46 protein-coding genes (1 of these 46 running past the window's edge) are annotated in these 48,167 nt (G+C 58.6%); 17 read left to right on the forward strand and 29 right to left on the reverse strand.

Annotation, left to right across the window (positions count from 1 at the left end; translation table 11 throughout):
* From deoD to ACR0L4_RS07280, 3 genes are all read right to left on the reverse strand, one after another.
* Positions 1–422: the 5' portion of a purine-nucleoside phosphorylase gene (gene deoD, locus ACR0L4_RS07270; RefSeq protein WP_480511720.1), read on the reverse strand. 292 nt of this gene lie to the left of the window's left edge; only the first 422 of its 714 coding nucleotides appear in the window; it begins with the start codon at positions 420–422; its stop codon lies off the left edge, out of view.
* 18 nt (positions 423–440) lie between these two features.
* On the reverse strand, positions 441–758 hold the full coding sequence (locus ACR0L4_RS07275) for an H-NS family nucleoid-associated regulatory protein (protein WP_170749889.1): 318 nt from the start codon (positions 756–758) through the stop codon (positions 441–443).
* 125 nt (positions 759–883) lie between these two features.
* Entirely contained in the window at positions 884–2,851 is a 1,968-nt protein-coding gene (locus tag ACR0L4_RS07280; protein WP_480511722.1) for a protein meaA, read from the reverse strand.
* A 144-nt stretch (positions 2,852–2,995) separates the two neighbouring features.
* Here ACR0L4_RS07280 and ACR0L4_RS07285 point away from each other — a divergent pair, with 144 nt between their 5' ends.
* The 6 genes from ACR0L4_RS07285 (at position 2,996) to ACR0L4_RS07310 (ending at position 9,908) form a co-directional block, all read left to right on the forward strand.
* On the forward strand, positions 2,996–4,384 hold the full coding sequence (locus tag ACR0L4_RS07285) for a 1-acyl-sn-glycerol-3-phosphate acyltransferase (RefSeq protein ID WP_480511724.1): 1,389 nt from the start codon (positions 2,996–2,998) through the stop codon (positions 4,382–4,384).
* Positions 4,385–4,496: 112 nt separating this feature from the next.
* On the forward strand, positions 4,497–5,783 hold the full coding sequence (ccrA, locus tag ACR0L4_RS07290; protein ID WP_170749886.1) for a crotonyl-CoA carboxylase/reductase: 1,287 nt from the start codon (positions 4,497–4,499) through the stop codon (positions 5,781–5,783).
* A gap of 364 nt (positions 5,784–6,147) precedes the next feature.
* Positions 6,148–6,867, forward strand: coding sequence for an autoinducer binding domain-containing protein (locus tag ACR0L4_RS07295; protein WP_170749885.1), 720 nt, complete (start codon positions 6,148–6,150; stop codon positions 6,865–6,867).
* A gap of 84 nt (positions 6,868–6,951) precedes the next feature.
* Positions 6,952–7,590: an acyl-homoserine-lactone synthase gene (locus ACR0L4_RS07300; RefSeq protein WP_480511727.1), complete on the forward strand. Its 639-nt coding sequence runs from the start codon at positions 6,952–6,954 to the stop codon at positions 7,588–7,590.
* 60 nt (positions 7,591–7,650) lie between these two features.
* Positions 7,651–9,183: an ATP-dependent DNA helicase gene (locus ACR0L4_RS07305; RefSeq protein ID WP_480511729.1), complete on the forward strand. Its 1,533-nt coding sequence runs from the start codon at positions 7,651–7,653 to the stop codon at positions 9,181–9,183.
* Positions 9,180–9,908 carry an SDR family oxidoreductase gene (locus tag ACR0L4_RS07310; RefSeq protein WP_480511732.1) on the forward strand — a complete coding sequence of 243 codons (729 nt, stop codon included), beginning with the start codon at positions 9,180–9,182 and terminating at the stop codon, positions 9,906–9,908. Before ACR0L4_RS07305 ends, ACR0L4_RS07310 begins: the two co-directional genes overlap by 4 nt.
* Before the next feature lie 3 nt (positions 9,909–9,911).
* Here ACR0L4_RS07310 and ACR0L4_RS07315 read toward each other — a convergent pair whose 3' ends face one another.
* The 13 genes from ACR0L4_RS07315 to trpS form a co-directional block, all read right to left on the reverse strand.
* Positions 9,912–10,679 carry a TIGR02186 family protein gene (locus tag ACR0L4_RS07315; RefSeq protein WP_480511734.1) on the reverse strand — a complete coding sequence of 256 codons (768 nt, stop codon included), beginning with the start codon at positions 10,677–10,679 and terminating at the stop codon, positions 9,912–9,914.
* A gap of 2 nt (positions 10,680–10,681) precedes the next feature.
* Positions 10,682–11,602 (reverse strand): sulfite exporter TauE/SafE family protein, encoded by a 921-nt coding sequence (locus ACR0L4_RS07320; RefSeq protein ID WP_480511736.1) that lies wholly within the window; start codon positions 11,600–11,602, stop codon positions 10,682–10,684.
* 257 nt (positions 11,603–11,859) lie between these two features.
* Positions 11,860–12,828 carry an ABC transporter permease subunit gene (locus ACR0L4_RS07325; RefSeq protein ID WP_170749879.1) on the reverse strand — a complete coding sequence of 323 codons (969 nt, stop codon included), beginning with the start codon at positions 12,826–12,828 and terminating at the stop codon, positions 11,860–11,862.
* Positions 12,828–13,922, reverse strand: a complete 1,095-nt coding sequence (locus tag ACR0L4_RS07330; RefSeq protein WP_480511738.1) for an ABC transporter permease — start codon at positions 13,920–13,922, stop codon at positions 12,828–12,830. The genes ACR0L4_RS07325 and ACR0L4_RS07330 overlap by 1 nt, the downstream gene beginning before the upstream one ends.
* A 1-nt stretch (position 13,923) precedes the next feature.
* A complete protein-coding gene (locus tag ACR0L4_RS07335; protein WP_170749877.1) occupies positions 13,924–15,453 on the reverse strand; it encodes an ATP-binding cassette domain-containing protein in 1,530 nt (509 codons plus the stop codon).
* An 86-nt stretch (positions 15,454–15,539) separates the two neighbouring features.
* Positions 15,540–16,538 (reverse strand): BMP family ABC transporter substrate-binding protein, encoded by a 999-nt coding sequence (locus ACR0L4_RS07340; protein ID WP_170749876.1) that lies wholly within the window; start codon positions 16,536–16,538, stop codon positions 15,540–15,542.
* A gap of 157 nt (positions 16,539–16,695) precedes the next feature.
* A complete protein-coding gene (locus ACR0L4_RS07345; RefSeq protein WP_480511741.1) occupies positions 16,696–17,094 on the reverse strand; it encodes a GNAT family N-acetyltransferase in 399 nt (132 codons plus the stop codon).
* Between the two features lie 11 nt (positions 17,095–17,105).
* Positions 17,106–17,693 carry a tRNA (adenosine(37)-N6)-threonylcarbamoyltransferase complex dimerization subunit type 1 TsaB gene (tsaB, locus tag ACR0L4_RS07350; protein WP_480511743.1) on the reverse strand — a complete coding sequence of 196 codons (588 nt, stop codon included), beginning with the start codon at positions 17,691–17,693 and terminating at the stop codon, positions 17,106–17,108.
* Positions 17,683–18,246 (reverse strand): NifU family protein, encoded by a 564-nt coding sequence (locus ACR0L4_RS07355; RefSeq protein ID WP_480511745.1) that lies wholly within the window; start codon positions 18,244–18,246, stop codon positions 17,683–17,685. The genes tsaB and ACR0L4_RS07355 overlap by 11 nt, the downstream gene beginning before the upstream one ends.
* A gap of 69 nt (positions 18,247–18,315) precedes the next feature.
* The gene (locus ACR0L4_RS07360) at positions 18,316–18,909 is read right to left on the reverse strand and encodes a DsbA family protein (protein WP_480511747.1); all 594 of its coding nucleotides are present in this window, start codon (positions 18,907–18,909) and stop codon (positions 18,316–18,318) included.
* Positions 18,910–18,915: 6 nt separating this feature from the next.
* Positions 18,916–19,371, reverse strand: a complete 456-nt coding sequence (locus ACR0L4_RS07365; protein ID WP_480511749.1) for a universal stress protein — start codon at positions 19,369–19,371, stop codon at positions 18,916–18,918.
* A 63-nt stretch (positions 19,372–19,434) separates the two neighbouring features.
* Positions 19,435–20,298: a branched-chain amino acid aminotransferase gene (locus tag ACR0L4_RS07370; protein ID WP_480511751.1), complete on the reverse strand. Its 864-nt coding sequence runs from the start codon at positions 20,296–20,298 to the stop codon at positions 19,435–19,437.
* Positions 20,299–20,356: 58 nt separating this feature from the next.
* A complete protein-coding gene (gene trpS / locus ACR0L4_RS07375) occupies positions 20,357–21,385 on the reverse strand; it encodes a tryptophan--tRNA ligase (RefSeq protein WP_480511753.1) in 1,029 nt (342 codons plus the stop codon).
* Between the two features lie 86 nt (positions 21,386–21,471).
* On the opposite strand from trpS, the gene ACR0L4_RS07380 reads away from it, so the two are divergent.
* Positions 21,472–22,158 (forward strand): rhomboid family intramembrane serine protease, encoded by a 687-nt coding sequence (locus ACR0L4_RS07380; protein ID WP_480511755.1) that lies wholly within the window; start codon positions 21,472–21,474, stop codon positions 22,156–22,158.
* On the opposite strand, the gene murJ is transcribed toward ACR0L4_RS07380, so the two are convergent.
* From murJ to ACR0L4_RS07395, 3 genes are read right to left on the reverse strand one after another with little or no spacing between them, the layout of a single operon-like run.
* On the reverse strand, positions 22,159–23,700 hold the full coding sequence (gene murJ / locus ACR0L4_RS07385) for a murein biosynthesis integral membrane protein MurJ (protein WP_170749867.1): 1,542 nt from the start codon (positions 23,698–23,700) through the stop codon (positions 22,159–22,161).
* Positions 23,697–26,516 carry a [protein-PII] uridylyltransferase gene (locus tag ACR0L4_RS07390; protein WP_480511757.1) on the reverse strand — a complete coding sequence of 940 codons (2,820 nt, stop codon included), beginning with the start codon at positions 26,514–26,516 and terminating at the stop codon, positions 23,697–23,699. Before ACR0L4_RS07390 ends, murJ begins: the two co-directional genes overlap by 4 nt.
* The gene (locus ACR0L4_RS07395; RefSeq protein ID WP_480511759.1) at positions 26,476–27,648 is read right to left on the reverse strand and encodes a penicillin-binding protein activator; all 1,173 of its coding nucleotides are present in this window, start codon (positions 27,646–27,648) and stop codon (positions 26,476–26,478) included. The genes ACR0L4_RS07390 and ACR0L4_RS07395 overlap by 41 nt, the downstream gene beginning before the upstream one ends.
* An 88-nt stretch (positions 27,649–27,736) precedes the next feature.
* On the opposite strand from ACR0L4_RS07395, the gene rsmI reads away from it, so the two are divergent.
* The 3 genes from rsmI (at position 27,737) to gshB (ending at position 29,961) form a co-directional block, all read left to right on the forward strand.
* The gene (rsmI, locus tag ACR0L4_RS07400) at positions 27,737–28,594 is read left to right on the forward strand and encodes a 16S rRNA (cytidine(1402)-2'-O)-methyltransferase (protein WP_480511761.1); all 858 of its coding nucleotides are present in this window, start codon (positions 27,737–27,739) and stop codon (positions 28,592–28,594) included.
* 1 nt (position 28,595) lies between these two features.
* Complete coding sequence (locus ACR0L4_RS07405; RefSeq protein ID WP_480511763.1) at positions 28,596–28,967, forward strand: YraN family protein; 372 nt, start codon at positions 28,596–28,598, stop codon at positions 28,965–28,967.
* 61 nt (positions 28,968–29,028) lie between these two features.
* Entirely contained in the window at positions 29,029–29,961 is a 933-nt protein-coding gene (gene gshB, locus ACR0L4_RS07410; protein WP_480511765.1) for a glutathione synthase, read from the forward strand.
* On the opposite strand, the gene ACR0L4_RS07415 is transcribed toward gshB, so the two are convergent.
* From ACR0L4_RS07415 to cobU, 4 genes are read right to left on the reverse strand one after another with little or no spacing between them, the layout of a single operon-like run.
* On the reverse strand, positions 29,958–31,472 hold the full coding sequence (locus ACR0L4_RS07415; protein ID WP_480511767.1) for a YifB family Mg chelatase-like AAA ATPase: 1,515 nt from the start codon (positions 31,470–31,472) through the stop codon (positions 29,958–29,960). The two genes, gshB and ACR0L4_RS07415, sit on opposite strands and share 4 nt — an antisense overlap.
* A 47-nt stretch (positions 31,473–31,519) precedes the next feature.
* Positions 31,520–32,404 carry a glutathione S-transferase gene (locus tag ACR0L4_RS07420; RefSeq protein WP_480511769.1) on the reverse strand — a complete coding sequence of 295 codons (885 nt, stop codon included), beginning with the start codon at positions 32,402–32,404 and terminating at the stop codon, positions 31,520–31,522.
* A gap of 58 nt (positions 32,405–32,462) precedes the next feature.
* Entirely contained in the window at positions 32,463–33,041 is a 579-nt protein-coding gene (locus ACR0L4_RS07425) for a histidine phosphatase family protein (RefSeq protein WP_480511771.1), read from the reverse strand.
* Complete coding sequence (cobU, locus tag ACR0L4_RS07430) at positions 33,038–33,559, reverse strand: bifunctional adenosylcobinamide kinase/adenosylcobinamide-phosphate guanylyltransferase (protein ID WP_480511773.1); 522 nt, start codon at positions 33,557–33,559, stop codon at positions 33,038–33,040. Before cobU ends, ACR0L4_RS07425 begins: the two co-directional genes overlap by 4 nt.
* A 104-nt stretch (positions 33,560–33,663) precedes the next feature.
* Between cobU and ACR0L4_RS07435 the strand changes: the two genes are divergently transcribed.
* The 6 genes from ACR0L4_RS07435 to ACR0L4_RS07460 all read left to right on the forward strand — a co-directional run bounded on the left by ACR0L4_RS07435 (position 33,664) and on the right by ACR0L4_RS07460 (position 40,502).
* Complete coding sequence (locus ACR0L4_RS07435; RefSeq protein ID WP_170749858.1) at positions 33,664–34,542, forward strand: RNA polymerase factor sigma-32; 879 nt, start codon at positions 33,664–33,666, stop codon at positions 34,540–34,542.
* Positions 34,539–35,363: a ChaN family lipoprotein gene (locus ACR0L4_RS07440; protein ID WP_170749857.1), complete on the forward strand. Its 825-nt coding sequence runs from the start codon at positions 34,539–34,541 to the stop codon at positions 35,361–35,363. The genes ACR0L4_RS07435 and ACR0L4_RS07440 overlap by 4 nt, the downstream gene beginning before the upstream one ends.
* Before the next feature lie 63 nt (positions 35,364–35,426).
* Positions 35,427–36,623, forward strand: coding sequence for a bifunctional phosphopantothenoylcysteine decarboxylase/phosphopantothenate--cysteine ligase CoaBC (gene coaBC / locus ACR0L4_RS07445; RefSeq protein WP_480511813.1), 1,197 nt, complete (start codon positions 35,427–35,429; stop codon positions 36,621–36,623).
* A 22-nt stretch (positions 36,624–36,645) separates the two neighbouring features.
* The gene (gene dut, locus ACR0L4_RS07450; protein ID WP_170749856.1) at positions 36,646–37,104 is read left to right on the forward strand and encodes a dUTP diphosphatase; all 459 of its coding nucleotides are present in this window, start codon (positions 36,646–36,648) and stop codon (positions 37,102–37,104) included.
* Positions 37,104–38,153: a HesA/MoeB/ThiF family protein gene (locus ACR0L4_RS07455; protein WP_480511776.1), complete on the forward strand. Its 1,050-nt coding sequence runs from the start codon at positions 37,104–37,106 to the stop codon at positions 38,151–38,153. Before dut ends, ACR0L4_RS07455 begins: the two co-directional genes overlap by 1 nt.
* A 333-nt stretch (positions 38,154–38,486) precedes the next feature.
* Positions 38,487–40,502, forward strand: coding sequence for a M3 family metallopeptidase (locus tag ACR0L4_RS07460; protein ID WP_480511778.1), 2,016 nt, complete (start codon positions 38,487–38,489; stop codon positions 40,500–40,502).
* Positions 40,503–40,559: 57 nt separating this feature from the next.
* Here the strand turns inward: ACR0L4_RS07460 and ACR0L4_RS07465 are convergent, their stop codons facing one another.
* The 6 genes from ACR0L4_RS07465 to ACR0L4_RS07490 are packed head-to-tail and all read right to left on the reverse strand — an operon-like array spanning position 40,560 to position 47,126.
* A complete protein-coding gene (locus ACR0L4_RS07465; RefSeq protein WP_480511780.1) occupies positions 40,560–41,492 on the reverse strand; it encodes a 2-hydroxyacid dehydrogenase in 933 nt (310 codons plus the stop codon).
* Between the two features lie 15 nt (positions 41,493–41,507).
* Positions 41,508–42,647 (reverse strand): rod shape-determining protein RodA, encoded by a 1,140-nt coding sequence (gene rodA / locus ACR0L4_RS07470; protein WP_170749852.1) that lies wholly within the window; start codon positions 42,645–42,647, stop codon positions 41,508–41,510.
* Positions 42,644–44,593 (reverse strand): penicillin-binding protein 2, encoded by a 1,950-nt coding sequence (mrdA, locus tag ACR0L4_RS07475; RefSeq protein WP_480511782.1) that lies wholly within the window; start codon positions 44,591–44,593, stop codon positions 42,644–42,646. Before mrdA ends, rodA begins: the two co-directional genes overlap by 4 nt.
* Entirely contained in the window at positions 44,590–45,126 is a 537-nt protein-coding gene (locus ACR0L4_RS07480; RefSeq protein WP_480511784.1) for a rod shape-determining protein MreD, read from the reverse strand. The genes mrdA and ACR0L4_RS07480 overlap by 4 nt, the downstream gene beginning before the upstream one ends.
* Complete coding sequence (mreC, locus tag ACR0L4_RS07485; RefSeq protein ID WP_480511786.1) at positions 45,119–46,021, reverse strand: rod shape-determining protein MreC; 903 nt, start codon at positions 46,019–46,021, stop codon at positions 45,119–45,121. The genes ACR0L4_RS07480 and mreC overlap by 8 nt, the downstream gene beginning before the upstream one ends.
* Before the next feature lie 58 nt (positions 46,022–46,079).
* On the reverse strand, positions 46,080–47,126 hold the full coding sequence (locus tag ACR0L4_RS07490) for a rod shape-determining protein (protein WP_039523195.1): 1,047 nt from the start codon (positions 47,124–47,126) through the stop codon (positions 46,080–46,082).
* A gap of 155 nt (positions 47,127–47,281) precedes the next feature.
* Between ACR0L4_RS07490 and ACR0L4_RS07495 the strand changes: the two genes are divergently transcribed.
* Positions 47,282–48,070, forward strand: coding sequence for a 23S rRNA (adenine(2030)-N(6))-methyltransferase RlmJ (locus ACR0L4_RS07495; RefSeq protein ID WP_480511788.1), 789 nt, complete (start codon positions 47,282–47,284; stop codon positions 48,068–48,070).
* The last annotated feature ends 97 nt before the right edge of the window (positions 48,071–48,167 follow it).

Here is a 48,167-nt window from a genome sequence, read left to right on the forward strand (position 1 = left end):
GCTGCATTCGCCGCCGCCTGCAACAACCCCCAATCCGCGCAGGGCGCAAAATTCAGTTCTTTCATAATGCCCCGGGACGGTGTGCTTAGCGTCGTCGAGGTCATTGCCAGAATAACGTCGCGCAGATTGACACTTTCCTGCATCGCTCCGCACGAGCCAATGCGGATCAGCGTTCTCGCACCGAAATCACGGATCAGTTCATTGACGTAAATCGACAGGGACGGCATTCCCATTCCGCTACCCTGAATGGTAACGGGATTTCCTTTCCAGGTTCCTGTAAAGCCAAGCATGCCGCGAACGTTGTTGATTAACTTAACGTCATCCAAAAACGTTTCCGCCGCCCATTTCGCCCGATACGGGTCGCCGGGTAAAAGAACGGTTTCTGCTATTTCGCCTTTTTCTGCGCCAATATGGATGGTCATATCGAAAACAACCCTAAATCAAATTTCCAGGTCAGAGATATCGGCACCGGAATTCAACGCATCATGCACCCATTGCGGCTTGCGTCCACGACCGGTCCACGTCTGTTCCGGGGCGTTTGGGTTGCGGTATTTTGCCTTTGATTTTGGTGCCTTGGAACTTTTTGACGTACCATCAGCGAGGTCTGACAATGAAAACCCGAACTCGGCAGCGGCCTTTTCAGCGGCTTCCAAGGCAGCTTTGCGTTCCCGCTTTTCTGCGTTTGCAAGCGCAACGTCGATGTCACCGCGCAATTCCAAAAGCTCATTGCGCGACATTTTTTCGAGATTCAGTCCCATTCCAATTCCTTTTTTCTGCGATTGACGCATTGGGTTGGAAACGCCCCAACGCGTTTTGCATGCCGCAGTAATCTATTTCCGGCGTCCCGAAAATAGCATTAAAGGTCTTTTGGGTAAATCTGCTGCTATTCGGCGGCGATTTCTTGCGGGTCTACCAATGTGACGATATCACCCATGATTGCGTTCAATTCGAAATTCTTGGGCGTATAGATTTTGGAAACACCCATTTTTCTCAAAACTTCCGCATCATCGTCTGGAATAATGCCCCCCACGATCACGGGGATGTGGGACAGCCCTGCCTCTCGCAGGCGAGCAATCACATCCTCAACAAGTGGAAGATGGCTGCCCGAAAGAATCGACAAACCAATCACATGGGCATCGTCCTGCAACGCGGCCGCGACGATTTCTTCCGGGGTCAGCCGAATCCCCTCATAGCTGATGTCCATGCCGCAATCGCGGGCACGGAAAGCGATTTGTTCGGCTCCGTTCGAATGACCGTCCAGTCCCGGTTTCCCAACCAGAAATTTCAGGCGACGGCCCAGCCGGTCACTCACCGCATCCACAGCGGCCCGCAGGTCGTCCAATCCTTCTGTCTTGTTCGAAACCGAGCCGGACACGCCGGTCGGGCCGCGATAGGTGCCGTAGACCTTGCGCATTTCCTCGGCCCATTCACCCGTTGTTACACCGGCTTTGGCGGCAGCGATAGAAGGTTCCATGACGTTGGTGCCGGCCTTTGCCGCGTCACGCAGAGCTGTCAAAGCTGCTGTCACCGCAGCATCGTCCCTGTCGGTGCGCCATGTGTTCAGGCGGTTGATCTGTTCCTGCTCGACGGCCGGATCCACAACCATGATCCCGCCATCTTCGGTTTGCAGGGGCGAAGGTTCGCCTTCGATCCATTTGTTCACGCCAACCACAATAGTTTCGTTGCGCTCGATCCGGTTCAAACGCTCGGCATTGGAATCCACCAGCCGGGATTTCATGTATTCGATCGAGGCAACCGCTCCGCCCATCGAATCGAGATTCGCCAATTCCGCGCGTGCGCCCTCTTTCAACTCTTCGACTTTGGCATCCACTGCCGGGTTGCCATCAAACAGATCTCCATATTCCAGCAGGTCGGTTTCGTATGCCAGAATCTGCTGCATCCGCATCGACCATTGCTGATCCCACGGGCGGGGCAGGCCCAGAGCTTCATTCCAGGCAGGCAGTTGTACCGCACGGGCACGTGCTTTCTTCGACAGAGTCACGGCCAGCATTTCGATCAGAATGCGGTAGACGTTGTTTTCCGGCTGTTGTTCGGTCAAACCCAGCGAGTTGACCTGAACACCATACCGGAATCGGCGGAACTTCGGGTTCTCGACTCCATAGCGTTGTTGCAGAATCTCATCCCAAAGATCGACGAAAGCGCGCATTTTGCACATTTCGGTGACAAAGCGGATGCCCGCATTCACGAAGAACGAAATCCTGCCACACAGTGCCGGGAAGTCTTCGGCGGGAACACGGGGGCGCAGTTCGTCCAGAACGGCAATCGCCGTTGCCAACGCATAGGCAAGTTCCTGTTCCGGCGTCGCTCCGGCTTCTTGCAGGTGATAGGAACACACATTCATCGGGTTCCATTTCGGGACGTGCGTGTAGCAGTATTCGGCCACATCCGCGATCATCTTCAGTGACGGTTTTGGTGGGCAGACATAGGTACCGCGGCTCAGGTATTCCTTGATCAGGTCGTTTTGCACCGTGCCCTGCAGTTTCGAAACATCCGCGCCTTGTTCCTCGGCCACCGCAATATACAAAGCCAGCAGCCAGGGCGCCGTGGCGTTGATGGTCATCGACGTGTTCATCTGCTCAAGCGGAATCTGGTCGAACAGCACGCGCATGTCACCCAGATGACAGATCGGCACACCGACTTTCCCGACCTCGCCCCGTGCCAGCGTATGGTCACTGTCATATCCGGTCTGTGTGGGCAGATCGAACGCCACTGACAGGCCGGTCTGGCCTTTGGCAAGGTTTCCACGATACAGCGCATTCGAGGCCTTGGCGGTGGAATGACCGGCATAGGTTCGGATCAGCCAGGGGCGGTCTTTCTGCGTCTGCGTCATGGATGGGCCTCGCATGTCGTTGGGTAACAAAATTTCGTCTTGGGCTTCTAAAGCGCAATTTTCAGGCCTTGTCAATTCGCTGCGTTGCGGCATTCCTGAATTGTGTAGATTGTGAGCGGTTTCGATTAGTGGCACTGTGCCGCCATGATGCAAACCGTGGAACTTCCGCTGTGGCTTTTCCTGCTGATTGTGGTCTTTGCCATGGTCACGTTTGCTTCGCATTTTCTGTTCCCCTCAGTGCGTTGGTTCTTTCGACGCAGGCTGGAACGGGCCGTGTCGCAATTGAACACACGCCTGCAACGCCCCATCCAACCGTTCAAGCTGGCGCGGCGTCACGACATGATCCAACGATTGATCTACGACCCGCAGGTTGGGCAGGCCGTTCAGCAACATGCCCGCGAGGAGGGGATACCCGAGGCCGTGGCGTTCGAAAAAGCCCGCCGATATGCGCGTGAGATCGTGCCATCGTTTTCGGCCTTTGCCTATTTCAGCTTTGCCATTCGGCTGGCCCGATTGCTGAGCAACACCTTTTACAATGTGCGTCTCAGCTATCAGGATGAACGGGCCATCAAGGACATTGATACCGAGGCGACTGTTGTCTTTGTCATGAATCACCGCAGCAATATGGACTATGTATTGGTCACCTATCTGGCTGCGCAGCAGTCGGCCCTGTCATATGCGGTGGGAGAATGGGCGCGGGTCTGGCCGCTCAGCCGATTGATCCGGGCGATGGGCGCGTATTTCATTCGGCGCAGGTCGGGCAGCGAACTGTATCGACAGGTGCTGTCGTGCTATGTCCGTCATGCGACCGAGGCTGGGGTAACGCAGGCGATGTTCCCAGAGGGCGGGTTAAGTCTGACTGGCGCATTGGGGCGGCCAAAACTGGGTCTGCTGAAATACATCATCGATGGGGCCGCGCCCGAGGGTCGCGATGTGGTCTTTGTACCCGTGGCGTTGAACTACGACCGTGTGCTTGAAGACACCATTCTGACACGCGCGGCCTTGGGGAGCGAACGGCGCTTTCGCGCGCGGATCGGCGTGATCACCACCTGGATTTTGAAACAGATCTGGCGTCGTGTTTTCGGTCGCTACAAGCGGTTTGGTGTAGCTTCGGTGCGATACGGTGAGCCCATATCTCTAAGAGAGTTCGGGGACGCAACGGGCGAAGATATGATGACCGACTTGGCGCGCGAATTGATGCGCCGGATCAGCAAAGCGATTCCGCTCGTTCCTGGACCGGCCGCCTGTCGGTTGCTGCGCGAATTCGGATCCTTGCCAGAACAGGAAGTACAATCCCGCATTGTCTCAATAATGGAGCGCAATAACAGCGGGTCGTCCGGGAACGCTGATGCCGTGCGTGAAGCGTTGGATCAGCTTGTCGAACGGCGTATACTGAGCCGAAAGGCAGGGGTGTTGAGCCTGTCAGGTCAACGTGTCGATTTGCTCGACTACTACGCTGACTCGGTGCCGAACCGGGCTGAACCCGAAGATACTGCACCTGCAAAAGAGATTTCTGCACCTGCTGGGTCATAAAATTACAAAATTGATCCGAAAAAGGTTGCAATATTACTATCTCGTCAATATTTCAGTCTGTGAAGCGCGCGATTCTGCGTCGCGGCAAAGATATTGAAAAAAGGAGGCCAGCATGGCTTTGGACACCGAAAGCGGTATCGCGTCGTACGAGGCACCCGAGAAGGACCTCTATGAAATGGGGGAAATCCCTCCGATGGGGTATGTGCCCAAGCAGATGTATGCCTGGGCCATTCGTCGAGAGCGCCACGGCGAGCCCGATACGGCAATGCAGCAGGAAGTGGTTGATGTCCCGGAACTGGACAGCAACGAGGTGCTGGTATTGGTGATGGCGGCGGGCGTAAACTACAACGGTGTCTGGGCTGCGCTGGGCCAACCGATCAGCCCGTTTGATGGCCACAAGGCACCGTATCATATTGCGGGCTCGGATGCCTCGGGCATCGTCTGGGCCGTCGGTGACAAGGTAAAGCGCTGGAAAGTGGGCGACGAAGTCGTCATCCACTGCAACCAGGACGACGGCGATGACGAGGAATGCAACGGCGGCGACCCGATGTATTCACCGAGCCAGCGCATTTGGGGCTATGAGACGCCGGATGGCTCTTTCAGCCAGTTCACCCGCGTGCAGGCGCAACAGCTGATGCCACGCCCCAAGCACCTGACGTGGGAAGAGGCGGCGTGCTACACTCTGACACTCGCCACTGCATACCGGATGCTGTTCGGCCATGAGCCGCATGACCTCAAGCCCGGCCAGAACGTTCTGGTTTGGGGGGCGTCTGGTGGTCTGGGCTCCTACGCGATCCAGCTGATCAACACGGCAGGTGCGAATGCAATCGGCGTCATCTCAGACGAAAGCAAACGTGACTTTGTGATGGGTCTGGGCGCCAAGGGCGTGCTGAACCGCAAGGACTTCAACTGCTGGGGTCAGCTGCCCACGGTCAATACACCGGAATATGCCGAGTGGTTCAAAGAGGCCCGCAAGTTCGGCAAAGCGATCTGGGAAATCACGGGCAAAGGCAACAATGTTGATATGGTGTTTGAACACCCCGGTGAAAGCACCTTCCCGGTTTCGACCTTCGTGGTGAAAAAAGGTGGAATGGTCGTGATCTGTGCGGGCACCACTGGGTTCAACTGCACGTTCGACGTCCGCTACATGTGGATGCACCAGAAACGCCTGCAGGGCTCGCACTTTGCGCATCTCAAGCAGGCTGCGGCTGCGAACAAACTGATGGTCGAACGGCGGCTTGACCCCTGCATGTCAGAGGTCTTTGCCTGGAACGACCTGCCTGAAGCGCATATGAAAATGCTGCGCAATGAACACAAGCCCGGCAACATGTCGGTTCTGGTTCAGGCCCCCCGCACGGGCATGCGCACACTCGAAGAGGTTTTGGACGCACGTTCATAATCAAACAAAAAGCAGACACAAAACACCCGCGAATCGGTCTTTCGGTTCGCGGGTGTTTTTCGTTCTTGGCGGCCCAAACGTGCTTTCAATAGGTTGAAAATTCAGCCCTCGCTGTTTTTGGGGAGTAGAAACCGGTGAATAGGCCGAAAAAGACCATGCATGCTATGGTTGTATTAACACTTCGTTAACTGTTTCCGAGAGACCCTGATGGCGCAAAATGAGTGGATACTGGACGTATTGTCGGACCTCAACGCGTTCGCTGTTGCGAATGGGTTGACGGCCTTGGCCGAACAGCTTGATGACACAAGGCTGATTGCGGCGGCCGAGATCGCGTCCATGAACGATGAGGCACGGGCGCCCGCGGATGGGAACAGAACTCGATTTGAGTCAGATCCTGAAGGATTTGGAAAACACCAACACGCTTGATGAACTCAGCGCTGTTGCCTTTCGACTACGCGATCGTCTGAAAGTCGAGCATTTGACGTACCACTGGGTGGATGGTGCTGGAGATCAATACGGCTGCACCACGTACTCTGATGCCTGGGACGAGAGGTATCGGGAAAGAAACTACCACCGCATAGACCCAGTCATTCTGGGCTGTTTTCAACGCTTTCATCCGGTCGATTGGAAAACGCTGGATTGGTCCGGTAAGGTGTCCAAGGCGTTTTTGCAGGATGCTCTGGATCACGGCGTGGGAAATCAGGGCTATTCAATCCCGATCCGGGGACCCAACGGCCAGTTTGCCCTGTTTACCGTCAACCACAGCTGTAACGATCAAACCTGGCAGGACTTCATCTCGACCTACGGGCGTGAACTGATCCTGGTGGCGCACTACATCAATCGCAAAGCGCTGGAATTCGAGAAAGACAGACAACCCGAGTCGACACGCGGCCTGTCCCCACGCGAAATCGACGCGATTACGCTGTTGGCGCTGGGCTATAGTCGCGCACAGGTGGCCCATTCCCTGTCGATTTCAGAACATACATTGCGGGTTTACATTGAAAGCGCGCGCTCGAAACTGGGCGCGCAGAACACCACTCACGCCATCGCAACGGCACTCAGCCGAGGGTTAATAGTGGTTTAAGCAACGTGCGGTCCTCGAACAGATAATTAACCACGACTCTGTACCCCTTTCGTTCTTGCACAGGACGACGAGGGGTAGAAAGTCATGTTGCGTTATCTGTATGCCGATGAGTTGCATAAGTTCCCAACTCTGGCCGCGGGAATGTTTCGGGATCGCGCGGATCAGTTCAAAACCCGATTGGGCTGGGATGTTTATGTCAATGAAAAAGGGGAAGAACGGGATCAGTATGATGATCTCAACCCGCTCTACGTGATTTGGGAGGAACCCGATGGCAGCCATGGCGGCTCGATGCGGGTTCTACCGACAACTGATCCGGTGATGGTGAACGAGGTGTTCGGCCATCTGAATGAAAGCGGACCGATCTGCAGCCCACTGATATGGGAAGTGACGCGGTTTTGTCTGTCCCGAACAGCCAGCCCGCATACGGCAGGGGCTATCATGCTGAGTGGTGGCGAGATGATGGAGGGGTTTGGTCTGACTCATATCGCCGGGGTTTTCGATGCGCGAATGATCCGCATCTACCGCTTGATCGGATCATCTCCGATTGTGCTGGGATCGCAAGGCACGGGACGAGAAAAGATTTCGGTTGGGCTGTGGCCTTACTCGGCCGACGACTGCAACCGCGTGGCCGAACGCGCAGGGATCCCGCGCGACTTGTCCCGACTGTGGTTCAGAACTGCGTTTGGACCGGCCAAACAGCACCGGTTTGCCTTGTCTGCGTAGTCCTCTGAAAACACAAATCGGCATCTGGTGAAGGGTGGCGTGGCCCTGTAGGGTCGCGCCATGTCATTGCCGAATGTAACCTTCTCAGAAGATCAGGCCGCAGCATTTGACAGCATCGCCGAGATGCTGCGATCTGCCGGGGTGGACCTTGAAGATGATGCCCTGCTAAAGCTGCCTGGCAATGGAAAATCCGGTGTTATGGCAGTGATTGGTAAGGCCGGCTCGGGCAAGACACTTTTGCTGGCCGAGCTATATAAGGCACTGGCTGAAACGGGTGTACAGATCGTTTCAGGCGACTATGAAAGCCGCAAATCCCGCGACAAGCGCAGCCTTGCTATTCTGGCCCCAACCAACAAGGCGGCCAGCGTCCTGCGTCTGCGCGGTGTTCCCGCGACCACCATCCACCGTATCCTCTATACACCTGTCTATGACCCGGAATACGAACGCATCGCCGACTGGCTGGCGGGCAATGACGAACGACCCCAGATCGAAGGGTTGACCGACGAGGCCCTGGATCGCGCGGCCGCCTTCTACGAGAACAACAAGTCGATCCCCGGAGCATTGGCCGCAGCAGGCTTGCGGGGCTCGGACTTCATCACAGGGTGGAAACGCCGGGATGAGCCGCTCGATATCGGGTTTGTGGACGAAGCCTCGATGCTGGATGACCGGCAGTTCGAAGATCTGCAAGAAATCTTTCCTACCTTGCTTATGTTTGGCGATCCGGCCCAGCTGGCTCCGGTGAATCAATCAGGCAGCATGGTGTTTGATGGGCTGCCCGAGCCGCGCAAACTGACACTGCATCGCGTACACCGCCAGGATGCGGATAATCCTATCCTTGACTTGGCCCACGCGCTTGCCGATCCGGCCTTGGGGTTTGAGGAGTTCGAGCACCTTGTCGAAGATACCGCGCGTCGGGATGACCGTGTCGTCTGGGGTCAGCGGGTCGAGGTTGACCTCATGGCACGCAGCCCGGTTTTGGTCTGGCGCAACGCAACCCGCATTCGTCTGATTCAGGCCTTCCGTCAGGTCCATGGCGCGCCTGAGACCGAGTTGTTGGAGGGCGAGCCGCTGATTTGTGACGGGATCGAGCTGCCGCTGAAACACCGTAAGAAGCGCCTGGATCTTGAAGCGCGTGGCCTGATAAAAGGCGCGCAGGTCGTGTATCTGGGACCGGGGCGAAAACCGGGGTTTTCGCGTTTGCACGTCATGGGGGCCGAGGACCCTCAGGTCAGTGCGGCATCGATTGTGCAGATCGAAAAACCGGATGAGGAAGAGCCCTTTATCCCCTATGCCGCGCGCATGGGCGCAACCTTTTTGCATGGGGCCGCGGTGACCATTCACAAGGCGCAAGGGTCACAATGGGACACGGTGCAGGTCTTTGCGCCCGACATCTACGCCGCCGCCCGCATGGGCCGGACCGAGGCCGGGCAGCCCTTGTGGAAGCGTCTGGCTTATGTCGCCATCACTCGCGCGCAAGAGCGGCTGATCTGGGTGGTGCGCAACAGACTGTCGAAACCGACGCACCCGCTGCGCGTAGATGACCTGCGCGCGGTTCCGGCGGCATCGCTGACACTAGAGGCGGAGGACACATGAAATCCATCCTGATTACCGGCGCAAGTTCCGGCATAGGTAAAGCCACTGCTGAATTGTTTTTGTCCGAAGGCTGGACCGTTGGCCTTCTGGCACGCAGCGAGGACAAGCTGACCGCTATGGCCGAGGCGCATCGGAACGCGATCCCGTTGGTTGCAGACGTGACCGATCCGGTTGCCGTTGCGCGTGCGTTTCGATCCTTTTCAAACCGGGCTGATAAGCTAGACGTATTGTTCAACAACGCAGGGCTTTTTGCGCCCGGCGGTACGATTGACGAAATTGCGTTGGAGGACTGGTACCAGAGCGTCAACGTCAATCTGAACGGTATGTTCCTGAGCGCGCGCGAGGCATTCCGGATTATGCGGCATCAGACACCGCAAGGCGGTCGGATCATAAACAATGGATCGATCGCGGCGTATGTGCCCCGCCCAAATTCGGTGCACTATTCTGCGACCAAACATGCGATTACAGGCCTGACGCGCAGCTTGTCGCTGGACGGCCGTGACTTTGGCATAGCATGCGGTCAGATCGACATCGGCAATGCCCGCACGCAGATGGTGCAGGGGCTGGTGGATGCCGCTGTTGCCCAAGGCACAACGCCTGATCCGACCATGGCTGTCGAAGATGCGGCGCGGTCAGTTTTGCATATGGCCAACCTGCCGCCCGAGGCAAATGTACAGTTCATGACCGTGATGGCCACAACCATGCCTTACATCGGACGGGGTTGAACGTCACTTTTCGCGCAACAGTCGGAACGCTGTCGACGCGCCCCAGCCCGCCGCGATGGCAATGACCAATGACATCAGCCCGTACCAGACCGGTTGTTCGCGGGACATGTTGTAGAGGAACCGCTCCAGACCCACTTTACGCACGTCGATAGTGGTTTCGTATTGCGATACAACCTCGCCCCCACGGGTCAGGAAGATGCGCGCGGCATAGTCGCCTTCGGTCAGGTCGGCGGGCATGGCGATAGAAGTGCGGAACAGGGTTTGTTCGTCCACCGCGACCGTGTTTTCACGGATTGAATACAAATCCTCACTTTCGCGAATTCGGACAACCGCGTCGGCAAAATCCTGTGCGCTGCGAATATGCATGGCGGCGCCGACTGATCGAATGGCCCGCTCGATGGAAATCCGATAACGCAGGTCCTCGGTATCTGTAAGGATGTCATCAAGGGGACCGCTGGTTGCGACGGCATAAAAACTTGGGGCCAGATCGACAAGCACACTGTCTGTGTTGACCCAGATCCCCAGTCTGCGCTCTTTGCGCCGGACCGTGACCGGCTCGGATGGTCCAGCCAGGGCGACGATCACTTCCAGCGGAGGGCCGTCGGGGATCGGAGCCTCGCGCTTGATCGCGCCAAAGATCAGGATTTCCGAGCCATCAAAGTTGGCCGTAATGGCAACGCGATCCTGGCTGAGACCCAGGACAACCTGTTCCTCTTCGGCAACGGCGGGCAAGCAAAGCAGACACAAGACAGCGATCAGAGAGCGAAGCATGATCAATGCCCTCCTGCGCTGCCGAGTGAGTATAGCTCGGCGGGTTCCAGCAACAGATCAAGCGCCAGTTTGCCACACACAACAAGGACGAGCGCGGCCAACAGGACCCGCAACTGTTCGGCTGGCATCCGCGCGCCGATCACGGTTCCGATCTGGGCGCCGATGACGCCGCCGACCAGCAAAAGAACGGCTAGAACCACATCGACGGTATAGTTTGTGGTGGCGTGGAGCATGGTGGTGAAGGCGGTTACAAAGATGATCTGGAACAGGGATGTCCCGACCACAACCTTGGTGGGCATACCCAGCAGATAGATCATCGCGGGCACCATGATGAACCCGCCGCCAACACCCATGATGGCGGACAGGATACCGACGCACAGACCAACCAGAACCGGAGGGATAACCGAAATATACAGGCCCGACGTGCGAAACCGCATCTTGAACGGCATGGCATGGACCCATCCGCGCTGCCGCCGTTTGGCCGGTGCTGCCCCACCTTTTTTAGCCTTGCGCAGCGCGCGCAGGCTTTCGATGAACATCAGACTGCCGATCACGCCCAGAAAGACGACGTAGCATAGGGTAACCAGCAAATCGACCTGGCCCAGGCTTTTGAGGTAGTTGAAGATCACAACCCCGACGGCGGCCCCGATCAGACCACCGACCAAAAGCACCGTACCCATTTTGAAATCGACCGTTTTTCGTCGGAAATGCGCAAGCACGCCCGAAAAAGATGAAGCAACGATCTGGTTCGCCTCGGTGGCGACAGCCACTGCCGGAGGGATGCCGATGAAAAACAGCAGCGGCGTCATCAGGAACCCGCCGCCGACTCCAAACATGCCCGACAGGATGCCGACCATGCCCCCCAGCCCCAAGAGAAGGAAGGCATTAACAGAGACTTCGGCGATTGGTAGGTAAATTTGCATGGCGGGCTCTAGACGTGCGGAGGTGGGCTGTGCAACGCGGCGAAACCGCCGTCATCGGAAACGGTTGAAAACTGACTGTGGCGCGCTGCCGCCAAGTATCTGCCACTATTCGTAAATAGCCACGAAAGGTGGTCTGGGCTCTTTTCTATCAGAGGTAACACGCACATACCCTCTTAGAGCGGTTGCGGCATGCAAAATCAACTCTGCATGCCGCTCTGCAGCGAACAGGACCCAAAATAGATCCTGAACTGGACCTATCAGCGTTCTTTCACATAGGGTTCACCGCCGGCTCGGGGCGGCACCGCCTTGCCGACAAAGCCGGCCAGAATCACCACTGTCAGGATATAGGGCAGGGCGTCCATGACCTGTACCGGGATCACCACGCCGCCCAGATCGATGTTCTGGAACCGCAGGGCGATCGCTTGCAGCAGGCCGAACAGCAAACAGGCCCACATGGCGTGCCAGGGGCGCCATTTCGCAAAGATCAGAGCGGCCAAAGCGATGAACCCACGCCCAGCGGTCATTTCCTTTACAAACCCGGCCTGCAACGCGGTGGCCAGATAAGCCCCGGCGATACCGCAAAGCACGCCGCATATGGCGACTGCCGCGAAACGCAGACCGACGACCGATACGCCAGCCGTATCCACCGCCGCAGGGTTTTCGCCCACTGCCCGCAGGCGCAGACCAAAGCGGGTGCGATAGAGAATCCACCATGTCAGGGGCACCATCAGGAAGGCGATGTAGACCAGTATGGAATGGCCCGACAGAAGTTCGGAATAAATCGGGCCGATGAACGGAACACCGCTCAGTGTCTCTGCAAGCGGGAATTCGATTGGCTCAAACCGGCCTCCGCCGAACAGGGATGGGGTGCGCCCCCCTTGCTGGAACCAGCTTTGGGCGATCAGCACGGTCAGGCCCGAGGCCAGAAAGTTGATGGCTACGCCCGATATCAGCTGGTTGCCCCGGAATGTGATCGATGCAACCCCGTGCAAGGCGGACAAGGTCAGCGATGCGCCGATACCAGCCAACAGACCCAGCCAGACTGAACCGGTCACAGCTGCAATGGCGGCCGAGAAGAAGGCCGAGATCAGCATCTTGCCTTCCAGCCCGATGTCGAAAATCCCGGCGCGTTCAGAATAGAGCCCGGCCAGACAGGCCAGCAGCAATGGCGTGGCCAGTCGGATTGTCGAATCGAGAACCTGGATGAGGGTAACGAAGAACTCCATCACTCAGTCCCCTTCCGCAAACTCAGGAACAGCTTTTCCAGCGGGATGCGGACCATGTTGTCCAGCGCTCCTGTGAACAGGATGACCAGTGCCTGGATGACAACGATCAGTTCACGCGGGATAGAGGTCCAAAGTGCCAGCTCTGCACCACCCTGGTAAAGGAAGCCGAACAGCAGTGCCGCAAGGAATACCCCGAACGGGTGTGACCGACCCATCAGGGCCACTGCGATACCTATGAACCCAGCGCCCTCTGTCGAGTTGAGGACCAGCCGTTCCGCCTCGCCCATCACGTTGTTGATCGCCATCATGCCGGCCAGCGCGCCAGAGATCAGCATGGCGATGATGGTGATCCGCACCGGTGAGATACCAGCGTAAACGGCACCGGTTTCCGAATGGCCATAGGCCCGGATTTCGTACCCCAGACGGGTGCGCCAGATCAGGGCCCAGACAACCACACAGGCCAGCACCGCCACAAAGAACGAGATATTTGCAGGCGCGCCGCGAAACACGATGTTCTCAGCGGTCGAAAACATCGACTGGAAGGTCGGTAGATGCACGGCCTCAGGGAAACGCGCAGTTGCCGGGTCCTGCGAGCCGGGTGGCCGCATCACGTTAACCAGCATGTAGTTCAGCAAAGCGGCGGCAATGAAATTGAACATGATCGTGGTGATCACGATGTGGCTGCCCCGTTTGGCTTGCAGATAGGCCGGAATCGCAGCCCAGGCAGCGCCAAACAATGCGGCACCCAGTCCTGCGGCCACCAAGGCTATGCTCCAATGTGGCCAATCAATGTAGAGACAGACCATCGCAACGCCAAGCCCGCCCAACATCGCCTGCCCCTCGCCCCCGATGTTGAACAGTCTGGCGTGGAAGGCCACAGCAACCGCCAGTCCGGTGAACATGAAGTTGGTGGCATAGTATAACGTATAGCCCCAACCATAGGTCGACCCAAGTGCGCCGGTGACCATCAGGTTCACAGCCGCAACCGGGTTCTCGCCAATGGCCAGAATGACCAGCGCCGACAGAATTGTGGCCAAGAGCAGGCTGATCACCGGGATCAGCACAACATCGGCCCATTTGGGCATTTTATCCATGTTACGCTGCCTCTCCCGCAACACCGGCCATCAGCAGGCCCAGTTCTCTTTCATCCGTCTCGGCGGGCAGACGCTCGCCCATGATATGTCCGTCGAACATCACCGCGATCCGATCGGACAGCGAGAAGATCTCTTCCAGCTCGACCGAGACCAGCAGAATGGCCTTACCCTGATCGCGCAGGGCGACGATCTGTTTGTGAATGAATTCAATCGCGCCGATGTCGACGCCACGGGTTGGTTGCCCGACCAACAACAAGTCGGGGTTGCGCTCGATCTCGCGCGCGACAACGATCTTTTGCTGATTGCCACCGGAAAAGCTTTTGGCTGTCAGCCAGCCATTGGGCGGGCGGACATCGAACTTTTCCATCTTGGCGTCGGTATCGGCACGTAGGGCGGTGTTGTCCATGAAAATACCGCGCTTGTAGGCCGGGTCGCGGTGATAGCCAAAGGCCACATTCTCCCACGCGTGGAAATCCATGATCAGACCTTCGCGCTGGCGATCTTCGGGCACATGCGCAATGTGCTGCGCGCGCCGCGCCTGACCATCCGATCCCGCGCCACTGAGCGCCAATGGGGTTCCGCTCAGCTTGATAGACCCCTGACCCGGGCGCATCCCGCCCAGAACTTCCAAAAGCTCGGATTGCCCATTTCCCGCAACACCCGCGATCCCGACGATTTCTCCGGCGCGGACAGTCAGGTCAATCCCTTTGACCCGCTCGACCCCGGCGCTGTCAAAGACTTGCAGGTTTTCGATCTCGAGAATGGGTTTGCCCGGATTGGCAGGCACTTTGTCGACCTGCAACAATACCTTACGGCCCACCATCAGTTCGGCCAACTGTTCCGGGCTGGTCTCGGCGGTTTTGACCGTGGCGGTCATCTGGCCGCGTCGCATCACTGAGACCGTATCGGTGTTCTCCATGATCTCACGCAGCTTATGCGTGATCACGATGATCGTCTTCCCCTCTGCCCGCAGCCGGTCGAGGATACGGAACAGTTGATCTGCTTCGGATGGCGTCAGAACGCCGGTCGGCTCGTCCAGAATCAGGATCTCGGCCCTGCGGTATAGAGCCTTCAGAATTTCAACGCGCTGCTGCATGCCTACACCGATTTCATCGATGCGCTTGTCGGGATCCACGAACAGCTCGTATTCTTCTTCCAGCGCTTTCAATTCCTTGCGCGCCTTGGCCAGCGATGGGGCCAGCAACCCGCCATCTTCGGCGCCCAGAACGATGTTTTCCAGAACGGTAAAGTTTTCGACCAGCTTGAAATGCTGGAACACCATCCCGATGCCCGAGGCGATCGCCGCCTGACTGTCCGGAATCTCGGTCCTGGTGCCGTTGATCCAGATCTCGCCTTTGTCGGCTTTGTAAAAGCCGTAAAGGATACTCATCAGCGTGGATTTGCCCGCACCGTTTTCACCGATGATCCCGTGGATCGTTCCGGGGGCGACGCTGATGGAAATGTCTTTGTTGGCCTGAACCGGCCCAAAGGCTTTGGAAATCCCTTTGAGCTCAATGGCGGGGACGGTCATGTCTTGTCCTCAATTGCCGAAAAGCGCCACGCGGACGGCGCGGCAGAGTGAAAGCGAGGCGGAGGTTTCTCCGCCCCGAAAAGGTCTTAGAACTGCAGAGCCGGGCAGCTGTCGTTCTCGTAGTAGCTAACAACAGCCACGTTGCCCGCGATGATGTCGTCACGTGCCTTGTCGACCGCGGCTTTCATATCGTCAGACACCAGTGCTGCGTTGTTGTCGTCCATGGCGACGCCAACACCTTCTTCAGCCAGACCCATGGCAAAAACGCCGGTCTCAAGGTTTTCACCTGCGCTCATCGCGTCATAGACGGCCACGTCCACACGCTTGAGCATCGATGTCAGAACCTTGCCGGGGTGCAGGTGGTTCTGGTTGCTGTCCACGCCGATCGACAGGATGCCTTCGTCAGCCGCGGTTTGCAGAACACCAACGCCTGTGCCGCCTGCGGCCGCATAGATCACGTCAGCGCCCTGGCTGATCTGTGCCTTGGTCAGTTCCGAGCCTTTCACCGGGTCGTTCCAGGCCGCTGGGGTCGTGCCGGTCATGTTTGCAACAACTTCGATATCCGGGTTGACGGCCTTCGCGCCCTGTGCGTAGCCGCAGCCAAAGTGGCGGATCAGCGGGATGTCCATGCCGCCGATAAACCCAACGGTGCCGGATTCCGACGCCATCGCGGCCATCATTCCGACAAGGTATGACCCTTCATGTTCGGCAAAGCCGATCTGGCGGATGTTCGGCGCGTCCAGCCATGTAACGTCAACCGCAACGAACTTGGTGTCCGGATAGTCACCAGCCACAGCAGAAAGCGGATCGGCCATTGCGAAGCCCATGGTGATGATCGGGTTTGCACCTGCTTCGGCAAAGCGGCGCAGGGCCTGTTCGCGCTGAGCTTCGGATTGAAGTTCAATCTCGCGATATGTGCCGCCGGTTTCCTCGGCCCAGCGTGTGGCGCCATTATGCGCCGCTTCGTTGAACGACTTGTCGAACTTGCCGCCCAAGTCAAAGATCAACGCAGGCTCGGCCAGTGTTGCGCCTGCCGTCAGAGCGACCGCAGCCGCCGCGCCCAGAAAGGATTTCATCAGGGTCATTTGTTACTCCCGTTGGTTTTGTCGGTTCGGGGCCAAAATAGCCCCGTTTACCCACTCAGAGCGAGCATAACCGTTGTGATGACGGGAATTAAGGCTGTTTGCAACAGGTAGGGTCAACAGATTCTTGACCATTTGGTACAGAAAATGTTGCCTGCCGCTAGGGTAGGGCGCGTTCCATTACAATTGCATCACAGTTTGGGACGGATTCGCGCGCATAATAACCTTTGCGGCGCCCGCAGGTTCGGTATCCAAACCCTTCGTAAAGGGCGAGGGCAGGCGCGTTATCCGCCGCAACGTCCAACACCGCCCGAGTCGCCCCCTGGCGTACAGCCTCAGAATGCCAGTTCTTCATGCAGGCTGCAGCCAGTCCCTGTCGTTGATGGGTCGGGTGAGTCGCAATCGTCAGCAACTCGGCCTCATCTGAGACAACCTGGAACAGGGCAAAACAAGCTGGTGTTCCGACCACATGAGCAAAACGGTTCCGCAGCAGCTCGGAAAACTCGACAGCGGTCCACGGACGGCTTTGGGTAAAGGCCGCGGCGTGGGTTTCGGCCATATCCTGAGGAGTCATCCGTCCAACAGTACAGGTGGCAAATCACGGGACGGGGCTGCGTCTGCCGGGCGCACATAAAGCGGTGAAGGTGGTTTCTTTTCGGTGTTCCACTGTCGTGCCGCCACCTGAGCGATGGCCTGTGCATGCGTCCCTGTGTCTGCTGACAGATATAGAGGTCCAAGTGCGCGGGCTTCGGCCAATGGCATCAGGCGCGCGGTACCAGAGGTGTGGACGTAGACCTGATCTCTGGGCGCTTTGATGGCCGGCAGATGTCCATCGGGGGCGTTCTCGGCCAGAGCGTCGAACCCTGAAACGCCGACAGCTGGCACGCCAAGACCCAAAGCAAGCCCGCGGGCTGCCGAGACCGAGATGCGAATGCCGGTGAAATTGCCGGGGCCAACCCCCACTCCTATCGCATCGAGAGTTTTCCACCCCAGACCAGCTTCGGCCAGGACCTCTTCCAGCAACGGCATGAGCCTTTCCGCCTGTCCGCGCGACATGGCCTCGGCCCGTGTAACCACAATTTCTGAACCCCGCAGCAAAGCGGCCGCGCAATGCGCGGCCGATGTGTCAAACGCCAGAATAATCGGGTCAGACGGCAACGGGCCGAACCTCGGTCACTTCGGGAATATAGTGGCGCAGCAGGTTCTCGATCCCCATTTTCAAAGTCAGGGTCGAAGAGGGGCAACCGGCACAAGCCCCCTGCATATGCAAATAGACAACACCGCGATCAAAGCCGTGGAAAGTGATATCCCCACCGTCCTGAGCCACCGCCGGACGCACGCGACTGTCCAGCAAGTCTTTGATCTGGTTAACGACCTCGGCATCCTCGCCGGTATGTTCGGCATGCCCCGACGCAGGCGCGGCCTCATCGCCCATTACGGGCTGGCCGGACTGGTAGTGTTCCATCACGGCGCCCAAAATAGCTGGTTTGATGTGGTCCCACTGAACGTCATCCGATTTGGTCACGGTGACAAAATCGTTGCCGAAGAACACGCCGGTTACGCCACTTACAGTAAAGATGCGCTTGGCCAACGGGGATTTTTGACCGGCGTCGGCTGTTGGGAAATCAGCCGTGCCTGCCTCAAGCACCGTTTGGCCGGGCAGGAACTTCAAAGTCGCCGGGTTCGGGGTGGATTCGGTTTGAATGAACATGAGGCAGCTCCGTTGTCGTTGCTTTTGATATGCGGGTAGCCATCGTCGAAGTCAAGATTTGGAACGATTCTAAATCGAAGAAGCGTGATTTATCGCATCCCTCAGGCGGTCATCGCCCCAAAACACCTCGTCCCCGGCCAGAAAACTGGGTGCCCCGAACAGACCCAGTGTCTTGGCGCGATCCGTCTGATCAAACAGCGCCGCCTTCACGGCGGGGTCCTGGGCCATGTCTAGAAAACTGGCGGGCAAACCTGCCGCTTCAAGGCAATTCGTCAGTGTCGAAGCGGATGAGATATCACGCCCGTCCCCGAACTCAGCCGAATAGATTGCGCGTGTGAATGTCGCCCGTTGGTCCTGCTCGGGAATGGCCAATGCCAACCGCGCTGCTGTCAGTGAATTCTGCGGAAATGGATCAGGGCGTTGGAACGGCAACGCGCGCGCAGCGCACAAGCGCTCCATATCGCGCCACATATAGCGCCCTTTGGCGGGGTAGATGGTGAACGGGGACGTGGTCCATCCCTGATCAGCAAAGATAGGGCCCAGAAGAAACGGTTGCCAATCAATGGCGACATCCTTCTCAGCGGCGACCTGTTCGATCCGCATCGCGCTTAGATAGGAATAGGTCGAGGCGAATTCGAACCAGAATTGAATGGTTGCAGCCATGATGTCTCAGGTGATCTCTTCCAGCTTTTCCTTGCTCAGATCGCCCGGCACGATGGTGATCGGGATCGGCAGGCTGCCCGAGTTCTTCGTCAGCTGAGTCACCAGTGGACCCGGCCCTTTCTTGTCGGTACCAGCCCCCAGAACCAATACACCGATTTCGGGATCGGATTGCACATGTTCGATGATCTGGGCGACCGGGTCGCCCTCGCGGATGGCCAGTTCGGGTTCAACACCCTGTTTGTCACGCATCCATTTGGCGAACACTTCGTAATGGGCATGGATCCGTTCGCGGGCTTCTTCGCGCATCGTTTCGGCCACACCGATCCAGTGATTGAACTCATCCGGCGGGATGACGGAAAGGATTGTAACGCCGCCGCCGGTATGTGCGGCACGCATCGCGGCAAAACGCATCGCATTCAGGCATTCGCGGCTATCATCCAGAACAACAAGAAACTTGCGCATGTGTGTCCTCTTTTCTTTCGGGGATCATGCCCGACCGTTTGCCTGCTGGCAACTTGGCATTGCCTAGTCTCCGCTCGCAGCCCAGTCCCAATAAAGGGCTCGCGCACGCCGGGCGATAGGGCCAATCTGGAATTGCGTATCGTCCAGAGCGGTGACAGGCGACACCTTGTTCATGTTGCCCGACATGAACACCTCGTCAGCTGCATGAAAGTCGTCAAAGCTCAGAATCGTTTCATGAACGGCGACACCGTCAGCCTGCAGGTTCTTGATATGCCTTGCACGCGTGATCCCGGCCAGAAAAGTGCCGTTGGGCATCGGGGTAAAGACCTCACCATCTTTGGCCAAAAAGATATTGGCGGTTGCGGTTTCCGCCACGTTGCCCATCGCATCGGCGACCAGCGCGTTCGAGAACCCTTTGGATCGTGCCTCGGTCAACATCCGCGCGTTGTTGGGATATAGACACCCTGCCTTTGCATTTACGACAGCGGATTCCAGCACCGGACGGCGGAACCGCGTGGTGGTTAGCGTGACCGACGCCGTTTCGGGCGCCATTGGAATTTCTTCCAGGCAGATGGCAAAGCCTGTGCTGTTGTTCTGTGGGACAATGGCTGTGTGATCGCCATCGATGCCCCAATACATTGGACGGATATAGACCGCCTGATCCGGGCCATAGGTCTGCAACCCTTCGCGCACGAGATCGACCATGTGTTCCGGCGTGACGGTTGGCGTCAGCATGAGTGCTTCGGCCGACCGATTCACGCGGGCGCAATGGGCCAGAAGGTCCGGAGCCCTACCGTCGAAATAACGCGCGCCATCAAAGACTGACGATCCCAGCCACGCCCCGTGATCAGCGGCCCGCATGATAGGCGCGTCCCCATCATGCCATTGGCCGTCGAAATAAGTGCGAATATTCTTGCCCGTTGCCATGACGCCCTCCCAAGCTTTGGGCAAACCTAGGAAGGCGTTGGGCGAAGGTCCAGTGCAATCAGCGTGATGCCGCGCCAACCATGCCGACGATATCATAAGTCTGTTTGAGTATCGGCACTGTGATCGCGCGCGCGCGTTCCGCCCCGCGGGCCAGAATGCTGTCAATCTCGGCCTGATCATTCATCAACCGGGCCATCTCGGACGAGATCGGAGACAGTTTCTCAACCGCCAGTTCAGCCAGCATCGGTTTGAATTCGCCGAACTGCTTTCCGCCCACGTCTGCCAAAACCTGTTCCGCCGAGGTATCGCTCAGCGCGGCGTAGATGTTGACCAGATTGCGAGCCTCGGGCCGGTCTTCCAGACCCTCGACTTCCGATGGCAGAGCATCCGGGTCGGTTTTGGCCTTGCGGATTTTCTTGGCGATTGTGTCGGCGTCATCGGTCATGTTGATCCGGCTCATATCTGACGGATCGGATTTGGACATCTTCTTGGATCCGTCTCGCAGGCTCATGACCCGAGTCGCAGCCCCTTCGATGACCGGTTCGGTCAGCGGGAAGAAGTCGACCCCAAAATCGTGATTGAACTTGGTCGCAATATCGCGCGTCAATTCCAGATGTTGTTTCTGGTCATCGCCCACAGGGACATGGGTGGCGTGGTAGATCAGAATATCGGCCGCCATCAGCGCCGGATAGGCGAACAGCCCCAAAGACGCATTCTGCGCATTCTTACCTGCCTTATCCTTGAACTGGGTCATCCGCTGCATCCAGCCCATGCGCGCGACGCAGTTGAAGATCCATGCCAGTTGCGCGTGTTCGGGCACCTGGCTTTGGTTGAACAGGATCGACTTATCCGGATCAAGGCCAGACGCAATGTATCCAGCGCACAGTTCGCGCGTTGCGTGACGCAGCTGGACTGGGTCCTGCCAGACGGTGATCGCGTGCAGATCGACCATACAGAAGATAGTCTCATACTCTTCGCTCTGCATCCGTACCCAGTTCCGAAGCGCACCGAGATAGTTGCCAAGGTGCAGATTGCCCGAAGGCTGTGCACCGGAAAACACGCGCGGCGTGAATTGGGTCTGGGTCATCGAAGGGAACTCCCGTCTGGAAAAATCAGCCCTCGTCGCTTACCCATGAGGGTAAGGGACGTCAACAGCCGCGAAAGGCCCGCCCAATGAGCAGTGAGCATTATACACCCGCCGTGAACCCCTTGCCGCCCGTCGTGGTGGCGTTGGTTCTGTTTATCATGGGGATCGAGCTGGCCTTTACGCTGGGCGCACGTGGGCTGGTCGGAGGGCCGGCGGCAGTCGGGTGGCGGCTGGATGCGTTGCAGAACTACGCGTTCTCGGCCGATATCTTTGACTGGATGGTGCAGAACGGGCGCTGGCCCTTTGAACATGTTATCCGCTTTGTAACCTACCCCTTTGTATCGGCCAGTTTCACGCAGGCGATATTTGTCTGCGTTTTTGTATTGGCCATGGGCAAGATGGTGGGGGAAGTGTTTGGCGGCTTTCCGATGTTGCTGATCTTTGTGCTGTCCGGGGTTGGTGGTGCGCTGGCTTATGCGTTGTTTCTGAATCCTTCCTATCCGCTGGTCGGTGGCTTCCCTCCGGTATACGGGCTGATCGGGGCGTTTACTTGGCTGCTCTGGCGCAAGCTGTCTCTGGTGGGCGAGAATCAGGCCCGCGCTTTTCAGTTGATCGCGGTGCTGATGGGTATCCAGTTGATATTTGGGTTGCTGTTTGGCGGGACTTCGGATTGGGTTGCCGATCTGGGTGGGTTTGCCAGCGGTTTTGGCTTGTCGTTTTTTCTGGCGCCCGGTGGCTGGGCGCGGATCAAAGGGCGTATCCGCCGCGACTGATCAGGACCTGCGCAGGGCCGTCTTGAACTCGGACAGTTTGAATGCACCCAATAGTTGGCCCAGCGCGAAGTAGCTGAGCGCGGCGACCGTGATCAGCGCCAACAATGCCGCATAGCGCCAGCCCGGCGTCTCAAGCGTCCATCCGAACAGGTGGATGGCGGCGAACAGCACACCCCCCATCCCAACCGAAGCCACAACGATCCGTCCGGCGCGCTGCCGAAAACGGTCATCGAACCGCGCCTCATCGCCCATGCCGCGCGCGCCGATCGCCAGAAGGGCCACCATGGCCCATCCGGCGGTTGAGGCTGCAATCGCGGGCGCAATCCATCCCACCAGCGGGTAGAGACCAAAGGCCAGCACTGCATTGACGATCATCGCCACCACTGCATAGCGAAACGGCGACCGGGTATCCTCGCGCGCGAAATAGAGTGGCTGTAGCAGCTTTTGCAGCATGAAGGCGGGTAGGCCAATTCCGTAGATCGCAACAGCAAGGGCTGTGGCAGCCGTATCTTCGGCGCTGAACTGGCCCCGTTCAAACAGGACCGAAACAAGCGGATTGGGGATGATCAGGAAGGCGACGGTCGAGGGCAGGGTGAGCAGCAACATGAACTCTCCGGCACGGGAGAACGCATTGCGCGCGCCGTCTTTGTCATCCGCGCGCAGTCGACGCGAAAGGTCTGGCAACAGGACAATGCCAATGGCAATCCCTACGACCCCCAAAGGCAGTTGGTACAAGCGGTCCGCAGCAAACAACCAGCTAACTGCCTTTTCGGTTTTTGAAGCCACCAATTGGCCTACAACAAGGTTGACCTGCGTCACCCCCATGGCCAAGGCCGCCGGTAAAGCGATGCGTACCATTCGGCGCATTTCTGGCGACAGGCGTGGTCGGCCAAAGCGTATGCGGATATCGGCCCGCTCGGTCGCGATCCAGACCAGAGCCAACTGCGCCACACCGGCGATGGGGATGACGGTGATAAGCCAGCGAATAACCTCGCCCCCGGACATTGCACCAACGATCAGCGCGGTACAGGCGAAGATGTTCAACAAAACCGGAGCAGCCGCAGCTGCCGCAAACCGGCCCGTCGCGTTCAGAACACCTGAGAAAAGCGCCGCCAGCGACATGAACAGGATGTAGGGAAAGACCACATAGCCATAGTCGACCGCCAGGTCAAAGCGCTCGTCGCCATAGAACCCCTCAGCCGTCAGCCAGACCAATCCGGGCATAAACACCATCGCCAACCCAACCAGAGCCAGCACCGCTGCGGCCAGCAGGTTGAAGGCGTCTTGCGCAAAAGCTTGGGCGTCCTCTTCCCCCTCAAGCCGTTTCGAAAACATTGGCACGAAGGCCGCGTTGAACGCGCCTTCGGCAAAGAACCGGCGGAACATGTTGGGCAGGCGAAAGGCGGCGACAAAAGCGTCCATCACCGGCCCCGGACCGATATAGGCGGTCAGCAGGATTTCCCGCAGAAAGCCCAGAATCCGGCTGGCCAAAGTCCAAAAGCCCACCGTGAAGAGGCCCGAAAAAAGCCGGATCTGCTTCATGAGGCCGCGCGCTCGGCGCCTTCGGTGATGGCAGTGCGCAGTTTGGCTTCAAGCCCGCGCTGTTTGCTCTCCGAGTGGTATTTCAGACCGAACATATCCTTGACGTAGAAAGTATCCACCACCTGCTCGCCATAGGTCGCGATGACCGCGTTGGCGATGTAGACATTGGCGGCGGCAAGCGTCCGCGTCAGATCGTAAAGAAGACCGGGGCGGTCTCGGGTATCGACCTCGATGATCGTGTAAATCTCGGACCCATCGTTGTCGAAGGTGATGTGCGTTGGCACGTTGAACGCGCGTTCGCGTTTCTTGATCTTGTCGCGCGATTTGAGCGCCTCGCGCGCCACAACCTCGCCTTTCAGCGTCTTTTGGATCATTTGGGTCAGGCGGGGCAGACGGCTGGATTCGAACGGGTGGCCCTCTGCGTCCTGAATCCAGACAGCATCCGTAACATAGCCATCCTTGGTCGTATAGCTGCGCGCATCGACTACGTTGGCCCCGACCAATGCCAGCGCGCCCGCAATCCGCGCGAAGATACCTGGATGATCGCCCATGGCGAAACAGGCGCGTGTTGCGTCGCGATCTTCATCAGGATGCAACCGGATTTCCATCTCTCCCGGGTCTCCGCTGTGTTCCAGCGCGCGCAGCATCTCGGCAAATTCCACATGGGTCGCGAGGTTCAGGCCTTGCCAATAGGGCGCATAGTGACGTCCGGTTTCGGCCTTGAGATCCGCCTTGGACCAATCCGCCAGTTTGGCGCGCAGGGCCTTTTTGGCTTCTGCCCCACGATTGGCGCGGTTGAGGTCTTCCATACCGGTTTCCAAAGCGCGCTTGGTTTCGGCATGTAACGCCCGCAGCAGCGTGGCCTTCCAATTGTTCCATGTGGTTGGTCCAACGCCGCGAATGTCGCAAACGGTCAGCACGGTCAGCAGGTCCAGCCGTTTGACCGTCTTCACCGCCTTGGCAAAATCGCGCACGGTCCGCGGGTCGGAAATATCGCGTTTCTGCGCCATGTCCGACATCAACAAGTGATAGCGGACAAGCCATTCCACGGTCTCGGATTCGGATTTGTTGAGGCCCAGCCGAGGCGCCACCTTCCGCGCGATCTGCGCCCCGAGGATCGAGTGATCCTCGGGGCGGCCTTTGGCTATGTCGTGCAGTAGCAAAGCAACGTACAGCACTTTGCGATTCACGCCTCCATCCAGAATCGATGACGCCAAGGGCAGAGATTCCACCAACTCACCGCGCTCGATCTGAGCCAGGTTCACGATGCACTGAATGATGTGCTCGTCCACTGTATAGCTGTGATACATATTGAACTGCATCATCGCGACGATTGGCTCGAATTCGGGCAGAAAGGCCGACAGCACCCCCAGTTCGTTCATCCGCCGCAATGCCCGTTCCGGGTTGCCATGCTTGAGCATCAGATCAAGGAAGATGCGCCGCGCTTCCTTGTCGTTGCGCATGTCTTCATCGATCAGATTCAGGTTCGCTGTCACCAGCCGCATGGCGTCCGGGTGGATCAGCATACCTGTGCGCAGACCTTCCTCGAACAGGCGCAACAGGTTGAGCTTGTCGGCCAAAAACGCATCTGGATCGGCAATATCCAGACGCCCATGCACTACGCTGTATCCCGGCTTCACCCTTGGACGACGCCTGAAAATGCGTTCCATCAGCGGCGCGCTCTTCATATGCAGCGCCTCCAGTTTGGTCAGGAAGATCCGCGTCAGTTCTCCGACTTTGGTGGCTTCGCGGAAATAGCGCTGCATGAACACTTCGACGGCCCGCCGCCCGGCCCGGTCCTCATACCCCATGCGCGCAGCGACCTCGACCTGCATGTCGAATGTCAGCTGTTCGGTCGCGCGGCCCGTGACCAGATGGAGATGAGATCGGACGGCCCAGAGGAAATCTTCGGCCTCGACAAAGGTCTTGAACTCTTCGGGTGTGAACAGACCCAGCGGGACCAACTCGGCCACGTCCTGAACGCCATAGACGTATTTTGCGATCCAATAGAGTGATTGCAGGTCGCGCAACCCGCCTTTGCCCTCTTTCACGTTGGGCTCAACCATGTAGCGCTGACCCTGTTTGAGGTGCCGTTCATCGCGCTCGTGCAATTTGGCTTCGATGAATTCGCGCTCGGTCCCTTTGAACAACTCGGATTTCAGGCGTTGATCCAGCGCTTCGGCCAGCGCCATGTTGCCAGCAAGGTAGCGCTGCTCAAGCATCGCGGTACGGATGGTGAAATCGTCGGCCCCCAAGCGCAGGCAGTCTTTGATCGTGCGCGAGGAATGCCCAACCTTGAGCCGAAGATCCCACAGGATGTAAAGCATCGATTCGATCACGCTCTCGGCCCAGGCCGTGATCTTGTAGGGGGTCAGGAAAAGAAGATCGACATCTGATGACGGTGCCATTTCACCGCGACCATAGCCGCCGACCGCCAGAACCGAGATCCGCTCGCCCTGCGTCGGTGTGGCCAGCGGGTGCAGATGCTCACTTGATATCCGCATCGCTGTGCAGACCAGACGATCCGTGAGATAGGTGTAGGACCGGGTCAGCGGACGTGCGTCGAACGGCCGTTTCGCAAAGGCTTTGGCTATTGCGGTGCGCCCGGTTTTTTGTGCATCACGCAGGATGCGCACTGTTTCCGCGCGCATGGTTGCGTTGTCCGAACAGTCTTCAAACGCAGCGGCCAGCTGTTTGGCGACACCGGCGCTGTCAAAAATTTCCTGGGATGGGCAGATCAGTTCGGCATCGGGCACTGCCGTCATGCCGCGCCGGTCAGAAACCGGCGCCTGAGAAACTTTGTGGGGCAGGGTCAATCACAACCACCTGTTTGTTCTGGATCGTGGCGACGGCCAGACCGCGTTCATTGGTACCGTCCGAGCGCAGGCGGAAGATACCGCCAACGCCCTGAAATCCGGCATTCTGTGTCAGGGCCGCCCCTGTCAGAGCATCTGATTTGCCTTGTGCGACCAAAGCACCGATAGCGGCAATACCGTCATAGGCCAAACCGCTGATCGGGTGCGGTGCCTCGCCATAAGTTGCGTTGTACCGCTGCCGATAGGACTGAGCCTTGCCGGGGTCAGGCAGGGCAAACCAGCCACCCTGAACGCCCGGCAGTTCCAGCGTTTGTGCCGGGATATCCCACCGTGTCAGGCCGATGAATTGTGTCGTTGCCGGCGAGATACCGGCCTCTGGCAAAAGCTGGGTGAACAGAGGCAGTGCTCCGGCGGTCGTGGCCGTCAGGAACACGGAATCGGCACCGGTCGAATCGACGGTCGCTTTGACGGTTGGCACCGCATTGATGACCCCCTGTTGCGATCGGTCATAACCAACGCTTCCGGCGTTGCTGACGCGACTGCCGCCCAGTGCGGCGGCAATGGCTGACCGTCCAAGTTCGCCAGCGGCATCGTTGCTGTGCACGATGACCGTGCCGTTCTTGCCCTGACGTCCGGCGAAATTGACCAACCGGTTTGCCGTATTCTGGAAGGTTGGTCCCAGAACAAAGACGTTGCCGCCTGCGATGCTTGTGTTGTTGGAAAAGGACAGCACATTGACGTTGTTGTTCAGTACCGCAAGGCCCGCAGCATTGGCCGCTTGGGCATAAACGGGTCCAATGATGATCTTGGCACCATCCGCAACCGCTTGCTGCGCCACGGCCGAGGCCGTGCTTGCATTTCCTGCTGTGTTGTACACCCGCAGGTCTATTTGCACATTTGGCAGATCGGACATGGCAAGTCGCGCTGCATTTTCAAGACTTTGCGCCAGCGCAGCATCACCCGCCTGTCCCGACCCGCTTGGGACCAGCAACGCAACAGGCACCGGTTTGGACGTGTTGATCGATGGGCCTCCGCCAAGGCCACCAGGTTCACATGCGGCCAAAAAGGCGGCTGCGGTCAGGGCAAACGCGGTCTTCGCCAGCTTGCTTACGGGCTTGCAAACGGTAAACATCTAAAAGAAAACTCCCTGATCCGGCGGCGATGGGCGCTGCTGTTCTATCGAGCCGCGATAATAAACGTCACGGTGTGAGGGTCCAGCTTTGAATTACCAAAAAATCAGATTGGCTGCGGGCCTGTATTTTGTTGCCACTCCGATCGGAACCGCACGCGACATTACGCTCAGGGCGTTGGATGTACTGGCCTCGGCCGACGTGATCGCGGCGGAAGACACCCGCAGTCTGCGCCGATTGATGGAGATACACGGCGTTCCTCTCGAAGGGCGGCGCATTCAGGCCTATCACGACCACAGCGGAGCGGGCGCGCGTGGCAAGATACTGGATGCACTGAAACAAGGGCTGTCGGTGGCGTATGCCTCAGAGGCAGGAATGCCACTGATTGCAGATCCGGGTTATGATCTTGGACGACAGGCCGCCGAAGCCGGACATTCGGTAACCTGCGCACCGGGTCCGTCCGCCGCGCTGGCTGCTTTGACGTTGGCGGGTTTGCCTACAGACGCATTCTTTTTTGCGGGTTTTTTGCCCAACGCATCAGGCGCTCGCCGCAGTCGTATTGAGGTGTTGCGGGATATTCCGGGAACACTGGTATTCTACGAATCACCCAAGCGTGTTGCCGCCGCTTTGTCCGATCTTGCAGCGGGTCTCGGGGGCGACCGTCAGGCCGCCCTGTGTCGCGAGCTGACCAAGAAATTCGAAGAAGTTCGGCGCGGCACACTGGGAGAGTTGGCCGAAGCCTATCATGGTCAGACGGTCAAGGGTGAGGTGGTGCTGCTGGTCGACCGCAGCCATTCGCAAAGCGTTAACGAATCCGAGGTAGAAGAGGCATTGAAACAGGCGTTGCAAACCCAATCGGTTCGGGATGCGGCCGATCTGGTGTCGAAGATGTATGATCTGCCCCGGCGCCCGATCTATCAGAAGGCTTTGAAACTGGGAAAGGGTTGATATGGCACAGCGCGCGATTCGGGGGTCGTTGTCCTACCACGCCGGACAATCGGCAGAATTGCGGGTTGCAACGGATTATGAACGCCGCGGATTCTCGATTGCCCACAGGCGCTGGCGCTGCGCATCTGGTGAGGTCGACCTGATCGCGCGGGATGGCGACGGGTTGGTCTTCATCGAAGTCAAGAAAAGCGCCAGTTTCGACATGGCCGCCGCACGAATTTCCAGGCGCCAAACCCAGCGGATTTATGCGTCTGCCGCTCAATTTCTGGAAAACGAACCTGACGGACAGTTAACCAATGTGCGGTTCGATGTGGCACTGGTTGATGGCACAGGTGCGGTTCAAATCATCGAAAACGCGTTTGGACAGCTCTAAGCCCCATTGAACCCCTTGGCCCTCTGCGCCATGTATCTTGCGTGAAGTTGAGGGACAAGCCATGAAAATCGCCTTTCAAATGGACCCGATCGGGGCCGTGGACATCAATGCCGACAGCTCTTTCCGTCTGGCGGAAGAGGCGCAGGCTCGCGGCCACGAGCTGTTTTTCTATGGACCTGACCAGTTGGCCTATCAGGAGGGCCGGATCACCGCGCGCGGGCGGGACATGACCGTCCAGCGGGTCGCCGGCAATCCCGCTGTTTTGGGCTCGGAACGTCAGGTGGATCTGGCCGAATTCGATGTGATCTGGTTGCGTCAGGACCCGCCGTTCGACATGCACTATATCACCTCAACCCACCTTTTGGATCGGCTGAAAGGGCAGGCGCTGGTGGTAAATGACCCGTTTTGGGTTCGGAACTATCCCGAAAAGCTGTTGGTTCTGGATTTTCCGGATCTGACGCCGCCGACAACAATCGCGCGGGATTTCCAGACCATCAAGGCGTTCAAAGACAAACATGAGGACGTCATTTTGAAACCGCTTTATGGCAACGGCGGTGCAGGTGTCTTTCGGTTGGACGCAAATGATCGCAATCTCACATCGCTACATGAACTGTTCACCGGATTTTCGCGCGAGCCGTTGATTGTCCAGAAATTCTTGCCTGACGTTAAGAACGGCGACAAACGAGTGATCCTTGTGGACGGAGTGCCGGTGGGGGCCATAAACCGCGTTCCAGCAGAAGGTGAAACCCGTTCGAACATGCATGTGGGCGGACGGCCCGAAAAGATCGGGTTGACCGAGCGTGATTTGGAAATCTGTGCGGCGATTGGTCCGCTTTTGAAGGAAAGAGGTCAGATTTTTGTCGGAATCGACGTGATTGGCGACTACCTGACCGAGATCAACGTGACCTCGCCCACCGGCATTCAGGAACTTGAACGGTTTAATGGTGAGAACATCGCCGAAAAGATTTGGCAGGCGATTGAGGCGAAAGTCTAGGCCATGACCTTAGCGCTGATGCGAAAGCTCAGTGCCTCGGCCACATGAGGTCTGCGAATGTCGGGCTCACCGTCAAGGTCAGCAATGGTCCGCGCGACACGTAGTAATCGGTGAAACGCCCGTGCAGACAGACCGAACCGGTCGGCAGCCTTCAGCAGCAGCGCCTTTCCTTCTGCGTCTGGGGCTGCGACCTCTTCCATCAACTTGCCTTCGATGTCTGCATTCTGGCGCACCGACCCATGGCCTTCAAACCGTGCGGTCTGAATGGCCCGCGCTTGTCCAACCCGCGCCGCCACGGTTGAAGAGCTGTCGCCGGACGGTGGCAGGTCAAGATCGGTGAAGGCCACTGGCGGCACTTCGATCCGCAAATCGAACCTGTCCATCAACGGGCCGGATATTCGGCTCAGATAGTCCTCACCACATCCAGGCGCACGGGAGCAGGCGCGCGATGGATCGGTCAGGTATCCGCATTTGCAGGGATTGGCGGCCGCGACCAACATGAAACGACAGGGGTATTTTACATGTGCGTTGGCCCGGGCGACCATAACCTCTCCGGTTTCGATCGGTTGGCGCAGGGTTTCCAGGACCGTGCGTGGGAATTCCGGGAATTCATCCATGAACAGAACGCCGTTATGCGCCAGAGAAATCTCTCCGGGTTTGGCACCTTTCCCGCCGCCGACGATTGCGGCCATTGATGCCGTGTGGTGGGGTTCGCGAAAGGGCCGCGCGCGGCTGATCCCGCCTTCGTCTAGCAGCCCGCACAGAGACTGGATCATTGAGGTCTCCAAGGCCTCGACAGCTGTCAGCGGTGGCAGGATGCCGGGCAGGCGGGCGGCCAGCATGGATTTTCCCGATCCGGGCGTTCCGATCATGATCAGATGATGTCGCCCGGCGGCGGCGATCTCAAGGGCGCGTTTGGCGCGCTCCTGCCCTTTCACGTCCCGCAGGTCGCGGGCGCTGGGCGACAGGTTCACTTCACCAGGCTTGGCAGCCGCAAGCGGGGATTGGCCAGAAAAATGGCGCACGACGTCGCCCAGTGACCCGGCGCCGATGACCTGTGTCGCATCTACCCACGCAGCCTCGGCGCTGGAGGCGCGGGGACACAGCAACGCGCGATCCTCGGACGCGGCGGTCATCGCAGCGGGCAAGGCGCCAACAACAGGAACCAGTGATCCATCCAACGACAATTCCCCAAGCGCAACAGTCCCTTCTGCGGCGTCCGCCGGGATAATCTCGAGCGCGGACAACAGTGCGACGGCAATGGGTAAATCGAAATGACTGCCTTCTTTTGGCAGGTCGGCTGGGGAAAGGTTGATGGTGATGCGTTTCGATGGCAACGCTATTGCCATCGCACTGAGCGCGCTGCGCACCCGGTCGCGAGCTTCAGACACCGCCTTGTCCGGCAAGCCGACGATGGAAAAGGCGGGCAAACCCGGCGAGACCGCGCATTGCACCTCGACCGGGCGGGCATCGACCCCTTGAAAAGCAACGGTATGAGCGCGGGCGACCATGGCGATCCTGTTTTTGGTTAACAGGTCGTTGCTGCCATGGCGACGGTTTAGGAATGGTTAACAGATTGACGCATTGCAGTGAATTTGGGCCATGCGTCCGGGTCGGCAGCTGTCTTGTCCCGGCAGAACGGGTTGCAAAACCCCCAGCGCTGTCCGTTCAACTCCAGAAAATCGGTTACCGGGTCGCCGGAATACGGGCAGTGGGCGTTGCGGGACGGCCCCTTTGCCACCGCTTGCGTTTGTGGTGAACCCCCAACAGGCCAGGGGATCGACGGCAGGTTCTGAGGATAGGGAAACGGATCGTATTTGATTGCCAGCCCCATGGCACGCCATTGCCGGACAGAAATGTCCGACAGTAGGCCAAGGCAATAGCGGTAGTTGTCCGAAGAAATTGGCAGGCCGTAGCCGACGATGCGGGCCGCCACCGGAGTATAGAAGACGTCGACCAGCGAGTACGCCCCGAACACGGGACCATCCGACGCGCCGGAGATGCTGCGAGCATGCGCCCAGAGGGCCTCGATCCGAGCAATGTCCGACACAGTGTCTGCGGACGGGCTGAAGCCGTTCCACACATGCGCCAATTGCATCGGGCATTCCCCTCGCAGTGCGCCAAATCCTGCAACCATTTCAGCGCAAAGCCACCGGGCGGTCGCACGTGCAGCTGGATCGGTCGGCCACAAACCGGCATCGGGGTGACGTTCCGCCAGTGTTTCGGCCATTGCCAGGCTTTCCCCCACAACTGTGCCGTCAGGCAGACGCAAGGCTGGAACAAGGCGCGCAGGTGCGAGGGGTTCCATATCTGCAGCCATGGAGCCGGAATAGAGGCCAACCATGTGGCTGCGGTAGGGCAGGCCGAACTTTTCCAGCATCAACCAGCCGCGCAAGGACCAGCTGGAAAACAGGCGGTCCCCGATAAAAAGGTCATAGGTCATAAGCAAAAGATGACCGACCCCAAGAGGTCCGTAAATCAGTGATTTGTGGTCTGATAGTTCACGGAAGATGATTGATGGCTTCAACGGTCCAAGTGCCCGCGACATGCGAGATCTCGGTGACGGACAGGTTGTCGATGCGATGTGAGAACGCCTGCTGAGCATCCAGATCCAAGGCACGTTGAACCTGCGTCAGGATCACGCCGAAATGCGCGACAATCACCAGATCGGTGCCCGGATGACTGCTAATCAGGGCATCTATCGCGTTGTCTACCCGGGCGCGGACTTCATTCCAGCTTTCGCCTTTGGGGGGGCGCACATCGCCGGGGTTGTCCCAATATGCAAAAGCAAGCTCGGGGTCTTCGGCTTCGATCTCGGCGAAACCGCGCAGCTCCCATGCGCCAAAGTTGATTTCGCGCAGGTCGGGGTGGTGGGGCAGGCGTTGGCGCTGGCCTTGTATCGCCGTTGCCGTATCCGCAGCACGTGAAAGGTCCGACGAGATGACGACGGCATTGGGCGGGATGTGACTGTGAAGCCGGTCCAGGGCCGCCTGATCGCTCAGATCTGCGGGCAGATCGGACCAACCCACCATCGTCTTGGCGTGTGTGGGTCCGTGGCGCACCAGATGCAGGCGGGTCATGGCATCTTGCCCTTCAACACAACGGGTAATCCGGCTGTGACCTGTACGACCAGATCGGCCTGCGTGGCCAGTGCAACGTTCAACCGTCCCTGTGCTTCGCGAAATTGTCGGGCTAGTGCGTTGTCGGGCACGATGCCTTGGCCGACCTCATTGGAAACGACCACGATCTGCGCGGGACAGCGGCTCAGGGCGTTTAGCAAATGCGATTGCGCGGTCTCAAGATCATTCTGGGCCAGCAAATGGTTTGTCAGCCACATCGTGGCGCAATCAACCAGACAGGCCTGATCGGCGGTCAACTGTGCCAGAGCTGGCGCAAGGTCAAGTGGTTCTTCGATTGTCTTCCATTCCGCGCCGCGCTGCGAGACGTGGCGATCCACCTTTTTTTGCATCTCACCATCAAACACTTGTGATGTCGCCAGATAAACCCGATTTTTCCCTGAGGATACAATCAGTTGCTCGGCAAAGGCAGACTTTCCCGACGCGGCCCCGCCCAGTACAAAGGTTAAATTGGGTGTCACAATTCTTACCTTTCTGGTGATCCACCTGGTTTTGTTCTGCGTATCGACCATAGGTCTGCAAGGCAAGACCAACGGGCGCATGCGAAAAACATAGGGAGAGTCTCATGGCACTGGACAACGCGACCGATTTTTCGATGTCCCGTAAAGCGATGAAAGCCGAACTTCTGGACGCGGAGACCGAATTGCGACTGGCCTATGCCTGGCGCGATCAACGCGATGAAAAGGCGCTGCACCGGTTGATCACCGCCTATATGCGCCTGGCGATTTCCATGGCTGCCAAGTTCAAGCGCTACGGCGCCCCGATGAATGATCTCATTCAAGAAGCTGGCCTTGGATTGATGAAGGCGGCCGACAAGTTTGATCCGGATCGCGGTGTGCGATTCTCGACCTACGCCGTTTGGTGGATCAAGGCCAGCATTCAGGACTATGTGATGCGCAACTGGTCCATGGTGCGAACAGGGTCAACCTCGTCCCAGAAATCTTTGTTTTTCAACATGCGCCGTGTGCAGGCACGGCTCGAGCGTGAAGCAGCGACTGAAGGGCTGGAATTGGACCGCCATCAGCTGCACCAGATGATTGCGACCGAAATTGGCGTACCCCTGCGGGATGTCGAGATGATGGAAGGGCGTCTGTCCGGCTCGGATTTCTCGCTCAACGCGGTGCAGTCCGCGGACGAGGATGGGCGCGAATGGATCGATGCGCTTGAGGATGATCGCGAACAGGCAGCCGAGGCGGTGGAACATCGCCACGATACCCAGCAACTGCGTGAATGGCTTTTGACGGCAATGAAATCTCTCAACGATCGCGAAAGGTTTATCGTGCGCGAACGTAAACTGCGTGAGCCTGCCCGAACCCTTGAAAGCCTGGGCAATGAACTGGGTCTTTCAAAAGAACGCGTGCGCCAGCTTGAGGCCGCCGCCTTCACCAAGATGCGGAAGAACCTTGAAGGCCAGTCGCGCGAGGTGCAACACTTCATCGCATGAAAAAGCTTGCGATTCTGCTGTGTGTACTGACGGTTACAGTCGGCGCAGTACGTCCCGGTCTAGCCGGTGAGCTGATCTCTGATGACGTTCTGTCTGCCATGCGCGACGCCGATGTGGTGATCCTTGGCGAAATCCATGACAATCCACGCCATCACCTTGTACAGACCGAGGCCATTGATGCCATCAATCCTTCGGCTGTCGTCTGGGAAATGGTGACTGAAGAAGGCGCGCGGCGTCTGGCGCAGACTGCCGCATCGAACCCCGAGGAATTGTCCCGGATATTGCGCTGGGCGGAATCGGGTTGGCCGCCTCTCAGCATGTATTACCCGATCTTTCAGGCATCCGACGCGCCTGTCTATGGCGCAATGGTGCCGCGTGCAGCCGCCCGCGCGGCGATGGAGCGGGGTGCGGCCACAGCTTTGGGCGCGGATGCAGCGCGTTATGGGCTGACTGTGCCGCTGCCTCCGGCGGAACAGGCCGCGCGTGAGGCGGATCAGTTGGCCGCCCATTGCAATGCTCTGCCCGCTGAAGCTTTGCCGCAAATGGTTGCTATTCAGCGCCTACGCGATGCAGTTCTGACCCGATCTGTGCTGCAAGCGGTCGAGGACACCAAAGGTCCGGTCGCAGTGATCACCGGCAATGGCCACGCCCGAAAGGATCGGGGCATTCCGACATTTCTGTCGCGTTTGCAGCCGGGGTTGAAGGTCTATGTGCTGGGGCAATCAGAAGACGGCATGATCTCGGGCACCTTTGATACCGTGATCGATAGCCCAAGCGTTGATCGCGAAGACCCCTGCAAAGCCTTCGAGACACAGAATTAACTGCTGGAACTAGGCGCTGGCCTTGCCTAATGTCAGGACCGACCGGGACGGGAAGGGATGAACATGCTGGCGTCCAAACGCATTCTGCTGATTATCGGCGGTGGCATTGCGGCCTACAAATCGCTGGATCTGATCCGGCGGCTGCAGGACAGAGGGGCGTCGGTAACACCGGTGCTGACACGCGCAGCCGAGGAATTCGTAACGCCCCTTTCTGTCGCAGCACTGGCCGGTCAGAAGGCCTACCGCGATTTGTTTGATCTGACGGATGAGGCAGAGATGGGACATATTCAACTGTCCCGCTCAGCCGATCTGATCGTTGTCGCTCCGGCCACGGCCGACATGATGGGCAAGATGGCCTCCGGGCTGGCCAATGATCTGGCCTCGACCTTGCTGATGGCCACAGACACGCCGGTTTTGTGTGCGCCCGCAATGAATGTGCGCATGTGGGATCACCCGGCAACACAACGCAACCTGAAGCAGCTGCAGCACGACGGCATTCGGTTTGTCGGCCCCAACGAAGGCGACATGGCCTGTGGTGAATACGGTCCGGGCCGTATGTCCGAACCCATGGAAATTGTCGCCGCAGTCGAGGCGCAACTGGCCGACGGTCTGTTGAAGGGCAAACGCATACTGGTGACGTCCGGCCCAACGCACGAGCCGATTGATCCCGTGCGATACATCGCCAATCGCTCGTCTGGGGCGCAAGGCACCGCTGTTGCACGAGCGTTGTCGACGCTTGGGGCCGAAGTGGTCTTTGTAACGGGTCCGGCGGATATTCCGCCGCCTGAAGGCGTCGAGGTCGTGAAGGTCGAGACCGCTCAACAGATGTCGGACGCCGTGGATGCGGCCTTGCCGGTGGATGCGGGCGTTTTTGCCGCTGCTGTCGCTGACTGGCGGGTGGCCAGTGCGTCGGATCGCAAGCTGAAGAAAAGCAGTGATGGTTTACCGACGCTGGACTTTGCCGAAAACCCGGACATCCTGAAACGTGTCTCGCAGATGGAGCAAGGGCGTCCCCGCCTGGTGATTGGATTTGCGGCGGAAACCAATGATGTGGTCGAGAACGCGACCGCCAAGCGCGTGCGCAAGGGCTGCGATTGGATCGTCGCCAACGACGTCAGCCCGGCAACCGGTATCATGGGCGGGTCAGAAAATGCGGTAGTTCTCATCTCGGACACAGGGGCTGACGAATGGCCGCGCATGAGTAAGGACGAAGTGGCTCGTCGGTTGGCACAGAAGATCGCCGACACGTTGGCCGAATGATCCGGTTAAGAAAAGAGGTACAATGATGGTGGCTATCCGTGTGACACGGGAAGACGGGGCCGATGCTTCGGTTCCGCTACCTGCATATGAAACATCGGGTGCCGCCGGGGCGGACGTACGCGCCAACCTTCCGGGCGGGATGTCAATCGTGCTGGAACCCGGCCAGCGTGCTTTGGTTCCGACCGGCTTGCGGATAGAAATCCCGGCCGGCTACGAGGTGCAGGTCCGTCCTCGCTCGGGCCTCGCCTTGAAACACGGAATCACTTTGCCCAATACGCCAGGCACCATCGACAGCGACTACCGTGGTCCGCTCGGGGTGATCGTTTTGAACGCCGGGCAGGACGCGTTCGAGGTCACCCACGGCGAGCGTATCGCTCAGTTGATTGTTGCTCCGGTCGTGCAGGCCGCGTTTGAGCTGGTTGAATCCTTGGGCGACACCCAGCGTGGCACCGGTGGGTTCGGTTCCACCGGACGCGGCTGATGCTGATGGTTCTGATCCTTGCTGCCGGGTTGTGGGCGGTCGGCTATTTGGCCGGGGTTTCCCGCACGGCGCGCACGGTCTCGGTCAGCGTGTTGCTGATCGGGGTCATTCTGTCTCATCTCATTTTACCGGACGGGCACCCTCTGCGTGAGGCAACGGGTGGTTCTGCGGCCATGTGGTTGATCCTGGCAGGCGCTGCAGGTCTGGTTTTGGTGTACGGTAAAGGCCTGAAGGCGTTGCGCAATCGCGCGACGTCTACCGCAGACAAGCAACCTGTCGTGTCATCGGGTCGCTTTAGCGATACAGAACTGGAACGCTACGCCCGTCACATCGTTTTGAGGGAATTGGGTGGGCCGGGGCAAAAACGTCTGAAAAAGGCCAGGGTACTGGTGATTGGGGCCGGGGGGCTCGGCGCGCCCGCGCTGCAATATCTGGCTGCGGCAGGCGTGGGCACGATCGGAGTGATCGACGATGACGTGGTTGAAAATGCCAACCTGCAACGGCAGGTCATCCACAAAGACGCTAACATTGGAATGCCCAAAGTTTTCTCGGCTCAACAGTCGATGGTTGCGCAGAACCCCAATGTCGAGGTTCTTCCATATGATCGTCGTTTGACCGACGAGATCGCCTCAGACCTGCTGGGTGATTTCGATGTGATCCTTGATGGGACAGACAATTTTGAGACCCGCTATCTGGCGAACCGCACGGCGGCTGCTTTGGGCAAGCCGCTGATTTCTGGTGCACTATCCCAGTGGGAAGGGCAACTGAGCGTCTTCGATCCGGCCAACGACGCCCCATGTTATCAGTGTATTTTCCCCGAAGCGCCTGCTGCTGGGCTGGCTCCGTCCTGCTCTGAGGCCGGGGTGATTGGCCCGCTGCCCGGTGTCGTCGGATCGATGATGGCAGTTGAGGCAATCAAGCTGATCACGGGCGCGGGCATCGCCCTGCGCGGCGAGATGCTGATCTATGATGCGCTTTATGGGGAAAGCCGTAAGATCACGCTCTCAAAACGGGCGGATTGCCCGGTCTGCGGGAAAAACACAGACTAGGCGCAGCCGCCGCGCGCCCTGCGCGCGGCCCCGCCCAACCCCGCCAAGGCGCACCCATGGTGCGCGCTGCGGGGGCGGGAGGCTTTGTTCTTCCGCAGAAGAAGATCCAGGTAAACGATCGGATAGGCAGGGTCATTCAGCCCGGCGGAGAACGTAAAATCTCGTCTCTGGTACGAATGGCACCCGTGACCGCGAAATGATCCGCCACCGACAGGAAGGGGAAGAAGTTTCCTAGATTGGCGTCAGGCGATGCGCCGAAAATGCGGCAATGCGTGGATGACCTCTGGACCATTGGCCAGCGTCTACATAGCTTGATCTTCAAAGGAGATCCGCATGACCAACCCGATCCTGTCCGACTGGACCACCCCGTTTGAACTCGCTCCGTTCACGCAGATATCCGACGATGATTTCGCGCCTGCACTGGACGAGGCAATGCAAGCCCACAACGCCCAGATCAATGCGATTGCGTCGAACCCGGACGCGCCCAGTTTTTCCAACACGATCGAAGCGCTGGAGGCGGCGGGCGACGACCTGAACAAGGTTCTTTCCGTCTTCTTCACGGTAGCCGGGGCCGACAGCAACCCGGCCCGCGAGGCACTCCAACGCGACTTTTCACCCAAGCTTTCGGCTCATTTCTCCGGAATATCTTCCAACAAAGCCCTGTTTCACCGCGTTGCTGACCTGTGGAACCGTCGCGACGACCTTGACCTGACCGAGGAACAAGCCCGCGTTCTGATGCTGACACATCGCGGTTTTGTGCGCGCAGGCGCGGCCCTGCAAGGGGACGATGACGCTCGCATGCAGAGCATCAAATCCCGCTTGGCCTCGCTGGGCACAAGCTTCACCCAGAACCTGCTGGCGGACGAGCGGGACTGGTTCATGACCCTTGCCGAAAGCGACCTTGAAGGCCTGCCCGATTTCGTCATCGATGCCGCGCGAGCTGCAGGCAAGGAAAAAGACGCGGATGGCCCGGTGGTAACACTGTCACGGTCTCTGATTGTGCCCTTCCTGCAATTTTCACCGCGCCGCGATTTGCGCGAGAAAGCCTATCGGGCCTGGACTGCGCGCGGGGCAAATGGCGGCGACACCGACAACCGCGCCATCGCCGCAGAAATTCTGCAATTGCGGGAAGAACGGGCCGGGCTGCTGGGCTATGACAACTTCGCTGCGTACAAACTGGAAACCGAAATGGCGCAGACACCCGACCGGGTGCGCGATCTGCTGATGCAGGTTTGGGAGCCTGCCAAGGCGCGCGCCGACGCGGATGCGGATATCCTGACCGACATGATGCAACAGGATGGTGTCAACGGACCGCTCGAGGCCTGGGATTGGCGCTACTATGCCGAGAAACGCCGCAAGACCGAGCACGATTTGGATGAGGCCGCGTTGAAGCCCTACCTGCAGTTGGACCGGATGATCGAAGCCTCGTTTGCCTGTGCCAATCGCTTGTTCGGGCTGGACTTTGCGCCGTTGGATGTGCCGCTCTACCACCCCGATTGCCGCGCGTGGGAGGTGACCCGAAACGGCAATCACATCGCAGTGTTTATCGGCGACTACTTCGCGCGGGGCTCAAAACGTTCGGGCGCATGGTGCAGCGCGATGCGCGCGCAAGCAAATTTTCCCAAGGACCAAGCCCCCATTGTGATCAATGTCTGCAATTTCGCAAAGGGCGATCCTGCGCTACTGTCCTATGACGATGCGCGGACATTGTTCCACGAGTTCGGCCACGCGTTGCACCAGATGTTGTCGAATGTGACCTATGAAAGCGTCTCGGGCACCAGCGTCGCGCGGGACTTTGTTGAATTGCCCAGCCAGCTCTATGAGCACTGGCTTGAAGTCCCCGAGGTTCTGGCCGAATTCGCCACCCACGCCGAAACCGGTGAACCGATGCCGCAGGATATGCTCGACAAGGTTTTGAAAGCCGCCAATTTCGACCAGGGTTTTCAAACAGTGGAATATGTCGCCTCGGCCCTTGTTGATCTTGCGTTCCACGAAGGCGCAGCCCCCACTGACCCGATGGCAAAACAGGCTGACGTGCTGGACAGCATCGGCATGCCAGCCGCCATCGGCATGCGCCATGCAACTCCGCATTTCGCCCATGTCTTTGCGGGTGATGGATACAGCGCGGGCTACTACAGCTACATGTGGTCCGAAGTGATGGATGCTGACGCTTTCGCGGCTTTTGAAGAGGCCGGAGGGGCCTTTGACCCCGGCCGGGCAAAAGCACTGGAGGATAATATCCTGTCCACAGGCGGGTCCCGCGAGGCAGAAGAGCTGTACCTGGCCTTCCGTGGCCGAATGCCGGGTGTCGAGGCTTTGTTGAAAGGACGCGGCCTGATTGCGGCCTAGAACGGATGTCGCACCGTCATTGATTATTTGCGATCCCGGCCCGCGGGCCGGGGGATGTCAGTATCCAAGTTCGCGATCCACGAGATGCAGGAATGGCTTAGATGCTTCGCCGCGCCGAATGTTCTCGACGATCACCTGCGCAGCCGTCACCGGACGGGTCTCGGAGGCGATGTGCGGTGTGACAGTCACGTTGGGATGCGCCCAAAAGGAATGATCGCCGGGCAAAGGTTCCACGCGGAATACGTCCAGCGTTGCATGCCCAATTTGCCCTGAATTCAATGCACATAGCAGGGCGTCATCGTCTATCAACGGTCCGCGCCCCGGATTGATGATCCGCGCGCCCTTTGGCAGCAAGCCGAGTGTCCGGGAATTCAGCATGTTTTCCGTGGCGGGCGTATCAGGCAGCAACAGGACGACGATCTCGGCCTCCGACAACGCTTCTTGCAGCCCATCCTTTCCACTCAAACAGTTGACACCCGGTACCTTCTTGGCGGTTCGACTCCAACCGGTGACTTTGAAGTTCAATGCAGTCAGAGCCTGGGCTGCGGCTTGTCCCAACGTGCCAAGGCCCAAAACGCAGACCTGACGCTCGGTCGCCAGTGGCGGCGCGTCGGGTGTCCAGACACCATCCTGCATCGTGATGTGCTGATCCATGCCCAGGTGGTATCGCAACACATGACCGACGACCCATTCGGTCATGCCTTGTGTCAAACCGTGATCTACCATCCGCGCCAAGGGGACGGTCAGCGTTTCGTTGCCCGCAATCTGTTCGACCCCGGCCCAAAGGCTCAGAACAGCCTTTAGCCGTGTGTAAGGTGTAAAATCCAGCAATCCTGCGTTGGGGGCATAGACCACATAGTCCACCTGATCCGGTTCAAATTCAGTTGCCAGATGAAACTCTATACCCGCATCGTTCAGACCTTTGGACAGTAGCGGTTCGTAGATTGGCCAAAGCTCCGGGCGCGCGGAAAACAGGATGTTCACGGGCATGGCTGATCTTTCCATTTAGCGTGGGCGATGAATATGGGCGCTTTGCACGATGCCAAAAGCGGCCATAAGAACCAACATGGCCGAACCCCCATAACTGACCATGGGCAGCGGAACACCCACGACGGGGGCAAGCCCCATGACCATCGACATGTTGACGGCAAAGAACAGGAAGAAATTCAGCGCGATACCCAAAGTGACGAGCGATGAGAACCGATCCTTGGTCGACAGGGCAGTGACCATGCAAAAGACCAGGATCAGTGTGTAAAGCACCAGCAGGGTAATGCCGCCGACAAAGCCGAACTCTTCCGCCAGCGTGGTAAAAATGAAATCCGTGTGCTTTTCGGGCAGGAAGTTCAGCCGCGATTGTGTGCCCTGCATGAATCCGCGACCGTTCCATCCGCCCGAACCCAAGGCGATCTTTGACTGGGTGATATGATAGCCCGCGCCCAGCGGGTCGGTCGACGGATCCAGAAACGTGTCGATCCGCCGGAACTGATAGTCTTTCAGCAACTGCCAATCGGTCCCACGGCTGTTGAAGACAGTGCCAATCAAACCAACCACGGCCGCGATCACCGCCGCGAAATAGGCCCAATGGACACCGGCCAGAAACATCAGCCCTCCACCTGCGGCCAGCAGCAGGATCGAGGTGCCAAGGTCCGGTTGCCGCAACACCATGAAGGTGGGGATCAGGATCAGAACAACCGGGATCAATACCCAAAGCGGACGCGAGGTTTTGTGCGACGGCAGCCAGTCATAGTAGGCCGCCAACAGCATCACCAATGCGACCTTCATCACCTCGGAGGGCTGCAGCCGCATGAACCCAAGGTCGATCCAGCGTTGCGCGCCCATGCCGATGGTTCCGAAAAGTTCAACAAATACAAGCAACGCGATCGAGCCCAGATAGGCCAGCACCGACATGTTTCGCCAAAACCAGATCGGGACCAGCGCGATGATGAACATCGCCGTCAGGCCGAGGCCAAATCGCTCCATCTGAGGCTCGGCCCAAGGCAGCCACGAGCCGCCAGCCACGGAATACAACATCAGGAATCCGGCGCTGGCCGTGCTGATCAGCAACAGCGTTAGCGGCCAGTTCATGTACAGAAATTTGCGTATCCCCGAAGGTGTGGATTTTACAGCATATTCAAGATAGCTCATGCGCGGTCCTTTTCATCGGGACGCGCTTTGGGGCGACGGTCGCCCTCGAGCCGTTTTTGCTGTTCCTTGATGCGTTCGCGGTCGCCAGCCGGATAGGCTTCTAAAGGGGGGGTCCCGCTGTAGAGCGCCTGCAACATGATGTCCCGCGCCACAGGGGCGGCTGCCTTGGATCCGCCGCCGCCGTGTTCCACCACAACCGCGATGGCGTATTTGGGATTGTCATATGGGGCATAGCTGACGAACAGGGCGTGGTCGCGCCGCTCCCAAGGCAGATCCTCGTTTCGGATCACCCCGGCGGCCCGTTCGGCCTTGGTGATATTGCGCACCTGACTGGTGCCTGTCTTGCCCGCCATGCGGAACTCGTCCGCGATGATCCGGCTGCGATATGCGGTTCCGCGTCGGTCGTTCGACACAGCCCACATCGCCTCGCGGATGTAGTGCAGGTTCGAGGCGCTGATGTTCAGCGGCTCACCCGCTCCGCTGGCCTGTTCGACCCCGTCTATCGACCGCACCAGACGGGGCGATACCGCGCGCCCAGTGGCGATCCGTGCGGTCATCACGGCCAATTGCATAGGCGACGCCAGCATGAATCCCTGCCCGATAGAGGCATTGGCCGTATCGCCAACCAGCCAGTCTTCGCCATGGATACGCTGTTTCCATTCCTGATTGGGCGCCAAACCGGCGCGCACGGCAGACATCGGGATATCGTGCTTGATGCCTAACCCAAGAGTGCGCGCCATATCAGAGATTCTGTCGATCCCGACTTTCAATGCCACATCGTAGTAATAGACGTCGCAACTGCGCTTCAGCGATGTGTTAAGGTCAACCATGCCATGACCTCCCCGTTTCCAGCAGTGGAAACGGCGGCTGCCGACCTTCAGGTGGCCGGGGCAGTAGACGGTGTTGCCCGGTCCGATAACGCCAGCCTCAAGCGCGGCCAAAGCAGTGACCATTTTGAAGGTCGATCCGGGCGGGTATGTGCCCTGTACCGTCTTGTTTGCCAGCGGGCGGTATTTGTCCTGCGTCAGGATCTGGTAATCCGCGACCGAGATACCGCGCACAAACAGGTTGGGGTCGAAACTGGGGGCCGAGGCCATCGCCCGCAGATCTCCGGTTTCGCAGTCAATGACAACGGCGGCGGCGCTTTCTCCGGCAAGCCGTGCCTGAGCGTATTGTTGCAGGTCCGCGTCGACCGAGAGCTGCAGATCAGCGCCGGGTTGGCCTTCCTGCCGATCCAGCTCGCGCATGACGCGGCCCGTGGCATTGACCTCGACCCTTTTGGAGCCGGCTCTGCCGCGCAGTTCGATCTCTTGTCTGGCTTCTAGACCCACCTTGCCGATCTGGAACCGCGGGATGCGCAGCACCGGTTCGGGGTCTTCGATCTGGCTGAGGTCATAGTCACTGACCGGACCGACATAGCCCACGATATGGGCAAAGTCCTCGTATCGCGGATATTGGCGGGTTTGCCCGACTTCGGGAATGACGCCCGGCAGTGCAGGCGCGTTGACTGCAACCTTGGAAATATCTTCCCATGTGACCTGATCGGCCAATGTGACCGGCAGGAACGGAGCCGAACGTCGCATTTCGGTGCGGGCGCGTTCAATCTCGTCCCCGTTCAACGGGATCAGCTCGGACAACTTGGCGATCACCTTGTCGATGTCACCAGCATCTTCGCGTACGATGACAATGCGATAAGACGGGGAGTTCTGACTTATAACTTGCCCGTTACGGTCATAGATGCGCCCGCGAGTTGGGGGTATCAGACGAATATTGATGCGGTTTTCTTCGGCCAACAGACGATATTCATCGGCCTGATCGACCTGCATATACCGCATTCGGGCAGCCAACCCGCCAACGAACACCGCTTGCAGGCCACCCAGGACAAAGGCCCGCCGAGGTAAGCGTTTATACGCAAGGCCTTCGGTTTTGGTCTTGCGTTGTTTCATGCCCGGGCCCCCGTAGCGCTTGCATCCGCGGCTGAAACACGACGCACGCCGAATACGCTTTGGCTTAACAATACTATGGCCGGGTAGACCGCAATTGTCAGCACAAGCTGTATCACGACCGGTAGAAATGCCGCTTGATCAACTGAAAGAACGGCAAGGATGATACGGTTGGCCAGAAAGACACCGGCAACAACGATACTGACCGAGGTCCATTCTGCGACAAACCCCGCATCTCTCGTCCCCGGTGCCGCCGCGCGCAAATAGGCCGTACCAAGAACAACCAGTGCCGCCAGTAGCCCCGGTGGGCGTTGCAACAGAAAATCTGCGAGCAACATAACCAGCGCGATCAGAATTGTCGGGACATAGTCAGGCCGACGTAGAACCCACGCAAAGGTGAGCGCGGTCAGCGTGTCAGGAAATGGCCAGCGATCAGGTTGCGTGTCCAGCGGTAGCAGGTGCAGAAACAAGACAAACACTGCCAGCGCGATGTACAGCCCGCGCATCACCCATATGTGCGAGGCCGGTTTATCCATCTCCTGCCTCTTCGGGTGTCAGGGCGGCCGCAGGCCGGGCAGGGCCGACGATCCGACCTGGATCGCGGATGGGTGGGGCCGAGTTGAATCGCAGCACACGCAGGAATTCCAACCGTTCGAAATCCGCCGAAAGGCGAACGCGCAGGCGGCCTCCGGGGTCTGCGGCAATCTGGCCAATCAGCAATCCCGCCGGAAACACACCGCCATCCCCCGAGGTCACGACGCGGTCGCCAGGGCGCACCAGTTCGCGATTTTCCAAAAACTCAACGACGGGTGCCGGAGTGTTGTCGCCCGCGATCAGAGCAGTTTGACCTGAGGGTTGAATGGTCGCTGGAATCGCGCTTGAGGCGTCGGTCATCAAAATGACACGCGCAGTATCGGGGCCAACACCCGAGATGCGGCCAACCAGGCCGATCCCGTCCATAGTGGCCCAGCCATCGACGATCCCATCCCGTTCGCCTACATTCAACAGGACTGATTGCCGGAAGGGTGAGCCACTGTCGGCCATGACGACGCCGGTCACGTATGTCAGGCGCGGATCGAGGCGAACATTGTTCAGATCCAACAACCGGGCGTTTTCCTGCTCAAGTTGCAGGGCCGCCTCTTTCCAGGCACGCATCAGGCGCAGTTCAGAACGCAGTTCGCGGTTCTGTTCGCTCAGGCGCTGGTAGCTTTGGAAATCGCGGACCAGATTGACGGTCGCGGTGACCGGCACCATGGCCCATTCCATCGACGGCACAACGGCGTCCACCACCTGAGCACGGAAACGCTCGACCCGCGGACTGTCGATCCGCCAGACGACAAAGATGCCCAACAAGCACAGAACGATGATCCCCAGCAACAAACGGCGCAGTGGGGCCGTGTAGTCGTCGCGCTGTGATCGGTCTTTTGCCACAGGTTACCTTCCCGTGCTGCTCGTGCCGAATTAACCCTTCTTTCAGAGGGTGCGCGCCTTAGCTTTCGTAGTCAATCGCGTGGCGCAGCTGTTTTTCGTATTCTAGCGCCTTGCCGGTGCCCAAAGCCACACAATTCAGGCTTTCATCGGCAATTGACACGGCCAGACCCGTCTGTTCGCGCAGCGCAAGGTCCAGATCACCCAGCAGCGCGCCGCCGCCGGTCAGCATCACGCCCCGGTCCACAATATCTGCGGCCAGATCGGGTGGCGTGGTTTCCAGTGCGGTCATCACGGCCTCGCATATCTGCTGCACCGGTTCGGACAAGGCCTCGGCCACCTGCGCCTGACTGATCTCGATTTCTTTCGGCACGCCGTTCAGCAAGTCGCGGCCCCGGATATGCATCGACTGACCGCGGCCATCGTCAGGCATCCGAGCGGTGCCGATGGTGGTCTTGATGCGCTCAGCTGTAGACTCACCTACAAGCAAGTTCTGCTGGCGACGCAGATACGAGATGATGGCCTCATCCATCCGGTCTCCACCAACACGGACCGAACGGGCGTAAACGATGTCACCCAAGGACAGGACCGCAACTTCGGTCGTCCCGCCGCCGATATCGACAACCATGTTGCCGGTCGGGTCGGTGATGGGCATGCCGGCGCCAATCGCTGCCGCAATCGGTTCGGCAATCAGGCCCGCGCGGCGCGCGCCTGCGGACAAAACCGATTGACGAATGGCGCGTTTTTCAACCGGTGTCGCGCCATGAGGGACACAGACGATGATTTTAGGCTTCGAAAACGTCGAGCGTTTGTGAACCTTGCGGATAAAGTGCTTGATCATTTCTTCGGCCGTGTCGAAGTCGGCGATTACACCTTCCCGCATTGGGCGGATCGCCTCGATCGACCCTGGGGTCCGGCCCAGCATCAGCTTGGCGTCTTCGCCGACCGCCAGAACCTTTTTCACACCGTCCTTGACGTGATAGGCCACGACTGAGGGTTCAGAAAGGATTACACCGCGGCCTTTGACATAAACCAGCGTGTTTGCCGTCCCAAGGTCGATAGCCATATCCGCTGTGAACAGGCCGCCCAGATTGCCAAAGATCCCCATATTTCCCCTGATCCTGTATGTCGGTTTTTCTACTGCCCGCGACTCGACGGTTCCGGGACGGATGACTTATAGGGTGCCAACTCGCCCGGTAAAAGGGCTGATTCCGCGGCAATCAGCACCTTTTCGCCTCAATTGCAGGGACTTTAGAAGGCAATATGCTCTCATATCAACACATTTACCACGCCGGGAATCTGGCTGACGTGCAAAAGCACGCTTTATTGGCATGGACGCTGTCCTATCTGACCCGCAAGGACAAACCACTAACTTACCTCGAAACCCATGCCGGGCGTGGCCTCTATCGTCTGGATTCGGATGAGGCTCGCAAAACCGGAGAGGCCGAAGTTGGTATTCAACGGGTACAGCGCGAAGACTGGTTCGGCGAAGATCATCCCCTTGTGCAAGCCATCTTGGCCACGCGGGTCAGATATGGCGCCGAGTGCTATCCCGGTTCACCTTTGATTGCTGCCAATTTGCTGCGTCCTCAGGACAGTCTGCAATTCGCTGAACTGCACCCCCAGGAGTGTACAGCGCTGTCGCAGGTTGTGCCCGGACGCAATGCCCGAGTGTACAAGCAGGACGGGTATGAACTGGCTCAGTCCCTGCTGCCACCCACGCCCCGGCGCGGTATGGCGCTGGTCGATCCAAGCTATGAGGTGAAATCGGAATATGACCGTCTGCCCGGGCTCATCGCCAAGCTGCATCGGAAATGGAATGTGGGTGTGATTGCGCTATGGTATCCGATCCTTGTCGACGGGCGTCACACGCCGATGATCGAAGCATTGGTTGCTCAGACATTTCCCAAAGCCATTCGGCACGAAGTCACCTTTCCAACAGCCCGCAAGGGGCACGGTATGGTCGGGTCCGGCATGTTTGTGATCAACGCACCTTTTGGTTTCAAAGAAGAGACAGAGCGGCTTTCGAGCCTGTTCGAGCGACTTAGTTGAGGCTTGAGAGAGATATGAACTGCTCCCGCCTCTCTTGCCTGCATCAGAGATGCCGTCAATAGAGTTGGGCCCGGCAGCGCGCCGTTGGCGCGCTGCC

The organism is Ruegeria sp. AB5 (assembly GCF_056542645.1).

Excerpts from the sequence above, each read along its gene's own strand:
- ACR0L4_RS07275 (WP_170749889.1), bottom strand. The coding sequence starts at position 758 with ATGGGACTGAATCTCGAAAAAATGTCGCGCAATGAGCTTTTGGAATTG.
- ACR0L4_RS07280 (WP_480511722.1), bottom strand. The coding sequence starts at position 2,851 with ATGACGCAGACGCAGAAAGACCGCCCCTGGCTGATCCGAACCTATGCC.
- ACR0L4_RS07285 (WP_480511724.1), top strand. The coding sequence starts at position 2,996 with ATGATGCAAACCGTGGAACTTCCGCTGTGGCTTTTCCTGCTGATTGTG.
- ccrA (WP_170749886.1), top strand. The coding sequence starts at position 4,497 with ATGGCTTTGGACACCGAAAGCGGTATCGCGTCGTACGAGGCACCCGAG.
- ACR0L4_RS07295 (WP_170749885.1), top strand. The coding sequence starts at position 6,148 with ATGGGAACAGAACTCGATTTGAGTCAGATCCTGAAGGATTTGGAAAAC.
- ACR0L4_RS07300 (WP_480511727.1), top strand. The coding sequence starts at position 6,952 with ATGTTGCGTTATCTGTATGCCGATGAGTTGCATAAGTTCCCAACTCTG.
- ACR0L4_RS07305 (WP_480511729.1), top strand. The coding sequence starts at position 7,651 with ATGTCATTGCCGAATGTAACCTTCTCAGAAGATCAGGCCGCAGCATTT.
- ACR0L4_RS07310 (WP_480511732.1), top strand. The coding sequence starts at position 9,180 with ATGAAATCCATCCTGATTACCGGCGCAAGTTCCGGCATAGGTAAAGCC.
- ACR0L4_RS07315 (WP_480511734.1), bottom strand. The coding sequence starts at position 10,679 with ATGCTTCGCTCTCTGATCGCTGTCTTGTGTCTGCTTTGCTTGCCCGCC.
- ACR0L4_RS07320 (WP_480511736.1), bottom strand. The coding sequence starts at position 11,602 with ATGCAAATTTACCTACCAATCGCCGAAGTCTCTGTTAATGCCTTCCTT.
- ACR0L4_RS07325 (WP_170749879.1), bottom strand. The coding sequence starts at position 12,828 with ATGGAGTTCTTCGTTACCCTCATCCAGGTTCTCGATTCGACAATCCGA.
- ACR0L4_RS07330 (WP_480511738.1), bottom strand. The coding sequence starts at position 13,922 with ATGGATAAAATGCCCAAATGGGCCGATGTTGTGCTGATCCCGGTGATC.
- ACR0L4_RS07335 (WP_170749877.1), bottom strand. The coding sequence starts at position 15,453 with ATGACCGTCCCCGCCATTGAGCTCAAAGGGATTTCCAAAGCCTTTGGG.
- ACR0L4_RS07340 (WP_170749876.1), bottom strand. The coding sequence starts at position 16,538 with ATGACCCTGATGAAATCCTTTCTGGGCGCGGCGGCTGCGGTCGCTCTG.
- ACR0L4_RS07345 (WP_480511741.1), bottom strand. The coding sequence starts at position 17,094 with ATGGCCGAAACCCACGCCGCGGCCTTTACCCAAAGCCGTCCGTGGACC.
- ACR0L4_RS07355 (WP_480511745.1), bottom strand. The coding sequence starts at position 18,246 with ATGTTCATTCAAACCGAATCCACCCCGAACCCGGCGACTTTGAAGTTC.
- ACR0L4_RS07360 (WP_480511747.1), bottom strand. The coding sequence starts at position 18,909 with ATGGCTGCAACCATTCAATTCTGGTTCGAATTCGCCTCGACCTATTCC.
- ACR0L4_RS07365 (WP_480511749.1), bottom strand. The coding sequence starts at position 19,371 with ATGCGCAAGTTTCTTGTTGTTCTGGATGATAGCCGCGAATGCCTGAAT.
- ACR0L4_RS07370 (WP_480511751.1), bottom strand. The coding sequence starts at position 20,298 with ATGGCAACGGGCAAGAATATTCGCACTTATTTCGACGGCCAATGGCAT.
- trpS (WP_480511753.1), bottom strand. The coding sequence starts at position 21,385 with ATGACCCAGACCCAATTCACGCCGCGCGTGTTTTCCGGTGCACAGCCT.
- ACR0L4_RS07380 (WP_480511755.1), top strand. The coding sequence starts at position 21,472 with ATGAGCAGTGAGCATTATACACCCGCCGTGAACCCCTTGCCGCCCGTC.
- murJ (WP_170749867.1), bottom strand. The coding sequence starts at position 23,700 with ATGAAGCAGATCCGGCTTTTTTCGGGCCTCTTCACGGTGGGCTTTTGG.
- ACR0L4_RS07395 (WP_480511759.1), bottom strand. The coding sequence starts at position 27,648 with ATGTTTACCGTTTGCAAGCCCGTAAGCAAGCTGGCGAAGACCGCGTTT.
- ACR0L4_RS07405 (WP_480511763.1), top strand. The coding sequence starts at position 28,596 with ATGGCACAGCGCGCGATTCGGGGGTCGTTGTCCTACCACGCCGGACAA.
- gshB (WP_480511765.1), top strand. The coding sequence starts at position 29,029 with ATGAAAATCGCCTTTCAAATGGACCCGATCGGGGCCGTGGACATCAAT.
- ACR0L4_RS07415 (WP_480511767.1), bottom strand. The coding sequence starts at position 31,472 with ATGGTCGCCCGCGCTCATACCGTTGCTTTTCAAGGGGTCGATGCCCGC.
- ACR0L4_RS07420 (WP_480511769.1), bottom strand. The coding sequence starts at position 32,404 with ATGACCTATGACCTTTTTATCGGGGACCGCCTGTTTTCCAGCTGGTCC.
- ACR0L4_RS07425 (WP_480511771.1), bottom strand. The coding sequence starts at position 33,041 with ATGACCCGCCTGCATCTGGTGCGCCACGGACCCACACACGCCAAGACG.
- ACR0L4_RS07435 (WP_170749858.1), top strand. The coding sequence starts at position 33,664 with ATGGCACTGGACAACGCGACCGATTTTTCGATGTCCCGTAAAGCGATG.
- ACR0L4_RS07440 (WP_170749857.1), top strand. The coding sequence starts at position 34,539 with ATGAAAAAGCTTGCGATTCTGCTGTGTGTACTGACGGTTACAGTCGGC.
- coaBC (WP_480511813.1), top strand. The coding sequence starts at position 35,427 with ATGCTGGCGTCCAAACGCATTCTGCTGATTATCGGCGGTGGCATTGCG.
- dut (WP_170749856.1), top strand. The coding sequence starts at position 36,646 with ATGATGGTGGCTATCCGTGTGACACGGGAAGACGGGGCCGATGCTTCG.
- ACR0L4_RS07455 (WP_480511776.1), top strand. The coding sequence starts at position 37,104 with ATGCTGATGGTTCTGATCCTTGCTGCCGGGTTGTGGGCGGTCGGCTAT.
- ACR0L4_RS07460 (WP_480511778.1), top strand. The coding sequence starts at position 38,487 with ATGACCAACCCGATCCTGTCCGACTGGACCACCCCGTTTGAACTCGCT.
- ACR0L4_RS07465 (WP_480511780.1), bottom strand. The coding sequence starts at position 41,492 with ATGCCCGTGAACATCCTGTTTTCCGCGCGCCCGGAGCTTTGGCCAATC.
- rodA (WP_170749852.1), bottom strand. The coding sequence starts at position 42,647 with ATGAGCTATCTTGAATATGCTGTAAAATCCACACCTTCGGGGATACGC.
- mrdA (WP_480511782.1), bottom strand. The coding sequence starts at position 44,593 with ATGAAACAACGCAAGACCAAAACCGAAGGCCTTGCGTATAAACGCTTA.
- ACR0L4_RS07480 (WP_480511784.1), bottom strand. The coding sequence starts at position 45,126 with ATGGATAAACCGGCCTCGCACATATGGGTGATGCGCGGGCTGTACATC.
- ACR0L4_RS07490 (WP_039523195.1), bottom strand. The coding sequence starts at position 47,126 with ATGGGGATCTTTGGCAATCTGGGCGGCCTGTTCACAGCGGATATGGCT.
- ACR0L4_RS07495 (WP_480511788.1), top strand. The coding sequence starts at position 47,282 with ATGCTCTCATATCAACACATTTACCACGCCGGGAATCTGGCTGACGTG.